Source organism: Devosia nitrariae (genome assembly GCF_030160115.1).
In the GTDB taxonomy this organism is placed as follows: domain Bacteria; phylum Pseudomonadota; class Alphaproteobacteria; order Rhizobiales; family Devosiaceae; genus Devosia; species Devosia nitrariae.
The window spans coordinates 1-55,326 of record NZ_BSNS01000006.1 but is presented as its reverse complement, the minus strand read 5'-3'; the positions used below and the strand labels follow the sequence as shown (position 1 = coordinate 55,326).

At 64.0% G+C, this 55,326-nt stretch carries 59 protein-coding genes; 39 read left to right on the top strand and 20 right to left on the bottom strand.

The window, feature by feature from the left end; all coding sequences use genetic code 11:
- The first annotated feature begins 183 nt into the window (after positions 1–183).
- Both QQK18_RS05170 and QQK18_RS05165 read left to right on the top strand, forming a co-directional pair.
- A complete protein-coding gene (locus tag QQK18_RS05170) occupies positions 184–333 on the top strand; it encodes a hypothetical protein (protein ID WP_284339232.1) in 150 nt (49 codons plus the stop codon).
- A 4-nt stretch (positions 334–337) separates the two neighbouring features.
- The gene (locus QQK18_RS05165) at positions 338–1,189 is read left to right on the top strand and encodes an AraC family transcriptional regulator (RefSeq protein WP_284339231.1); all 852 of its coding nucleotides are present in this window, start codon (positions 338–340) and stop codon (positions 1,187–1,189) included.
- Positions 1,190–1,209: 20 nt separating this feature from the next.
- Here the strand turns inward: QQK18_RS05165 and QQK18_RS05160 are convergent, their stop codons facing one another.
- Together QQK18_RS05160 and QQK18_RS05155 are read right to left on the bottom strand one after the other, a co-directional pair.
- A complete protein-coding gene (locus QQK18_RS05160) occupies positions 1,210–1,797 on the bottom strand; it encodes a hypothetical protein (RefSeq protein WP_284339230.1) in 588 nt (195 codons plus the stop codon).
- Positions 1,798–1,818: 21 nt separating this feature from the next.
- On the bottom strand, positions 1,819–2,865 hold the full coding sequence (locus QQK18_RS05155) for a S66 family peptidase (RefSeq protein WP_284339229.1): 1,047 nt from the start codon (positions 2,863–2,865) through the stop codon (positions 1,819–1,821).
- Between the two features lie 210 nt (positions 2,866–3,075).
- Between QQK18_RS05155 and QQK18_RS05150 the strand changes: the two genes are divergently transcribed.
- Positions 3,076–3,501 carry a cupin domain-containing protein gene (locus QQK18_RS05150; protein ID WP_284339227.1) on the top strand — a complete coding sequence of 142 codons (426 nt, stop codon included), beginning with the start codon at positions 3,076–3,078 and terminating at the stop codon, positions 3,499–3,501.
- 177 nt (positions 3,502–3,678) lie between these two features.
- On the opposite strand, the gene QQK18_RS05145 is transcribed toward QQK18_RS05150, so the two are convergent.
- The 5 genes from QQK18_RS05145 to QQK18_RS05125 all read right to left on the bottom strand — a co-directional run bounded on the left by QQK18_RS05145 (position 3,679) and on the right by QQK18_RS05125 (position 9,348).
- Positions 3,679–4,101 carry an NUDIX hydrolase gene (locus QQK18_RS05145; RefSeq protein WP_284339226.1) on the bottom strand — a complete coding sequence of 141 codons (423 nt, stop codon included), beginning with the start codon at positions 4,099–4,101 and terminating at the stop codon, positions 3,679–3,681.
- Positions 4,102–4,277: 176 nt separating this feature from the next.
- Entirely contained in the window at positions 4,278–5,579 is a 1,302-nt protein-coding gene (locus QQK18_RS05140) for a surface lipoprotein assembly modifier (RefSeq protein ID WP_284339224.1), read from the bottom strand.
- Between the two features lie 74 nt (positions 5,580–5,653).
- The gene (locus tag QQK18_RS05135; protein ID WP_284339223.1) at positions 5,654–6,595 is read right to left on the bottom strand and encodes a transferrin-binding protein-like solute binding protein; all 942 of its coding nucleotides are present in this window, start codon (positions 6,593–6,595) and stop codon (positions 5,654–5,656) included.
- A 408-nt stretch (positions 6,596–7,003) separates the two neighbouring features.
- Positions 7,004–8,173 carry a helix-turn-helix transcriptional regulator gene (locus QQK18_RS05130; RefSeq protein WP_284339222.1) on the bottom strand — a complete coding sequence of 390 codons (1,170 nt, stop codon included), beginning with the start codon at positions 8,171–8,173 and terminating at the stop codon, positions 7,004–7,006.
- A 32-nt stretch (positions 8,174–8,205) separates the two neighbouring features.
- Positions 8,206–9,348 carry a helix-turn-helix transcriptional regulator gene (locus QQK18_RS05125; RefSeq protein WP_284339221.1) on the bottom strand — a complete coding sequence of 381 codons (1,143 nt, stop codon included), beginning with the start codon at positions 9,346–9,348 and terminating at the stop codon, positions 8,206–8,208.
- A 598-nt stretch (positions 9,349–9,946) separates the two neighbouring features.
- On the opposite strand from QQK18_RS05125, the gene QQK18_RS05120 reads away from it, so the two are divergent.
- Both QQK18_RS05120 and QQK18_RS05115 read left to right on the top strand, forming a co-directional pair.
- A complete protein-coding gene (locus QQK18_RS05120; RefSeq protein WP_284339220.1) occupies positions 9,947–10,279 on the top strand; it encodes a YciI family protein in 333 nt (110 codons plus the stop codon).
- Between the two features lie 12 nt (positions 10,280–10,291).
- On the top strand, positions 10,292–10,936 hold the full coding sequence (locus QQK18_RS05115; RefSeq protein WP_284339219.1) for a DUF998 domain-containing protein: 645 nt from the start codon (positions 10,292–10,294) through the stop codon (positions 10,934–10,936).
- Positions 10,937–11,297: 361 nt separating this feature from the next.
- Here the strand turns inward: QQK18_RS05115 and QQK18_RS05110 are convergent, their stop codons facing one another.
- Together QQK18_RS05110 and QQK18_RS05105 are read right to left on the bottom strand one after the other, a co-directional pair.
- Entirely contained in the window at positions 11,298–11,642 is a 345-nt protein-coding gene (locus QQK18_RS05110) for a hypothetical protein (protein ID WP_284339218.1), read from the bottom strand.
- A 123-nt stretch (positions 11,643–11,765) separates the two neighbouring features.
- Positions 11,766–12,368, bottom strand: a complete 603-nt coding sequence (locus QQK18_RS05105) for a hypothetical protein (RefSeq protein ID WP_284339217.1) — start codon at positions 12,366–12,368, stop codon at positions 11,766–11,768.
- 179 nt (positions 12,369–12,547) lie between these two features.
- On the opposite strand from QQK18_RS05105, the gene QQK18_RS05100 reads away from it, so the two are divergent.
- The 5 genes from QQK18_RS05100 to QQK18_RS05080 all read left to right on the top strand — a co-directional run bounded on the left by QQK18_RS05100 (position 12,548) and on the right by QQK18_RS05080 (position 22,307).
- Positions 12,548–14,107, top strand: coding sequence for a terminase large subunit domain-containing protein (locus tag QQK18_RS05100; protein ID WP_284339216.1), 1,560 nt, complete (start codon positions 12,548–12,550; stop codon positions 14,105–14,107).
- 491 nt (positions 14,108–14,598) lie between these two features.
- Positions 14,599–16,872, top strand: a complete 2,274-nt coding sequence (locus QQK18_RS05095) for a flotillin family protein (protein WP_284339215.1) — start codon at positions 14,599–14,601, stop codon at positions 16,870–16,872.
- A 36-nt stretch (positions 16,873–16,908) separates the two neighbouring features.
- Positions 16,909–18,297 (top strand): hypothetical protein, encoded by a 1,389-nt coding sequence (locus tag QQK18_RS05090; protein WP_284339214.1) that lies wholly within the window; start codon positions 16,909–16,911, stop codon positions 18,295–18,297.
- 599 nt (positions 18,298–18,896) lie between these two features.
- The gene (locus QQK18_RS05085; protein ID WP_284339213.1) at positions 18,897–22,022 is read left to right on the top strand and encodes a putative Ig domain-containing protein; all 3,126 of its coding nucleotides are present in this window, start codon (positions 18,897–18,899) and stop codon (positions 22,020–22,022) included.
- A gap of 111 nt (positions 22,023–22,133) precedes the next feature.
- Positions 22,134–22,307 (top strand): hypothetical protein, encoded by a 174-nt coding sequence (locus QQK18_RS05080; RefSeq protein WP_284339212.1) that lies wholly within the window; start codon positions 22,134–22,136, stop codon positions 22,305–22,307.
- 101 nt (positions 22,308–22,408) lie between these two features.
- Here the strand turns inward: QQK18_RS05080 and QQK18_RS05075 are convergent, their stop codons facing one another.
- Positions 22,409–22,561, bottom strand: a complete 153-nt coding sequence (locus tag QQK18_RS05075; RefSeq protein ID WP_284339211.1) for a hypothetical protein — start codon at positions 22,559–22,561, stop codon at positions 22,409–22,411.
- Between the two features lie 445 nt (positions 22,562–23,006).
- Between QQK18_RS05075 and QQK18_RS05070 the strand changes: the two genes are divergently transcribed.
- The 13 genes from QQK18_RS05070 to QQK18_RS05010 all read left to right on the top strand — a co-directional run bounded on the left by QQK18_RS05070 (position 23,007) and on the right by QQK18_RS05010 (position 33,898).
- Positions 23,007–23,255 carry a hypothetical protein gene (locus tag QQK18_RS05070; protein ID WP_284339210.1) on the top strand — a complete coding sequence of 83 codons (249 nt, stop codon included), beginning with the start codon at positions 23,007–23,009 and terminating at the stop codon, positions 23,253–23,255.
- Positions 23,255–23,605 carry a hypothetical protein gene (locus tag QQK18_RS05065; protein ID WP_284339209.1) on the top strand — a complete coding sequence of 117 codons (351 nt, stop codon included), beginning with the start codon at positions 23,255–23,257 and terminating at the stop codon, positions 23,603–23,605. The genes QQK18_RS05070 and QQK18_RS05065 overlap by 1 nt, the downstream gene beginning before the upstream one ends.
- 39 nt (positions 23,606–23,644) lie before the next feature.
- On the top strand, positions 23,645–25,024 hold the full coding sequence (locus QQK18_RS05060; protein ID WP_284339208.1) for a hypothetical protein: 1,380 nt from the start codon (positions 23,645–23,647) through the stop codon (positions 25,022–25,024).
- Between the two features lie 18 nt (positions 25,025–25,042).
- Positions 25,043–26,056, top strand: coding sequence for a phage major capsid protein (locus QQK18_RS05055; protein WP_284339207.1), 1,014 nt, complete (start codon positions 25,043–25,045; stop codon positions 26,054–26,056).
- A 24-nt stretch (positions 26,057–26,080) separates the two neighbouring features.
- Positions 26,081–26,422 (top strand): hypothetical protein, encoded by a 342-nt coding sequence (locus QQK18_RS05050; protein WP_284339206.1) that lies wholly within the window; start codon positions 26,081–26,083, stop codon positions 26,420–26,422.
- Positions 26,423–26,918: 496 nt separating this feature from the next.
- Positions 26,919–28,091 (top strand): phage adaptor protein, encoded by a 1,173-nt coding sequence (locus QQK18_RS05045; protein WP_284339205.1) that lies wholly within the window; start codon positions 26,919–26,921, stop codon positions 28,089–28,091.
- 4 nt (positions 28,092–28,095) lie between these two features.
- A complete protein-coding gene (locus tag QQK18_RS05040; protein WP_284339204.1) occupies positions 28,096–29,694 on the top strand; it encodes a hypothetical protein in 1,599 nt (532 codons plus the stop codon).
- Between the two features lie 103 nt (positions 29,695–29,797).
- The gene (locus QQK18_RS05035) at positions 29,798–30,175 is read left to right on the top strand and encodes a GNAT family N-acetyltransferase (RefSeq protein ID WP_284339203.1); all 378 of its coding nucleotides are present in this window, start codon (positions 29,798–29,800) and stop codon (positions 30,173–30,175) included.
- Positions 30,176–31,480, top strand: a complete 1,305-nt coding sequence (locus QQK18_RS05030) for a tail fiber domain-containing protein (protein ID WP_284339202.1) — start codon at positions 30,176–30,178, stop codon at positions 31,478–31,480.
- Positions 31,480–31,806, top strand: coding sequence for a hypothetical protein (locus QQK18_RS05025; RefSeq protein ID WP_284339201.1), 327 nt, complete (start codon positions 31,480–31,482; stop codon positions 31,804–31,806). The genes QQK18_RS05030 and QQK18_RS05025 overlap by 1 nt, the downstream gene beginning before the upstream one ends.
- Positions 31,807–31,817: 11 nt before the next feature.
- A complete protein-coding gene (locus tag QQK18_RS05020; RefSeq protein ID WP_284339200.1) occupies positions 31,818–32,072 on the top strand; it encodes a hypothetical protein in 255 nt (84 codons plus the stop codon).
- A gap of 30 nt (positions 32,073–32,102) precedes the next feature.
- Positions 32,103–33,662, top strand: a complete 1,560-nt coding sequence (locus tag QQK18_RS05015; RefSeq protein WP_284339199.1) for a hypothetical protein — start codon at positions 32,103–32,105, stop codon at positions 33,660–33,662.
- A gap of 26 nt (positions 33,663–33,688) precedes the next feature.
- Positions 33,689–33,898, top strand: a complete 210-nt coding sequence (locus QQK18_RS05010; RefSeq protein ID WP_284339198.1) for a hypothetical protein — start codon at positions 33,689–33,691, stop codon at positions 33,896–33,898.
- A 90-nt stretch (positions 33,899–33,988) separates the two neighbouring features.
- On the opposite strand, the gene QQK18_RS05005 is transcribed toward QQK18_RS05010, so the two are convergent.
- Complete coding sequence (locus QQK18_RS05005) at positions 33,989–34,345, bottom strand: hypothetical protein (protein ID WP_284339197.1); 357 nt, start codon at positions 34,343–34,345, stop codon at positions 33,989–33,991.
- A gap of 79 nt (positions 34,346–34,424) precedes the next feature.
- Here QQK18_RS05005 and QQK18_RS05000 point away from each other — a divergent pair, with 79 nt between their 5' ends.
- Complete coding sequence (locus tag QQK18_RS05000) at positions 34,425–35,399, top strand: phage tail protein (protein WP_284339196.1); 975 nt, start codon at positions 34,425–34,427, stop codon at positions 35,397–35,399.
- On the opposite strand, the gene QQK18_RS04995 is transcribed toward QQK18_RS05000, so the two are convergent.
- Positions 35,389–36,225 (bottom strand): glycosyltransferase family 25 protein, encoded by an 837-nt coding sequence (locus tag QQK18_RS04995; protein WP_284339195.1) that lies wholly within the window; start codon positions 36,223–36,225, stop codon positions 35,389–35,391. The two genes, QQK18_RS05000 and QQK18_RS04995, sit on opposite strands and share 11 nt — an antisense overlap.
- Positions 36,226–36,506: 281 nt before the next feature.
- On the opposite strand from QQK18_RS04995, the gene QQK18_RS04990 reads away from it, so the two are divergent.
- From QQK18_RS04990 to QQK18_RS04970, 5 genes are all read left to right on the top strand, one after another.
- Positions 36,507–37,616 (top strand): hypothetical protein, encoded by a 1,110-nt coding sequence (locus QQK18_RS04990; protein WP_284339193.1) that lies wholly within the window; start codon positions 36,507–36,509, stop codon positions 37,614–37,616.
- Between the two features lie 666 nt (positions 37,617–38,282).
- Positions 38,283–39,107 (top strand): hypothetical protein, encoded by an 825-nt coding sequence (locus QQK18_RS04985; RefSeq protein WP_284339192.1) that lies wholly within the window; start codon positions 38,283–38,285, stop codon positions 39,105–39,107.
- A 3-nt stretch (positions 39,108–39,110) separates the two neighbouring features.
- A complete protein-coding gene (locus tag QQK18_RS04980; protein WP_284339191.1) occupies positions 39,111–39,377 on the top strand; it encodes a hypothetical protein in 267 nt (88 codons plus the stop codon).
- Positions 39,377–39,658 (top strand): hypothetical protein, encoded by a 282-nt coding sequence (locus QQK18_RS04975; RefSeq protein ID WP_284339190.1) that lies wholly within the window; start codon positions 39,377–39,379, stop codon positions 39,656–39,658. The genes QQK18_RS04980 and QQK18_RS04975 overlap by 1 nt, the downstream gene beginning before the upstream one ends.
- A gap of 15 nt (positions 39,659–39,673) precedes the next feature.
- Positions 39,674–39,922: a hypothetical protein gene (locus QQK18_RS04970; RefSeq protein WP_284339189.1), complete on the top strand. Its 249-nt coding sequence runs from the start codon at positions 39,674–39,676 to the stop codon at positions 39,920–39,922.
- 22 nt (positions 39,923–39,944) lie between these two features.
- Here the strand turns inward: QQK18_RS04970 and QQK18_RS04965 are convergent, their stop codons facing one another.
- A complete protein-coding gene (locus QQK18_RS04965) occupies positions 39,945–40,379 on the bottom strand; it encodes a hypothetical protein (protein WP_284339188.1) in 435 nt (144 codons plus the stop codon).
- Between the two features lie 131 nt (positions 40,380–40,510).
- Between QQK18_RS04965 and QQK18_RS04960 the strand changes: the two genes are divergently transcribed.
- Positions 40,511–40,882: a low affinity iron permease family protein gene (locus tag QQK18_RS04960; protein WP_284339187.1), complete on the top strand. Its 372-nt coding sequence runs from the start codon at positions 40,511–40,513 to the stop codon at positions 40,880–40,882.
- Between the two features lie 279 nt (positions 40,883–41,161).
- Here QQK18_RS04960 and QQK18_RS04955 read toward each other — a convergent pair whose 3' ends face one another.
- Together QQK18_RS04955 and QQK18_RS04950 are read right to left on the bottom strand one after the other, a co-directional pair.
- Positions 41,162–41,596 carry an RbsD/FucU family protein gene (locus QQK18_RS04955; protein ID WP_284339186.1) on the bottom strand — a complete coding sequence of 145 codons (435 nt, stop codon included), beginning with the start codon at positions 41,594–41,596 and terminating at the stop codon, positions 41,162–41,164.
- 12 nt (positions 41,597–41,608) lie between these two features.
- Positions 41,609–42,352, bottom strand: coding sequence for a GntR family transcriptional regulator (locus QQK18_RS04950; protein ID WP_284339185.1), 744 nt, complete (start codon positions 42,350–42,352; stop codon positions 41,609–41,611).
- A 163-nt stretch (positions 42,353–42,515) separates the two neighbouring features.
- Between QQK18_RS04950 and QQK18_RS04945 the strand changes: the two genes are divergently transcribed.
- Together QQK18_RS04945 and QQK18_RS04940 are read left to right on the top strand one after the other, a co-directional pair.
- Positions 42,516–44,066 (top strand): UxaA family hydrolase, encoded by a 1,551-nt coding sequence (locus tag QQK18_RS04945; RefSeq protein WP_379994113.1) that lies wholly within the window; start codon positions 42,516–42,518, stop codon positions 44,064–44,066.
- A gap of 185 nt (positions 44,067–44,251) precedes the next feature.
- The gene (locus QQK18_RS04940; RefSeq protein WP_284339184.1) at positions 44,252–44,527 is read left to right on the top strand and encodes an acylphosphatase; all 276 of its coding nucleotides are present in this window, start codon (positions 44,252–44,254) and stop codon (positions 44,525–44,527) included.
- A gap of 6 nt (positions 44,528–44,533) precedes the next feature.
- Here QQK18_RS04940 and QQK18_RS04935 read toward each other — a convergent pair whose 3' ends face one another.
- Positions 44,534–44,833, bottom strand: coding sequence for a DUF1905 domain-containing protein (locus tag QQK18_RS04935; RefSeq protein WP_284339183.1), 300 nt, complete (start codon positions 44,831–44,833; stop codon positions 44,534–44,536).
- 348 nt (positions 44,834–45,181) lie between these two features.
- Here QQK18_RS04935 and QQK18_RS04930 point away from each other — a divergent pair, with 348 nt between their 5' ends.
- The 4 genes from QQK18_RS04930 (at position 45,182) to QQK18_RS04915 (ending at position 48,643) form a co-directional block, all read left to right on the top strand.
- Positions 45,182–46,576: an L-serine ammonia-lyase gene (locus QQK18_RS04930; RefSeq protein WP_284339182.1), complete on the top strand. Its 1,395-nt coding sequence runs from the start codon at positions 45,182–45,184 to the stop codon at positions 46,574–46,576.
- Positions 46,577–46,678: 102 nt separating this feature from the next.
- A complete protein-coding gene (locus QQK18_RS04925) occupies positions 46,679–47,437 on the top strand; it encodes a DeoR/GlpR family DNA-binding transcription regulator (RefSeq protein ID WP_284339181.1) in 759 nt (252 codons plus the stop codon).
- 352 nt (positions 47,438–47,789) lie between these two features.
- Positions 47,790–48,176 (top strand): DUF6152 family protein, encoded by a 387-nt coding sequence (locus tag QQK18_RS04920; protein ID WP_284339180.1) that lies wholly within the window; start codon positions 47,790–47,792, stop codon positions 48,174–48,176.
- 2 nt (positions 48,177–48,178) lie between these two features.
- On the top strand, positions 48,179–48,643 hold the full coding sequence (locus QQK18_RS04915) for a hypothetical protein (protein WP_284339179.1): 465 nt from the start codon (positions 48,179–48,181) through the stop codon (positions 48,641–48,643).
- 274 nt (positions 48,644–48,917) lie between these two features.
- Here QQK18_RS04915 and QQK18_RS04910 read toward each other — a convergent pair whose 3' ends face one another.
- From QQK18_RS04910 to rnk, 4 genes are all read right to left on the bottom strand, one after another.
- The gene (locus QQK18_RS04910; RefSeq protein WP_284339178.1) at positions 48,918–50,204 is read right to left on the bottom strand and encodes a saccharopine dehydrogenase family protein; all 1,287 of its coding nucleotides are present in this window, start codon (positions 50,202–50,204) and stop codon (positions 48,918–48,920) included.
- 127 nt (positions 50,205–50,331) lie between these two features.
- Positions 50,332–51,426, bottom strand: a complete 1,095-nt coding sequence (locus tag QQK18_RS04905) for a carboxynorspermidine decarboxylase (RefSeq protein ID WP_284339237.1) — start codon at positions 51,424–51,426, stop codon at positions 50,332–50,334.
- 281 nt (positions 51,427–51,707) lie between these two features.
- Positions 51,708–52,229, bottom strand: a complete 522-nt coding sequence (locus QQK18_RS04900) for a GreA/GreB family elongation factor (protein WP_284339177.1) — start codon at positions 52,227–52,229, stop codon at positions 51,708–51,710.
- A gap of 123 nt (positions 52,230–52,352) precedes the next feature.
- Positions 52,353–52,766 (bottom strand): nucleoside diphosphate kinase regulator, encoded by a 414-nt coding sequence (gene rnk, locus QQK18_RS04895; protein ID WP_284339176.1) that lies wholly within the window; start codon positions 52,764–52,766, stop codon positions 52,353–52,355.
- Between the two features lie 388 nt (positions 52,767–53,154).
- Here rnk and QQK18_RS04890 point away from each other — a divergent pair, with 388 nt between their 5' ends.
- The 3 genes from QQK18_RS04890 to QQK18_RS04880 all read left to right on the top strand — a co-directional run.
- Entirely contained in the window at positions 53,155–53,988 is an 834-nt protein-coding gene (locus tag QQK18_RS04890; RefSeq protein WP_284339175.1) for an alpha/beta hydrolase family protein, read from the top strand.
- Between the two features lie 118 nt (positions 53,989–54,106).
- Positions 54,107–54,772 carry a helix-turn-helix domain-containing protein gene (locus QQK18_RS04885; RefSeq protein WP_284339174.1) on the top strand — a complete coding sequence of 222 codons (666 nt, stop codon included), beginning with the start codon at positions 54,107–54,109 and terminating at the stop codon, positions 54,770–54,772.
- 248 nt (positions 54,773–55,020) lie between these two features.
- On the top strand, positions 55,021–55,326 hold a 306-nt coding region (locus QQK18_RS04880), incomplete at its 3' end, for a helix-turn-helix domain-containing protein (RefSeq protein WP_284339173.1).

The following is a 55,326-nucleotide window of genomic DNA, read 5'->3' as shown; positions in this document are numbered from 1 at the left end:
GGCGTTCTCGATTGATACCTCACTCCACGTCCGGGCGTGGGGCATGGAACGCCCGTCGCAACCTTTCGGACTATGACCCACCCCATGCGCCGTGACTCTGGCGGCTGCACCTTCCTTCGATCCCAACTCAGCAAGACTTGTCGCATCGTGCTGTGGCCAAGCTACCACGACAAGGAGGTACACATGAAAATGCGTTGTCGAGCAACCAAGTCACAGGCCGTCGACAAGCGACTGCTTGCCGAGTTCGAGCGTGTGGAGCACGATCCGCGAGAATCGACAAGACGAGCCATCGCGGCCATCATTTCCGCTTACGCCATTCCAATTCGTTACTGAAAGCATGGACACCAGCAAGATCTCTGCGCCGCACGAGACACGGCTGCTGCGCGTCATCGACCACATCTACAAGCACATAGCTGGAGATTTGAGTCTCGATACGCTTTCAGACGTTGCTGCAATGTCGCGCTTCCACTGGCATCGCACGTACAAGGGTATCGCCGGCGAGACCATCGGTGAGACCATTCGTCGTGTCAGGTTGAACAACGCAGCTCGAGAGCTGGTGCAAAGCCAGGAACCAGTGGCCACCATCGCGCAACGGTGCGGGTATCCCAATCGACGTTCTTTCGAACGCGCGTTCCTGGAGGCTTACCATCTGACACCGGCCGAATTCCGTCGACGCGGCACGGCCAGACCACAGGTTGGACCGTATCATCACCGACCAGTAATCGAGGTCGCGTTGGTTGAGCGAGCGCCGCAGGTGATTGCGACGCTCATTCATGCCGGCCGCTACGAGGAGTCTGCACCGACAATGCACCGGCTTCTGGCGCTTTGCGCCGCGCGCGGCGTCAGGAGAATTGCGCCTCCAGTGGGTGTTTTCATTGAATCGGGTTCCGGAATTCCCCAACACCTCCGGCGCGCTCTTGTGGGGCTTCCTGTGGAGCCTTCGGCTCAAGTGTCTGTACCGCTAAGGCCTTTCACGATCAGAGGTGGCCGCTACGCGGTTGGATCTTACGTGGGGCCGTCCGCAGGATTGCCGAAGGCGTGGGACTGGTTTTGCCGGGAGTGTTCGAGCCGTTTCGGCGATTATCTGGTCAAAGGGCCGTGCTTTGAAGAGTATTGCGATGACCCGAGCGAAGTCGTTCCCAGTGCCCTGCTGACCAAGATGTACCTGCCACTCGCGCGAGGCTTTTGACGCGGCGCCTTAGCACCGCCTTACTGCGCGCGGGCACGCTGCCAAGCGTCGAACTCATCGGCTGTGGCGATGGCGTTGTCCACAACGGCCTCGTAGACGAGGGCGCTCGGCGGGTGCTGCGGCCTTTGCGCCAGCACGTGCTTGATCGCAAGGATGGTGTGGCGGTGCGTGTCGGTGAGGCGCGGCAGGAGGGTTTCGAGGTGCGCGAGGTCCGGCTGGCGCGCCGGCTGATCGACGGCCCAGATGTCGAGGGTCCAGAGCGCCTCGTCGGCGGCGCGGACGGTGAGGCCCAGATAGAGGCCGTGGGGGTACTTGTCCGGTTCCCTGTTCCAGGCGCCGCAGTCGTTGCGGAAGCGCACCGATTGCACCGCCGCCGTCTTGCGCATGAGGCGCGCGGCGACACCGGCGAAGGCTTCGAGCAGGTCGGCATCGAGGTTGGGACAGACAATGGTGATGTCGATGTCCCGGCGCACCATCAGCCCCATGGCCGAACTGCCGACGCGCACGGGCCGGCCGAGTGCGCCGAGCAGCTCCTCCAGCTCCAGTTCGCGGACAACGGCGTCGGCTTCGGCCTGGAGGCGCTGCTGCGCTTCGAGCAGATCGGTCATGTGGGTTGCCTCCTGCGTTTGTCAAACCACGCCGCTCTCGGCGATCAGCAGTTCGCCGCTGGTGCAGTTGATCTCTGCCTTTGCCCCATAGGGAAGCGTCAGCATGGGCTGGGTGTGGCCGAAATCGAGCCGCGAGAGGACGGGCAGCTGCGATAGCCCGGCTTCGGCGAGGCACTCGATGAATGTGGCTTCGAGCTCCTCCTGGTAACGGGCATTTCCGCCGGGGTCGGGGCGGGCGATGAGGATGCCGTTCAGCACCTGCAGGATGCCTTGCGCTGCAAAGCTGCGCAGCCAGTAGCGGATGAATCTCGGGGGCGGTGCCTCTTCGGAGGTCTCGTAAAAGAGGATCGCGCCCCGCCACGCCTCGAGCGGCGGCCACCAGGCCGTGCCCTTGACCATCTCGATGACTTCCGCGCAGCCGCCGAGGAGGTGCCCTCGAGCAACGCCGGTGCCCTGGAGCACAAGAGGGGGCGTTGCTGCCTCGAGGACCCGCTTTTGCGACTGGAGCTCGGGCCGGGCCCAGTCGAGGCGCTCAACAGTCCAGCCTTCGTCGTTGACCGGAACGAGCCCGATGGCCTCATCGGTGAACAGCGCCTTGCGCACACCGTCGGCCGTGTAGCGATGCATGCCGCCATTCTCGCCGAACCCGGCCATGAGGCTCGGGCCATAGAACGAGGTCAGTCCTGCCGCGATGCAGGCGAAATGCAGGGCCGTGGTGTCCGAAAAACCAATGAAGACCTTGGGGTTGTCGCGGATCACCCCAAGGTCGAGATGGGGCAGCAGGCGGATGCAGTCGTCACCGCCGATGGTTGCCACGATCCCGGCGATCTCGGGATCGGCGAACGCACGCAGCAGGTCTTCGGCACGCGCCTGCGGGTGCTCGGCAAGATAGCCGGCTTCCGCCAGGGTATGCGGCATCTCCACAACCTTGACGCCGAAGGTCTCTTCCATCTGCCGCTTGCCGGCCTCATAGCGATGCGGGAACGTGCCCGGCCCGCCCCATGAGGGGGTGACGGCGGCCACGCGATCGCCAGGGCGCAGCCGGCGCGGCTTGGTCAGCGAAAGCATCTGTTGTCCTCGATTCGCGCAGCGATCACTTCGATATCCATAGGAGCGCCGCCGTGGCAAATGGGCTGGAGGGGGTCGCAACGTCAACGTCCGGCCAAGTCACAAACGTGATGAAGGTCGATGATTGCGGACAATTGACTCTTAGTTTGATCGAGCGCGAATCTATTCAGTTCGCTTTCTGGCGGACAGGTTCCAAAATGGGAGGATGCGATGAACAAAATCAATCGAAGATCAGCCCTTGTCCTTGGTGCCACAGCGGCCGCGTCACCACTGGCCACGTGGGTGTCACCTGCGGCGGCACAGAGCTACAGCGAGACCGATGGGGAAGAGGTTTTCCCCGGCATTCGGGTCGTGACGCTCGGTACACGCGAGTCTGAAATCAGCGCGTACAATACGGTCGAAATGATCGATGTGGTATTTCAACCGGCGGCAGAATTCCCGTTAGGGGAGCCGATGGAACACGATATGGTATGCACGGTCACCGAGGGCGAGCTGCAGGTAACGGCCGGCGATATGGAATTCGCAGCCAAGCCGGGCGACGTCTGGAGCTGCGGCAAGGGCAGCACCAGAGAAGGTGCAGTGAACAACGGCAGCGTGCCCGCTGTGATGCGGACGATCTATCTGAAAGCTGCGTGAGCCACGCCAAGGGGACGGGGGACGGGCGACCGCTTCCCACGCCCCCCATACGATTTCCGCCCCTTATAGCGATGTGGGAAGGTCCGCCCCCCGTGACGGCGATATGGCAGCCACCCGGCCGCCGGACGCAGTGGGTGGACTTGGTCAGCGAACGCATGTCCTCTGCGTGGTTCGGCGTCAGCGCATCGTGGTGCGGTAGAGGCTTACGGCCTGGCGGGCAATGGCGGGGTAACCATCTCCGGCGAGGTTCTCAAGGCCCGCCAGCTCATCGATGGAAAACCACCGCAACTCGGTATGCTCGTCGCAGATGTTCTGCGGCTCACCGATCCAGGCGGTGACCGCGAAGATGTGGCTACGGATGATTTGCCCGTCATCCGGCCCAGGATGCTCGACGACGGCCAGAGGATCGGCCCTGGTGACGGTGACACCGATCTCTTCCGAGATCTCCCTTTCGAGCGCGTCTTCGATCGACTCGGCGGGCTCGACCCGGCCACCGATCGCGTCCCAATGCTCAGGCCAAGCCGTCTTCCAGGCGGCGCGGAGGCCAAAGAGGACCTGATGCTCGCTGTTGACGAGCAGGCCACCGGCGGTGGTCGTCATGCGTGGAGGAGCTGTCATCCTGCCTTGCCCTTGAGGCCTTCAAAGCCACACCAGCAGGAAGCGCGGCGGCATGCAAGCCTGCGGATTTTGCCAGGAGGACCCGAGGCGTTGGTCCTGGCGCAGGGCGCCATATTGTCGGCGGCTGTCTCGTCGACTGCATCGGACGGCGGGGCCGCTCAGAACTTTTTCGACAGGCCGAGGTTCAGGTCGTGACTGTCATAGTCGAAAAAGCCGACATTGGAGAACTGGCGCGAATACTGGTAGGAGGCCTGCGGGGTGAAACCGCCGAGGTTGATTGCCCGGTGGGAGAGGGTCACGCCGAGCGCGACCTTGTCGTCGCGACGCGGCGCGCTGGTGGCCGGGTAGTTTCCCAAATAGCCGTGATATTCATAAGAGCCGAAAAGCGTGGTGATGAGGCCGCCCGCCCATTCCTTGCTGACACCGAGGCCGGCTACCACGTCGCTATGATCGAGGTGCTCGCGCTCGGTGCGCTCAAGCGTACCGCCCAGGCTCACCCAGACGCTGAGCGAGGGCGAAACGGCGTGCTGGAAGCTGGCAGCCGTGGTCAGGCGCCACCCGTCCCGGTAATCGAGATCGACATAGTCCTGGGCGAGTGCCTCGAAGGACAGCGTGACCAGATCGCGCGGCGAGAGGGGCGCAGCGAAGCGGGCCGCAACACCGTATTGAACCAGGTAAGGCTCCCAGCCCTGCCAATGGAAGGCCCCGGTCGGCCCGAGGTCCAACCGGAAAGCCGCCGTCTCGTGCGAAAGCATGAGTTCGCCCTCAAGGCTTGCCTCATCGAAGTCGGCGTTCTCGTATTTGCGGATGTCGAGCCCCAATGCGGCGGTCAGGGCGTGGGCGTTGCCGAGCTGCAGCCGGCCGAAAGCGTCGCCGCCAACCGCCAGGCCGATCCCGCTCGCCGCGCGCGAATCGTCGTCGATGACGAATTCCAGACCCCCGGCGGTGAAGGTCGTCCGGCCGGACCCCTTGTTGACGTTGGTCGAGGGCAGCAGCGCGACATGGCCGGAAAACCCGTAGGGACGGTCGGCGGCAATGGCGCTCATCGCCGTCGCGGCCATCTGGCGCAGGACCGGATGGTCACCCGCCCGCGACAGGATCTCGAAGTGGTGGTAGGCGGCCTCCGTATCACCGGACACCCGCAGGGCCCGGGCCAACTCCATGCGGGCGGGGGTGAAGTCGGGCGCGGCCGAAAGGATCGCGCGGAAAATGTCGATGGCTTCGCTCGTGCGCCCCTGGCGCTGGCGGATGATGCCCTCGAGCTGGGCCAGGTGCAGGGGAGCGGCCGGTTGCCCTTCGAGCCCCGCGCGCAGCAGACGGCGCGCCTCCTCGAAATCTCCCTGGGCAACAAGGTGGGCAAGGGCTGGACCGGCTGCCTCCGCTTCCCCGGCGACGGGGAAGGAAGGTGGAAAGAGGCTCAACAAGGCCGCGACAGCAAGCGTATACGCGAACCGAGTCATGTCCATCTCGTCGAGGAAGGGGGGACGGCGGCGTTTGCTGCCGTCCCCTCCCGTTCCATCACGTTCCCCAACGGTCAGTCCTCGTCGGCTGAGAAGAACCCGGTTCCGACCGCGTCGTCGCCTGTGATGGAAAGCACGCCCCCGACTTCCTCGCCATTGGGGCCAAAGAACTTGCCGGCATAGGTACCGGTGAAATCACCGACAGTGGCGGTGAGGTTGGCAGACGGTGTGAGGTTGCCGGAGAACTCGTTGCCGGCGATGGCGGCATTGTCCATCGCAACACTGCCGGCGATCGCCTGGCTGGCGCTCCAGGTGCCGTTGCTTCGGGTCTCGGTCGATAGGTCGGTGATGGCGCCGGAGATGGTCGATGCGTTGAAGTCCGCCGCCATGTTGAGCTCGCCCTCTATGCGCGCACGCTCGTAACCGGCGGCGGCCTCGTCGTCGGGGTAAATATTGGCAAGGCCCCAGCCCGAATACGTCGCGTTTGCCTTGCCCTCGAGCGCTTCCGACCTCGTTTCGGCACCCACGACGGCAACGCCGTGCAAACGGCTCTCGTTGCCCGTGTCCCAGAAATAGGACCAGATTTGGTGGTAGGGCCTCCTCCCAGCACCTGCGAGCACCTCTTCAGCGGTTCCGCCGATTGCGGTGTACAAGTCGCGATTGAGGCCGTCCTCCGTTTCTTTCGACCAGCCGTAGTCACCATCGACATCGGTTGCAGAATAGCTGATGGTCTCGCCGTCGATGGTAACGTCGACACCGCCCTGGTCGTTCTTCTTGATCGAAAACTCGTTAGAGCCCTGGGCTCTGCGCTCGTCGGTGTTCCAGTCGTCCTCGAGCGAGCTCGACATGGTGGCGTTGTAGGCCATCAACGTTTCGCCTGCATCGAGGGCCTGTGCCGCAGTGCCAACATCGGCGGCAAAGAGCGCCTGTGTGCCGCTGCTCGTTGACGAGCATCCTGACAATGCCGTTGCCGCACCCGCGGCGACGCCCACAAACAGATAGCTTGAAAAGCGCATAGTCATTCCTCCCCCAATGATGCAGCGGAGCGAGGTCTCCTGACCAGCCAGCCGCCGCTATCTCCAGCGAACAGCAAAGACATGCGTCTATCGGGCTGCGCATGACCCAAATGAGCTATGCGAACATTTTGTCGTCTGAAACAACTGGACCTGCATCGCTTGCGGTGGTGCGCATGCAGGTGTTCTGGGGAGGCATGGCTGAATGAGTATCGAGCCGCGAGAGGGGCCCAGTCGATTGGCGACTTTAGCCCGTGCCAGCGAACTCGATCCGCAGCGCTCGGGCTCAGCCTAGTGGCGCTTCTAATTCCGCACCTATGCCAGGCGTCGGAAATCGCGCGGGTGTTGGCCGGGCAGGAGCACGAGAAGCGCGGAAACGGAGACGAGAGTGCACGTAGCGATCTCCATGGATTACGCTTCTGTTTGGCTTGAGGGGAGAATTCCCGCCATTTGGCCCAGCTTCGCCACCAATTCGCTTTGGCGGTTGACATAGAGCTTGCCATAAATCGCCTTGAGCTGGTTGCGAACTGTCAGAACACTGGCTCCGCGAACCTCGGCGGTCTCCTGCGGTGATCGTCCGTCAGCCATGGACAACGCCACTTCGACTTCCGACTCCGTCAACCCGAATTCACGTCTCAGCAGATGACCAAGGTCGAATCCTGTCACACGGATCACCAGTATCGCAACGGGTCTCGTAACGAATTCCGATAGCAGGCCAGGTTCGCCTGTATCTCCGGGAGCAAAAGGAGAGAGCATGGCGGAGGCCGTCTCGCCATCGCTGCTGGCCGCAAATGTTGTCATCGGCCCACGATAGGTCCGCGCAGCAATGCTTCGCAGCTGCTCCTCCAATGTCAGTTCCGCCGACTGATCGGTGAACTCCAGCCTGCCGTCCCTCGCAATACGGACCAGCGACCCACGTCGGGTCAGGGCTGTTGCGCCTGCATTTGCAAACTGGATTCGCCCCCTCCTGTCCAACAGGAACGTTGGATCGCCGATACCTTCAACGACCGCCTGAACACCTTGTGTCAACTCGGCGCCAGAAAGCAGTCGCGCCAGCCTGAATGCCCTGTCGACGTGCGGAATCAACCTGGCGACGAGACGCATCACCGGTTCGCTCAGCTTGTCCTCATCTGCGGCCCTCAGGGTCGTCGAGAATGCGAGGAAGCGATGGGAATCATTTACAAGCAGGCTGCCCCAACCGGTGATCTGATTGCCCTGGGGGCGCAGCCAATCATTGTAGTATTCCGTTTTTACCAACTCGTCGCGCGGTAGGAAATCATCGGAAGTCAGCAGTGTTCCTACGGGGGAGCGACCGAAGCCTGGGGCCCAAGCGTTGAGCTCGTGGTAATAGTCGTTGTATCGCGCGATAGCAGCCGGATCGAAACCTGAATGAATCAGCCCGATGCCGCTATTGGCACGGTAGTCGTATCCATATAGACAGAGTGCTACTGAGGGAACGATTTGACCGAGCTTGTCGAGGGCCAGTTGCCATCGATCGGGCGACAGAGACGCACTATAGAATGTGTCGATGACGTCGATTAAGTCGGGCGCCCCTACTCCATCTACTGCCGATGCAGACATTATGCTCCCCGTGTAACCTACGCCATGTTGTCTCAGGTCCGGCCGTCGTGCCTGGCGAGCATGGCGATCAGTTCGCCTTGTCGTCGCACGCCTGCCTTCTGGAAAAGCGATCTCAATTGATTACGCACGGTGTGAACGCTCAATCGTCTGCTGTCGGCATATTCGTTAAGGGAAAAGCCGCCGAGAAGGGCGCCAGCCAATGCACTTTCGGCTGCAGTAAAGCCGAGGCTGACATAGGCCTTATGGCGCTCATCGATTTGCGGAACCTCCTCGGAAATCGTCAACAAGGCAATGGGCTGGTCCTCGAGGAGAAAGCCGAGGAAGCCGGCGTCCTCGGCGCGTCCGGCCAAGAGCGGCACCAACAGTGCGCGCGCGGACTGGCCTGTGCTGTTCCTCACGCGGAACAACGGTTCGAGCGCAGCATATTCGCCTCGCTGAATGCTGTTCAGCGCGCATGAAAAGTGATCGTCTGCCGCGGGATCGAGGAACCGCAGCACGCGAAGCTGCCGGTCAAAGTAGCGGTTTAATTGACGTCTGAAGTTCTGCCCGGCTTCGTTTTCATCGTATATGCGCCCCGCAGAGTCGATCAGGAACGTCGGAACGGGCAGGCGCCGCAGGATGTCGCTGCGCCTGGCGCAAATCTCCGAGTTGGAGACCAGGCGTGACATTTGGAATGCCTGGTTCAGGTGCGGACCAAGGAGCTGGAAAACCTGCTGCATCGGGGCGGAAAATCGCTCTTCGTCACGAGCGCGTACGTTCGCCGCCAGCGCCAGGAACCGCAATCTGCTTCGATAGGCGATGACACCAACCCCCATTACGAGAGCCTGCGGCCGCAGCCATTCGTTGAAGAACTCCGTTCTTTGCAGATCCTCTCGAGACAACAGAGTGTCGCTGACCATGGCTGTCCCCACGGGCCATCGAGCCATCCCTGACGCCCACGGATTAACGGTGGCATAGTGGGCCTGGAACGAAGCGACGGCATCCGGGTCAAAACCCGCTGTCATCACGCCAAGATGCTTGTTGGTGGCAAAGTCATGGCCTTGAAGTGAGACCGCGGCGCCATCGAACAGGCTGGCGATTCGATCCACGACGTCATCCCAGGGCGTGGCGCCAAGGCCGGCACGATAGACCACTTCGATGAGACTACTCATCACCTCATTGGAAAGCTCTGTCATTCGATCCCGCCCTCCCGAAGTCTTAGTAGAGCACCCATCAGTCAACTGGTCAATTTCAGCCATGTAAGTCGGCCTGTTTTACAACAAGCAGGTGTGCATAGATCGTAGCCTTCGAATTGAAGCGCGAGGCATGACTGAAGAGTGCTCGTGATCTGTGCTTAGGGTCGCGAGGGGGTAAACCGCCGCCGGCGGGTGGGCTATGCTCTTCTGGGTCTCATTCACATACCTTGCGGCCGTGGAAAAACCTCAGGATGGATTCCGGCCTGCGCCGGAATGACACCGGGTTTGTTGGGGTGCTGGTGGCAGGCGCCGGCGCTCGCAACACAAGGGGTTGGCACCGAGGCGTGAATGATCGATGGGATTATTTTCCTATTTTTCTTGACTCGAGCCGTGGAATCACCGATAGTCATGCACGGATGACCTCGCGATCCGACGTCAGCTCGAATGAGCCGAGACGCGGCAGGCCCTGCCAGTCGATACTGGTGCAAGCCGTCAATGTGTCCGAAGATGAAGCCGCCTTGGGCGGCTTTTGTTTTTGCCTTTCAGGGAACTGCGACTGATATTGCCGGTTCTTCTTCCGTAAAGGGAGGAGGAGGCGATGCAGAAATTCGTCACGATCGGTTATGGCGATGAGCGGGGCTATCGGCGCACGGCCCAGGCGGTGCGCGATGCAGCTCATGAGCAGGATGCCAGGCTCTTGCGGCGGGGTGCGGTGATGGGCGTTGCCGGCAGGCCCGTGCAGGTGCGCAATCATGACGGCAAGGGCGTCAAGACCCAGGAGGGGGCATTCATGTCCTCGCGTCTGCCCGTCGCCGGCTTTGCCATCATCGAGGCAGCCAACCTCGACGCCGCGGTCAAGATGGTCTCGCAGGTGCCGTGCGCGGTCGCCCACGGCGTCGTCGAAATCTGGCCGCTCGAGCAGCCGGGCTGAGACGCAGCGGAAATGGCGGTTTCACCGCATCGCCGCGTTACGCTCGGCGCCATCGCGTGGGTGGCGTGCGTTGAGTTCTTCGTTTTCCAGTTCATCACCACAGCGGCGGCCAGCGGCTATTCGATCGCCGACCACGACATCAGCTATCTCGCTTTCGCCGCCTGCAGGACCTTTACCGATGAGGTTACGGGGCAGCGGATGCCGCCGATCTGCTCGCCGCTCTCTTTATGGTTCAATATCAGCCTCGTCCTTCTCGGCGCGCTGATGGTCATCGGCCTCGTCCTCACCCGGCCGCTGTGGCCGCGCGGCAAGGCGACGAAGCTCGGCGGCGTGCTCTATGCGGTCGGCGGCATAGGGGCAATGGCGGCCGGCACCTGGACCGTCGAGACCAGCATCGATGTGCACATGGCCGGCGCCATGCTCAATTTCCTCCTCGGCAGCGCCGGCATGATCCTGTTGAGCTTTGCGCTGCGCCCGCAGGCGCCGACGCTTGCCCTCATCGGCCTCATCATTGGCGCCATCGCCGCGCTCGGCTTCATGCTCTATGGCGCCGGCCTCTGGCTGGGGCTCGGGCGCGGCGGCATGGAGCGTGTCGGCGGCTACGCCGCGGCGTTGTGGCCGGTGGTTATGGGGGCGGGGATATTGGGGCGGAGGTGAGGACGAGGCCTAGGCGTCAATGAAATCCGCTGGGACGTCCGGATCGTAAAGCTTCTGAAAGCGTTAGCTGTGTATCGGTCACACGCATAACCTTTGTCGTGACGTGGAGCGAATATACAATGCCGAGACTTTCGGAAGACAGGACGTCGCTTCAAACCCACATGCATCCAATCGAGGCAATGGAGGGACGTGAAGCTGAGTTATCACGCTGGCTGCGCGATAATGCGCCTGAGTGCTTTGAAGAGCAGAAACACCTGGACGCCGGCTCATCCGAACGTGCCTATTGGCACCACGGATACCTGATGGCAATTAGGGATGTGCTCGCACTACTGGATCGCAGCAGCGCGAGCACGAAAGTTCACTAGTACAAGCCGCCGCAAACCGGACACTTCAGGTACGTGCCTGAAGGCCGGTCGGGGTGATAAACATTCCCCGGCGGATTGAAGTCATGGTAGAGGCGGCATTCCTTGTCGAATGCCTCAGCTGCCGAGCTCAAGTATCCAAACTTGAACATCGAGTACTGGCCAAGGTAATCCTTTAGCCGGTCATTGACGTCATGATCGGACCGCCCGACACGGTCAATGTAGAACACGCCGTCGATACCCGTGTTACCGAGCGCATAGGCGCCAGGCGACATTACCGGGACGGCTGCGTCGATGCCGTTACTATTCAGCGGGAACGGCCCCCGCAGTCCACTGGATGCCATCGCGAGCTCCTTTGGTATGGACGGATTCATACAGGTGCTGTAGTGTGATGGCTGTGACGCGGCTGAAAACAACCGCCTCACAGCGGGTGGCTTACGGTAACAAAATGGCTGCCTGCCACACAGCTAGCCTCCTTTCTCCCTTGCAGGGCTAAAGCGTTGGCTGGGAGCGCCCATGAGGTAGGTGCCGGTAAGCAAGTCCTCATTGACGCGGTGAAAAAGCGTGGAGCTGGCGGGTGTTGTGCCCGTAGGGGTAGGACCCTGAGCGCTAGCACCAGACCCACGATATGAATCGGGCTCGGATGCGGAAACATCCGAGCCTTCTTCATTCTCTGGAATATACCAAAGCTTGCCCTTCAGCCCGATCACGTTGTCCTGTTTCAGACGTGAGAGCTGGGGGCTCAAGCTCGACCGGACGATGTCCGTACGGCCCCATGCGTTGTGAAAGAACTCGATGAGTTTGTTGGCGGTCGCACCACGCGGGAAGTGCTCGGAAAGAGCCTTCACCGTCATCTCTTTCATTGTCATGCGAGCGTAAGCGGGCTCGTTGAGCTCCACAGTATGAGATGGAGAAGGGGCGGACGGTTTGTCGGGCGCAATAGCCGCCTTGGCCTTACGAACGTCGGCAAGCTCTGCCTCCAGTGGAGACAATTGCCGATGCAACTCCCCGATAAGTTCGAGCAGTTCGCCTTCACGCTGATCGAGATATTCATGCAGCTGCGCGACCATCGTCAGCCGTTATAGGCTAGACTCGCTCGCGTTGCAATCCTGAGATATCACCGACAACGGGATAGTTGCGTTAACTGTCGTTAAGGACGCAGGGCAAGACGCAGTTTGTTCCGGTTCGTTCTGCCTATTTAACGGGGCCAGCTGCCATTCTGGACGAAAAGTTAGGGAGTGGATGCCCCGTGACCCCCCCACCCCCATCGCCCGAGCCTGACCGCGATCACCGCCGCCAATCCGCTCGCCGCAACCTCGTCGACTACGCCCGCTATATCGAGGTGCCTGGCGCACCGCGGACGGACGATGAGGACACCGAAGGCTTCGCGCCGGTGGAGACGTCGTTGGCCGCGCACCATGTGCTGACGCTCGAGGCGTGCCAGCGGTGTGTCGAGAGGCCGGGCGGGCGGTTGATGCTGTTCATGCCGCCGGGCAGTGCCAAGAGCACTTATGGATCGGTGGTGCTGCCCTCGTTCGTCATGGGCGCCATTCCGAACTTCCGTATGATTGCGGTGAGCTATGCAACGCCGCTGGCGCGAAAGCTCGGGCGGCGGACGCGGTCGGTGGTGAGGCAACCGGCGTTCCTCGATCTATTCGGCACCCGCATCAACCCGGAGAACCGGGCGGCGGATGAGTGGGCGCTGGACAACGGTTCCGAATACATGGCCGGCGGCGTGCTTTCGGGGATCACCGGCAACCGGGCCGATCTCATCGTCATCGACGACCCGATCCGCGGGCGGCAGGACGCGGATTCGGAGACGATCCGCAAGCGCACGCTCGAGGCCTATGAGGATGATTTGCTGACCCGCCTCAAGCCGGGCGGCTCGGTGGTGATCATCCAGACGCGCTGGCACGAGGCGGACCTCGCCGGCACGATCCTGCCCGAGAACTACGCGGGCGAGAGCGGGCAGATCGCCTGCCGCGACGGGAACATCTGGGAGGTCATATGCCTGCCGGCCAAGGCCGAGCGGGCGGACGATCCGCTGGGGCGAAAGCCCGGCGATTATATCTGGCCGGAATGGTTCGGGCCTTCGCACTGGGCGCAGTTCGAACGCAATCCGCGCACCTGGTCGGCGCTCTTCCAGCAGCGGCCGGCACCGGACACGGGCTCTTATTTCAAGCGGGAGTGGATCCACCTCGTCGACCATCTGCCGCCGCGCGAGACGCTGATGGTCTATGGCGGCAGCGACTATGCGGTGACCGAGGAGCAGGGGGATTTCACCGTGCATGCGGTGATCGGCATCGATCCCAATGGCGATCCGTGGCTCCTCGATCTCTGGCGGGTGCAGGCGAGCTCGGATGTGTGGGTCGAAAGCTTTTGCGACCTGGTGCGCAAATGGCGGCCGGTCGGCTGGGCCGAGGAGACCGGGCAGATCAAATCGGGCGTCGGGCCGTTCCTCAAGCGGGCGATGATGGAGCGCGGGGCCTATGTGGCGCGCGAGCAGTTCTCAACCGCGGCCGGCAACAAGGCGGTCCGGGCGCAGTCGTTTCGCGGGCTGATCGCGACGCGGGGCCTGCGGGTCAAGCGCGATGCGCCGTTCGTTGCTGAATTGATCGCCGAGATGATGAGCTTTCCGGTTGGGGTGCATGACGACCAGGTGGATGCGCTGGGGCTGGTGGGGCAGTTGCTCGACCGGATGACGGCGGGGAGTGCGCCGAAGGCGCCGGCGGTGAGGCCGGCAGCGTATGAGATCGAGGATGGGTATGTGCTGGCGCCGGAATTGCCGGGGGTGAGGCGGCGGGGGTGAGGGTGGTGGGCACTATTTTGCCCCTTCCACCGGTGTCATCCCGGCGAAGGCCGGGATCCAGCCCTGAACACATCAGCGAGCACGGAGAGGGCGGTTTGGCACGCGTTCCGTGCCCCGTTCACACACCTTGCGGCCGTGGCTGCATCTCAGGATGGGTCCCAGCTTTCGCCGGAATGACATCGAGTTTTTTGGGGCGCTGGTGACAGCGGCGGGGGCGGGTGTGAGTGAAGTGCGGGTGGGGTGCATGGGCACCATCCATCCACACCCACCGGGTGTCATCCCGGCGAAGGCCGGGACCCAGCTCTGAACACATCAGCGAGCACGGAGAGGGCGGTTTCGCTCTTGATCCGTGCCCAATTCACACACCTTGCGGCGGGTGCTGCATCTCAGGATGGGTTCCGGCCTTCGCCGGAATGACACCGAGTTTTTGGTTGGCACCGTGCCAAATCGCCGATGCCGCACCCCGCCATTTTTGTTCCCGGAGAGTCCCAATGGCGCAATTGCACGATCTCGAACCCGTCGACAGCCTCAAGGACCCGGGCGAGCCGAAATCGGCGGCGCGGATCCTGGCGGCTATTCGACAGGCCGAGCAGGCGTTTCTCGATTATCAGGATGTCTGCGACCGGATCGACAGGGTCTATGCCCGCAAGGACGACTATCGTTCGGGCGAGTGGACGGACCCGGACTACGACCTGTTCTGGGCCTCGATGGAGATCCTGAAGCCGGCCGTCTATGCGCATGCGCCGCAGCCGGTGGTGACGCCGCAATTCAAGGACCGGCGGCGGTTGCAGAATTTGACGGCCGAGATCCTGGAGCGCGGGACGACCGTGGCGCTGTTGCGGGCCGGGATCGACGAGGTGATGACCGGGGTACGCGATGATCTGATTTTCTATAATCGCGGGCAGATGTGGGTGACGCTCGAGGATGGCAGGGACGGGCGGCGGATCTCGATCGAGCATCTCGACCGCAAGGATTTCCTGCATGAGCCGGCGCGCAAATGGGCCGATGTCGGCTGGGTGGCGCGGCGGGCGTGGATGACGCGCGAGGAGATGCGCAAGCGCTTTGCCGCGCATTCGGGCGAGGCGTTCAAGCATGCTTCGACCTCGGTGCGCCGCGAGGACCAGGCGCTCGGCGGCGCCGACGGCTCGCGCAAGGCCGGCGTCTGGGAGGTCTGGCACAAGCGCGACAACCGCGTCTATTGGGTGGCGCCGGATGCGCCGTTCATCCTCGATGAGGGCGAGCCGCATTTAGAGCTCGACGGGTTCTTCCCGTGCCCGCGTCCGGCTTTCGGGACGCTGCGGGCGCGCTCTCTGATGCCGGTGCCCGATTATCTGCGCTATGCCAGCCATTTCTCAAAGATCAACCAGCTGACCGCGCGGCTTTACCTGTTGCTCGACCGGGTCAAGATGAAGGGGCTGATCCCGGCTGGCGGCGATATCGGCACGGCGGTCGAGCAGGCGCTGCACAGCGACGACGACGAGTTGCTGATCCCGGTGCCGGCGGCGGCAATGATGGAGAGTAGCGGCAATTTCGTCGTCTGGCTGCCGCTGAAAGACATCGCCGATGCCATACAGGGGCTGATCGGCGCGCGCGGGCAGCTGTTCAATGATTTCTACCAGCTCTCGGGCATCTCCGACATCATGCGCGGGGCGAGCCAGGCGCAGGAAACGCTCGGCGCACAACAGCTCAAGAGTCAGTACGGGTCGGTGCGGGTGCGCGGCAAGATCGACGAATTACAGCGCATCGCCTGCGACGTGACGAAGATCTCCGCCGAGATCATGGCCGAGGCGTTCGGGCCGGAGCTCTTGCTCGAGATGGCGCAGATGGAACTGCCGAGGAAAGCCGAGCTCGAGCGGCGGGCCAAGGCCATCGAGGACGCGGCGGAAAAGGAGATGGAGGCTATTGGCCGGCAGGCCAAGGCGATGGCCGAGGCGGCAAAGGCCCAGGACCAGGAGATCGAGCCGGCGGCTGCCGAGCAGCAATTGCAGGCGGCCCAGCAGCAGATCATCTCCAAATATGCAGTTCAGCTTCGGCAGATCGCCGAGGCGGTGCCGATCGAGGACATGATGACGCTGTTGCGCGACAACCGGGCGCGCGGCTTTGCCTTCGAGATCGCAACGGACAGTACGATCCTCACCGATGAGATCGCTGAAAAAGCCAGCCGCAACGAATTCCTGACCGCCTTTACCGGCGCGGCGCAGGGGCTGATGAGCTTTGCTTCGCTCGGGCAAGAGGGGGCGAAGATGGCCGGCGAAGTGCTGCGCTTCGTCCTCGCGCCCTATAGGGCCGGCCGCACGCTGAATGCCGTGATCGACGAGTTCGTCGACGCCGCCCCGCAGCTGGCGGCGGCGCAGGCGGGCTCAAGCGGGCTGAGCGAAGCAGAACAGTCGATGAGCGCGGCCAACCAGAAGATGGCGGATGCAGAGCTGCGCAAGTCCGAGGCGGCGATCGCCAAGGTGCAAGCCGACACGGCCAAGACGCAACAGGAGATGCAGTTCAAGGTGGCCGAAGCGCAGACCAAAGCGCAGCAGGAGGGCCAGCGGCTGCAGCTCGAAATGGCCGAAACGCGGGGGAACCTCGCCGAGCAGGCCAGGCGCATCGAGAAGATCGGCGCCGATATCCAGTTGGCGTTTGCGCGGCTGGGTATCGAGCGGCGGGCAGAGCAGCGCGCGGACGTGAAGACGGCGGCGGAGGTAGTGGGGGAGACACACCGGAACCTCACCAACCCCGATGTCATTCCGGCGAAGGCCGGAATCCAGCTCTGAACACCTCAGCGGACTGGACGGTTTGAGCAGAGGGTCGTGCCCCGAACATACACCTTGCGGCTGCGGCTGCATTTCAGGATGGGTCCTCGCATCCGCGAGGATGACAGCCGGTGGGTTTCGCGGCCGACCGGCAGCGTGACCCGCCTGCGCGAAGCCGGAGCTTCGCTTGGGCAGAGGCAGGTCGGCAGATGGCTCAGCAGGATCGTCAGCAAGCGTTTGTCGAAAGGCAATTTCGAAATGGCCGATAACAACCTAGTTGCTCTGGCCCTCGCGGATGGCTTGCTCCCGAGGCCCTCGCGGGAAGATACTATCGCGCAATTGCTGGCCTATGCGGATGAGCTAGACGACGGGAATTCGGGACAACTGCCACCCCTATCGGCATTGTGGCCCGCATTTCTCGAGAGCCTGGACCGACGGTTTGTCCAGCCTGCGATCAATGGCTTTCTCGCTCCGAGCCGGGCTCTGCACGGAGACTACAGCGGATCGTATCTCTATCCGGACCGGGTCATACGCCCCTATAGCCCCGAGATGATTGACGATGCGTCGGCAATGGCGGGTCTCGTCGGTCTCGGCGGGGTTGTCCCCAGGGGTCAGCCGATGGTTAACCCATTGACATCGCTTGAAAGTCGGTCAGCCAGGATATATGATCCTCTATCCGTTTCGCAGCGCCCTTTTGAGGCGGATTACCCCTTTGGAGCACAGGCCAATGAAGCCGGACGACTTGCCGTCGACATCGAAGGAAGACCCCTCAGCCCAGACGCCCATCTCGTGGGTAGAGAGATTACGGGCGGAAGCGACCGACCCCTCCCTACGGAGGCAATGGCCTCAGTCGCGCAGAGATCGGCTGGCGCGAGCATTGAGACAGTTGCGCCGCGAGCGCTCGGAGGAGACGCAGGGCGGCTCGTAAAGACGACCGACCGGCGATCCGGGAACACTGAATACGAAATCCTGCTGAACAGAGATCTGACCGAAGTTGCGAAGCCTCGTGTCGCTGCGCATGAGGTCGGCCATCTCATTGACAGCATCGCGGGAGGCATCCCAACGGAGCGCCTGAACAGGGAGCTCCGCGCGATCTACAACGACCTCAACAACCCGCAATCCTATGGGCGCCCGTTCGGCCCCGAACAGTCGGGCTATACCAGGCCATTCGTGCCGCGCGAGCTGATGGCTGAGGCCGTCAGGGCGTATATGGTCGATCCAAACTACATCAAGACGGTAGCGCCGAAAGTCGCGGCCCGCATCCGCCAGTACGTCAACCAGAACCCGCAATTGCGGGACGTCATACAGTTCAACGCTGGTGGCGTACCGTTGCCTGCGCAGCCTGCGCGACCTGAGCCGAATGGGTGGTTTGATCCCGAAACCGGAAATGAGTGGGTTCCCGGGTACGGATTTTACGACCCCGAAACCGGAAAATGGTCGATCTGATGGGCATAGGGGTTGCGATGCTGCAAGAAGCGCAAGGCCCAGTGCGTTTTGCGAGATCGCAAACCCCTTCATCCGCCCTCGGCCCACCATATGCGATAGCCCTGCCCTCAAGAGGGAGGGGGGCTCGTGCCTCTTTCACACACCTTGCGGCTGGCGCGGTATCTCAGGATGGGTCCCGATCCTCAAGTCGGGAGGACATCGTGGGTGTTGAGGCGGTGGTTCAAGAGCTGAAGCCGCGGCGGTAATTTCGCACAGAAGGTCAGTGCGAGGCACCGTAACAACCACAAACTCGGTGTCACCCCAGCAAAGGCCGGAATCCAGCTCTGAGCACCTCAGCCAAGCTCGGAAAGCGCGGTTTGGGCACGCGGCTCGTGCCCCGGACATACACGTTGCGGCTGCGGCTGCATCTCAGGATGGGTCCTCGCATCCGCGAGGATGACAGCCGGTGGGTGGGATGGATGGTGCGCACCGCCAGCCCGGTAACAAAGGGAGCAAACAGCGATGGCAAGCATTCGTCGCCTGGCCGAAATGACACAAACCCTGGTCAGGGAAGTGACACTTGCCGACGCGATCGGCGTGCAGGCGGAAAGGACGCCAGAATGAGCGCCCCTGTCGTCATCGCCGAAAACGGCCGCGGCGCCCCGGTGAGGCCGGTCGATGCCGGCGCACCTCCCATGACCATCGCGGAGAATGGGCTTGGTGCGCCGATCGTCCTTTCCGAGCACGGCGCGCCGTTCGTGGTCGATGGGCTGGTCCGCTTCTATGTCGATCCGGCAGGATCGGACAGCAATGACGGTCTTAGCCCGGGCTCGGCCTGGCAGACCCTCGGCAAGGTCAATGCCGAAACGATACCCGCCGGCGCGCAAGTCCTGTTCAAGGGCGGCGAGACGTTCCTGGGCTCGCTGGTCCTGCGCGAGGGGCAGCACTATGGTCTTGCCGGCGCAACAATCGTCTATGGCAGCTATGGCACCGGCAAGGCGACCATCCAGGCGTCATCGAATAGTGAGAGCGGCGTCGATGCGCTCAACCCCCACGATGTGACGATCAGGGACCTTAGCTTCGTTGGCACCGGCAGCACGGTCAGCACCGGTTGTGGTGTTCACGCTCAAAACAACCTGCTCGATGGCAGCAAGCTTCCCGGCTTGCGCCTCATAAATCTGGAGGTCAGTGCGTACGGCATCGATGGCATAGCAATCCGGACTGGCGATGACGCCGTTGCCGCAGAGGCGGCCTCCGGGTTTGACGCCCCGCTGATCGATGGCTGCGTTGTTCACGATTGCACGGGCAATACAGTGACCAATCGGGGTATGGGCATCGTCGTTCGCGGGCTGCACGGCCTGAAGCTCTACGACGTGAGCACCACCGACCCGATCGTTCAGAACTGCACGGTCTACAACTGCACCGGCAAGACGGGCCTTGGCAACCACAGCGGCAATGGCATCTTCGTCGGGGAGGGCATCTCGGGTGGATTGGTGCAGTACTGCCTTGCGTATGACAACGGGGCGAACGGTTCTGGCTCCGTTGGCATCTGGATGGCCGACTGTCTGGACACCGTCATTCAGTTCTGCGTCACCAGGGGCCAGAGAACTTCGTTTGGATCAAGCGATGGCGGCGGTTTCGACATCGATGGCGGAAGCCAGGGCTGCATCATCCAATACTGCTACGCTGTTGATTGCGACGGCCCGGGGTATCTGCTCTATCAGTGGAATGCCGGCGGCACCCATCTTCTGCCATTGAACAACAATACGATCCGATACTGCATCAGCGAGAACAACTCGGCGTCCGATACCGACAAGTACGGCGAGTTTATGTTTGGATCGGACGAGGCCAGTGATGCCTCGGGCAATTTCATCTATGGGAATACGTTCTACAATGACCACGACGATGGTTTCGCGCTCATGGTGTATAGCGGAACCACCAACAGGTTCATCAACGGCGGCTTCTTCAACAATATCCTGGTCGCTGCAAGCGGTAAGGTGGTCACCTCCAAAAGCAGCGTGGTTCCTGCCTCCTCGTTCCTGATCCGGGGAAATCTGTACTGGCCATCCGGCGCCGCGATCTCGATCAAGTGGGGAGCTACGACCTATTCGTCGATTGCTGCCTGGCGGGCTGCGACGGGCACGGAAACCGATGGCGGCATCGACATTTCGATACCGCTGGATCCCATGTTTGCGGGCACGGTTCCGGTGGGGAATGTCGATGCCGTAAACGATCCGGCCCTCGCTGCGTATCAGACGCAGATCGGCTCGGGCGCGCGCGGTCACGGGCAGGACATCCTCGCGTTGGTCGGCATCACGCCGCCGCGCGACTTCTTCGGCAATGTCGTACCGCAGAACGACTATGACATCGGATGCTTCGAGAGCGAGACCATCACACCGCTGCCCCTGTCGCTGACGGGGAGCCCGGTTACGACGGGCGAGGTCGGCCTGGCGTATGCGGGTTTCACGGCGACTGCCTTCTACGGCACCGCGCCATACACGTATTCGCTTGCCGGTGACTGGCCGGACGGGATCTCGATAGACCCGTCGACCGGCGCGGTCAGCGGGACACCGACGGAGCATGGAACCTTCGCCGATCTCAACGTGCAGGTGACGGACGCGAACATGGACACGGCACAGTTGTCCAGCTCGTTCACGCTGACCGTTCTGCGCGAAAACCTGCTGCGCGCTCTTGCGTGGGTGCAAGGCCCAAACACGGTACTGACCGATCAGGGCAATGGCAGGATGCGCATCGCGAGGTCCGGCGCCAACCCGAAAGCCTGGAAGGAGCCGTCGCTGACGCCCGGCGCTACCTACCGGCTTTATGGGAACGTCTACATCAACGGTGGCTGGGGCTCGGGTGCCGTTCGCGTTTGTGATACCGGCACGTTCAACAGCGGGACGAGCTTCACCACTGCGAACATGACCGCGAACGTGCTCATCGACACGACGTTCGTCGCCCTGGACACGGCCGCCTGGTTTCTGGGCATGCTGCTGTTCACCGGCACGGTCGACGGCAGGTACATGGAGTTCGACAAGGACTTCCGTCTGGAACTGGTCAGCCTTCCGTTCTCGCCACTCTCCGTTCGCGAGGTTGAGGCGTGGTGGACGGCAAAGCCGTTCTCGGGGGGCAACTGGACCGACGAGCGCGCCGGGCACGCCCTCGACATGACCGGTGCGGTCTACAATGCCACCGGGTGGCCCGGCACCAATGCGAGCTGCGTATCGTTCGATGGCATCGACGATTTCGGGGTACTCGACATACCAGCATTCGTGCCGGTCGGAGCCGACCCCGGCTTCATGCTGCTCGTGGTCAACCAGAAGCGGTTGAGTGCGGACGGCAACCACAACACGATGTTCGGCTATGGCGACAGCGGAGCGACGTCCCGAACCGTGGGCCGGCGCGTGACCAGCACGGTCAACCGGGCCAAGGCCGACACCGGCGACGGCCTCACCGGTGTCGAGCGGCAGTATACCAGTGTCGACTTCAGCGGCGCTCACGTGCTCTTCGTCGAGCACACCGGTACGCAGGTCAACTACTACGTCGACGGCGGGGCGGCGCAATCGTCGGCCGTCGTGCCTGCGACGGTCAACAACCGCCTCCACATCGGTGCCGCACCTCACAGCCCGCCCGGCGCATTCTCGCTGATGGACGTACGTGACGCGATTGTGGGCGTGGGGCTGCTGAGCAGCAGTGATCGGGCAGCGCTGATGGCGTGGGCGATGGCGCGCGCGGGATTGGGGTGAGCGCATGCCACATCCTGTGAATGCCGCAATTTTATCGGCTTAGGCGACCCTTTCCTAAACTCCTCCTCCTACTCGGATGAGGCTCGACGAGCGACGGGGGAGAGAGTGTCGTTGGAAAGTGTGGTCCTGGAAAGAGTATACCAACTCCTCCTTGCTGCGGGATATCCTGCGTCCGGAGTAGACTGGCTGCGCCAGCACCGATTGACCACTATCGTGCTCATGGCCATTGCAGCCTGGGCGCTGTTCATCGGGCTCGGATGGCTGATCTGGCTGGCGCTGACCTAGAGCCTTATGCGTTCCGACGTGATCAGAACGCCGGCTCTTTCTTGCGCAGGACCGGTAACCAAGCTGGGTCGAGCCGGGACAGGCTGTGTGCGCACATTGCTTTAGTCGGAGTACACGCGGCCATCGTCGAATGGCCAGTTTCGGCTGCGGCCATTGGTCAAGACGTCAACCGTACCAAGAATGATTATCAGCGGCGCAAGGAAGAGCCATATGCCGGCGATCTGCAGCGTGCGGAAGAAAGGCTGGTGCGACATGAAGAGCCTCGGACGCGCGTTCTGGAGAACCGAGATCGCGGCTTAGGCGATCTCGTGGGCGTTCCAGGCTCTCGCCAGGCTCGAACAACCTCTTGCACAGTTCCGCGCCGAGGGCCACTACACAGTTCCGTTAACCTTACTGCACGGGCGGAGCGTCCACCGAACACGTTGGTCCGTTCCTTCATCGGCAATCACATGAGCGCAGCGCTCATGCCCATCATCCGCTCCCGGTTCGAATGACAGCTCGACACGTAAGCGCCCGTGCTGGAGGGAGCCTTCCTCGCCTCGAGAGAGCTGCCAAGCGAACCTTGCGTGCCCGGTGACGGGTTCAGGGGCGGGTCTTCGCCTTGGCGTGGATGACAGCCGATGGGTGGGGTGGCGTGATGCCCTCCTTGAGGCTCCTCAACCGTTTTCTACCCACTTTCATACCCAAAGGAGAACTCGAATGGCTGATGCCAGGACACTTGCAGAACTCGGCATGGCGACGCCGCTGGCCAAGGAAGTGGCGGCACAGATCGGTGGGGGTGGCGGCGGGGCCGTGAGGTCCGTCAACGGGCAGAGCGGCGATATCGTGCTGACTGCGGCCGATGTCGGTGCGGTGGCGGTGCCGGAGACGCCGCCGGCCTATTCGGAAACTGCTGCCGATCTCGCTGCGGCCCTTGTCGCGGCTGGCCTGATGGCGCCGCAGGTCTGATGAGCCAATATTTCTGGTACGATCTCGGCAACGGGCGCCAGGTCTACCGCAAGGCACCTGAGCCGCGCCCGGAGCCGTCACATCTGGGGTGCCCGCGCATTGTCCGTGATTTCGACCAGCCGGTGCAGTCGATGGCCGATGGCAAGTGGTACACGTCCAAGGCCGCACTCGCCGCATCGCACAAGGCGAGCGGCAATCCGCACGGGATCGACTTCATCGAGCTCGGCAACGAAACGCCGCAGTTCCAAGAACATGTCCCCGACGCAGGCAAACGCCGGGAAGACGTCCGCCAGGCCCTCAATGATGTGGTGACCGGCAATCTGCCGCCCGAGATCGCGGCGATCGAATAGCCCTTTCGGGGCGCCCCCCCTCAGACAAAGGTAACTCCTATGAACCAGACGACCGCCGAGCCGGGCGGCGCCGTGAGTGCGTCGACCGTTCTCGATACGCAGACCGTTGCGCTCGAAAGCGGAGGCGGCAGGCCTGGCTCCGCCGAAGCTAGGCTTCGCCAAGGCGAGCCTCAGCTCACCCGGCCGGGGCCGCAGTCGACCGACCTAGAAACGATGGCGGGCAAGGGCAAGGAGGCGGGCAAGAAACCGGTCTCCGTGCGCGAGACGCTCGATACGGAAAAAGCGCGGCTCGACAAGGAGGCCGAGCGCAAGGCGAGGGACGCGGCCGAGGCGGCGAAGGTCAAGGCCGGTGAGGGTGAGGCGAAGGAGGCCAAAACCGAACCGCGCGGGGGCGGCAAGGCGCCGGTCGGCGATGAAGATCCGGGCGCCGGCAAGGCGACCGATAGGGGGGCGCCTGAAAAACCCGCAACCGGGCAGGGCGCGCCGGACGACCGCCAGTCACATGAGCGCGAGTCTACTGGGCGCAAGCCTGGCTCCGCCGAAGGGAGGCTTCGCCAAGGCGAGCACGCCGAGCCGCCCGCCCGGTTCCTGCCCGAGGCGCGCACCAAATGGGCCAACGTGCCCAATGAAGTGAAGGCCGAGGTGCATAGGCTTTCCAAGGAATACGAGGGCGAGATCGACAGGCACCGGCAGGCGACTGAGCGCTTCGAGGGTGTCAAGCGCTTCGACGACATCGCCCGGGCCAACGGCCGCGAGCTCAAGGATACCTTGAACCGCATTGTTGCCGTCGAGCAGGCGCTGGCGCGCTCGCCGATTGCCGGGTTGGAGATGATCCTGCGCGAGGTCGGGCCGCGCAAGGCCGACGGTTCGCCGCTCTCGCTCTATGATGTGGCGCAGTCGGTCGCGCGGCAGACGCCGCAGCAATACGCGCAAAGCCTGCAGGGTGCGCTGGCCCAGCGGTCGGCGGCGCGCGCCGGCGGGCAGCAGCGTTCACCGGAAGTGCGCGCCATGGCGCAGGAAGTACGCTCCATGCGCATTGAGCTCGCCGCCTCGCGGCTCGAGCCGATGCTGACCGCGTTCGCGGCCGCGCACCCGGATTATCACGCGCTCGAAGAACGGATCGCAGGGGTCCTGACGTCGGGCGTGATCGACAAGCTCTACGGCACCGGCTTGACGCCGGAACAGCGCCTTATCGAGGCCTATCGGATGGCCGGCGGCACCGCGCCGTCCTCACGGTCCGAACCTCCGGCGCCTCCCTCGCACTCCAGTGCCGATACTGCCCCTCCTGTCCATCCTGAGGCCGGCAAGAAATCCGTCCGTGGCGCTCCCAATGGCGGTGAAGACGCCGTTGCCGACCGCCCCAAACAATCCATCCGCGACCTCCTCAAGAGCGAAATGCGCTCGATCCCAGGGGGTTAGCAAGACTAGGAGAATGTGATGCCCATCACCGATGATCGGCAGTATCGCCAGCTCCTGACGGCGGCTGTGGCCAAGCGCTCCAGCGAAGTTCAGGATATCGTCTATAACGCCACCCCGCTGACCCGGATCCTCAAGGATCTCGGCAATGTCCGCGTCAAGCGCGCGGGCGGGCCGGAACTGCGCGTGCCGGTCGAGTTCGACAAGCTGCAGGCCCAGTGGTTCACAGGGTACGACAAGATCGAGATCACGCCCAAGGAGCTCTTGAACTCGGCCGTGTTCAACTGGGCGCGTGTCGTCGGCATGTTCTCGCTCAACGGCACGGAACTCCTCTTCAACCGCGGCGAGGAAGAGGTCATCGACCTCATGGAATTCTACCTCAACGCGGCCGAGAAATCGGTCAAGGAAGAGTTCGAGGTGTCGCTGATTGCCGACGGCACCGGCTCGGGCGGGCGGCAGATGATCGGGCTTGGCGGCGCCATTCCGATCATTCCCAATGTCGGCGTCTATGGCGGTATCGACCGCGCCGAGGTCGCCAACTGGCGGCCGTCGAGTTTCCTTGCCACCACCGACTTCCCCGACATCGGGGCGGTATGGGACGTGACCACAGCACGCCCCATCATCGAGCGCATCGCGCTCAACCGTTCGCGCAACGGACGCTATCCGGACCTGTGGATCTTCGACGCGCTGTCGTACCAGCCGGTCTCGGCCTCGTTCGTCGCTCACCAGCGGCTCGCCACCGAACGCTCGGTGCGGCTCGGCTATCCGGCCCTCGCCTACCACACGCCTGCGGGCCTGGTGGAGCTGGTCGCGGCCGGCGGCATCGGCGCGGTGATGCCGGCCAACACCGCCTTTGGCATCGATACGCAAGGGCTCGCCATCTACGAGTTCCCGGGCCAGTCGTTCGTGCCGTTCCACCCGGGCGACGGCATCCGCCCCGTCAACCAGGACGCGGTTGCCCAGGGCATCGTGTGGTCGGGCCAGCTCGTCCTCGAGAACCCGCTGTTCTCCGTGCGCCTGCGCACGGCGGCGTAAGCGGAAAAAGAAAGGAGCCTCACAATGGCATTCCGCACAACTCCACAACTCGGCCCCCAGATCGACGAGGTGGTCACCGGCGTTCCCTATTGGGACAGCCAGCTCGGCCTCTCGATCGGGGACACGGAGGTCGATCCCTCCTATCGCCTCGGCAACAAGGAGACCGGCTCCGACGGCCATGACTATCTCTGGGTGAAGGCCTCGGCCGATATCGCGGCGACGCCTTCGACCGGCACCGAGGTGACCGTCACCGAACCGGGCTTCATGGTCGCTGCCGGCGCCGGCGGCTACTTCACGCCGCCGGGGGTCGCCGTCAGCGAGGGCCAGTTCCTGCACGTCCGCAAGGGCGCGGCTGGGGCGCCGTAGGTTCGCACGCGGCAGTGCTCCGCAGCGGTGATGTTCCACCGGTGCGGAGCTTGGCAAGACCGTGCCACCGAGCACGATCGGTTTTCCTGCCCATCAGCGCTTGCGCGCTTCGAACTACCCCCCTCCCAACCTCCCCCACAAGGGGGGAGGTGCCGGTCTGGCGGGCTTGGCGATGTCGTACCCCGACCAGCATGCGGAAAACCGGCGGGTGTGGTGCGTGGTCACCAAACGCACGGACGCCCACCTCCCCCTTGATGGGGGAGGCCGGGAGGGGGTGTTGCGATGCTGCAAGAAGCGCAGGGTCAGGTGCGGTTTGCGTCATCGCAGACCCTCATCCGCCCGGAGCCTGTCCTCAGGCGCGAAGCGACCCGTGGGTGCACCTTCTCCCTCAAGGGGAGAAGGGGACACCCCGCCCCTGGCCGGTTCGGTGACCTATCCGAGGCTCTGCCCTGCGGCGCGGCCTTTTCTGTTTCCCACACAACCAGGAGAATTCCCCATGGCGCATTCCGTGCCGATCGATACGCGCGAGATCACCGTCACTCCGATCTTCAAGCACATCACCGTCGAGGACGTGCCTGCCTCCGAGCGCGAGGGGCGGGCGGTGATGAAGACGGTCGAGGCGGTCGAGGTTCGCTTTGCCGGATCAAAGCTCTATTCGCCGGTCTTCCCGGTCGACGCCTTCTGGAAGCGCGACGGGCATAGGGTTGTGACCTATGCCGAGCGCTGGGCCGACCAGTACCGGGAGTTCCTCGCCGGGCGCCCGCAGGAGGCTGCCGGCACACCGCTGGAATTCCTGCGGCCCTACGGCATTTCCGATGCCCAGCTTTCGTTGTGCCGGGCGCTGAAGATCTATTCGATCGAGGCGCTGCACCATCTCGAGGGACCGAACCTCAAGAGCTTGCAGATGCACGCCAATGCCTTGAAGGAGATGGCGGCGCGGTTCACGGCCGATCGGCGGGGAAGCGCGGACCTCGCCGACGAAGTCGAAAGGCTGAAGGCCGAGCTTGCGGCGCTGAAGGGCGCCAGCCTTCCGGCAAGCGACCCGAGCCCGGCCGAGATCCTCGATCTTGCCGGGGACGTGGCGATCGACATTGCCCGCTCGCACGACTGGCAGGCATTGACGGTGATCCACACCATCACCGGCAACGGGAGCGACACACGCTTCCCGCTGCCGGAGGACTATGGCCGCATGCTTGCGGCCAGCGGGGTCATCGACCCGGCGACCTGGTTCTGGGGCTATCTGCACATCCCGACGGTGATGGAGTGGCTCGCCGAGGAAAGCCATGGCTTCGCGCGGATCACGCCGGGGGCCTGGATCATCCTCGAGGACAAGTTCACCTTCGTGCCGGCGCCGGGGCACGAGGCAGAGGCGCGCTTTCCCTATATCAGCCGCAATATCGTCAAGCCGGCGGCGGGAACGAAGAAGGCGAGCTTTACCGCCGATACCGATAGTTTCGTGCTCGACGAGCGGCTGCTGACCCTCGGCACGCTGTGGCGCTGGAAGGAGCAGAAGGGGCTCGAATACGCCGAGGACATGCGCAATTACGAGATCGCTCTGTCGCAGGCGCAGGCGCGCGATGCCGGCGGGCGAACGATCCGCGCCCGGGCGGGCAGGAGCCTGCGGGGTACCACGACCGGCTGGCCGTGGCCGCTGGGTGGGGGCGCGTGAAGCCATGCGCGTGCCGACCGTCAAGCAGAAGCCGCGCGAGGCGCAGGTCAAATCCTGGCCGGCGCCGCGCAATGGCTGGATCGCCAATCGCAACCTCGCCCAGCCGGGCGCACGCAACCCGGACGGCAGCGTCGTCTCCGGCGCGCTGATCCTCGACAATTTCTTTCCGACCGCGACCACGGCGCGACTGCGCCGCGGCTTCGAACTCCATGCCGATATCGGCGGAGCCGAGGTCGATGCGCTGTTCGCCTATATCGCCGGGACGAACGAGAAGCTCTTTGCGGCCGATAATGGCAAGATCGTCAATATCGGCGGGGTTGCACCCGTCGACGACGTGACGGGGCTTGCGGGCGGCGACTGGATTTCGGCGCAGTTCGCCTCGTCGGGCGGCATATATTTGCGCCTCGTCAACGGCACCGACACGCCGCTCGTTTATGACGGCACAGATTTCGACACGTTTCCCGCGCTGACCTTTGCCGGCGACTACAACGGCAACGACGCCTCGATCCTCAATTTCGTCTGGCCGCACGGCAATCGGCTGTTCTACGTCGAGAAGGACAGCCTCAATGCCTGGTACCTGCCGGTGGGGCAGATCGGCGGGCAGCTGACGCAACTGCCATTGGGCGGTGTGTTCGAGCGCGGTGGATCGCTGCTTTTCGGAGCCATCTGGTCCAACGACAGCGGCGCCCAGGGCGGACTTTCGCAGCAGGTGATCTTCGTTTCGACCGAGGGGGAGGTTGCGGTCTTCCAAGGGTCGAACCCTGGCGACATCAACGACTGGCGCAAGGTCGGCGTCTATCGCATCGGGCGGCCCTTGGGCAAGCGCGCCTGGTTCCGCGCCGGCGGCGACATCATGATCGCGACCAGCGTCGGGCTGGTGCCGCTTTCGGCGGCGGTGACGCGCGATTTCGCCGCCATCGCGCCGGCGGCCATCTCCTATCCGATCGAGGATGCGTGGAACCGGGCCGTGCACTTGCGGTCTGTCGGCGAGTGGCGGTGCGAGCTGTGGCCGACCCAGCAGATGGCCGTGATCCTCCCGCCTTCCACCCCGAGCCTTGAAAGCGAAGTCTTCGTCGTCAATGTGCGCACCGGCGCCTGGTGCCGGTTCACCGGCTGGGACATGCGCTCGAGCGTGGTGTTCAAGGAGCGGTTGTTCTTCGGCGCCCCCGAGGGCCAAGTGATGAGCGCGCTCACCGGCGGCCAGGACGGCGGCGAACCCTATGCCGGGGTCTATGTGCCGCTGTTCGACGATTTCGGCACGCCGACCAACAGGAAGATCGCCCAGTTCGCCCGCGCCTCGATCCGCGCGCGCCAGCACGTTGCCCTGGAGCTGACGACGCACAGCGACTTCGTCGTCGACATGCCGATCGCGCCGCTTGCCGTCGACGTCAACGACAGCGGCGTCTGGGGCGCGGCATTCTGGGGCAGCTCCAACTGGGGTGAATCCACCGACCTCATCACCATCGAGGACTGGCAATCGGTGAGCGCCGCCGGCACCACGCTCTCGGCGGCGATGCAGATCTCGAGCGACGACCCGGTGCCCATGGATGTCGAGATCGTGCGCGTCGACGTCACCTATACGATGGCCGACATCATCACCTAGAGCATTTCCCGTTCCGATTGAATCGGAACGGGAGCTCTAAGTCCTTGAATTGTCGTGTTTTCGAACCGCAAAAGTGGTGACCATTTTTGCTGAAAGCACTCTGATGATCGTTTCGAACGAGCGTGTGGCGGAGTTCCTGGCGCAGAGGCTCGCCCACAACATCGTGCCGCCTTATGTGGCCGTCGGCATCGAGAAGGACGGCGAGGTCATCGGCGGCGTGCTGCTCAACCACTTCACCGGCAACGACATCCACATGAGCGCCGCCGGAAGCGGCTGGACGCGTCCGTTCGTGCGCTCCATCGGCGAATACGTCTTCGGCCGCCTCGGCTGCGGGCGGATGACGGTCGTCACCGGGCAGCCCCGCGTTGTGCGCCTTGCCGAACAGCTCGGCGGCGAGGTCGAGGGGCTGATGCGCAACCATTTCGGCGAGGGGCGGCACGCCTTCATCGTCGGCATTTTGAAGAAGGACTGGAGATTTTAGATGGTCTCGACCCCCAAGCCCCCCGACCCATGGAAGACCGCGCAGGCGCAGAGCCAGTGGAACAGCACCACGGCCCAGACTCAGCAAGCGCTCAACATGGTCGACCAGGTGACCCCGACCGGGAGCCTCAATTATAGCCAGAACGGCACGCAGACCATCATCGGCGCCGACGGCAAGCCGATCGAGCTGCCGCGCTATACCGCAACCACCACGCTCTCGCCCGAGCAACAGGCGATCTTCAGCCAGACGCAGCAGGCACAGGGCAATCTCGCCGGGCTGGCCGCCGAGCAATCGGCGGCGATGCGCGAGTATCTGAAGGGCGGGGTCGACACCAGCAATTTGCCGGAGCTTGCCAAATCCTCGGGGGTCGATGCCGATTTCGCGCGCGACATTGGCGGCAACTATACCGCGGCGCTGGGGCCGGGCTTTGCCACCTCCTATGCCGGAGCCGACGACTTCTCCAACGACCGGGCACGGGTGGAGGAGGCGCTCTGGCAGCGCGGCGCTTCCGATCGCGCCTCGCAGGAAGAGACGCTGCGTACGCGCCTCCTCAATTCGGGCGTTCGCGAGGGCTCGGCCGCGTGGAACGCGGAGATGGAGCGGCTGGGGCGGCAGACGACGGATGCGCGGCTGGCAACGACGCTCGCGGGGGGCCAGGAGCAGTCGCGCCTCGTGGACCTCGCGCGTAACGCCGCGATCTTTGGCAACGAGGCGGAGCTTGCCCGGGCGGGCTTCGGCAACCAGGCTTCGCTCGGCGCCGCGCAATTCGCGCAGAACGCCCAGCAGGCGGGCAATGCCGCAGCGCTGACCGATGCGCAGTTCGCCAATAGCGCCCGCGGGCAAGGACTGCAGGAGGCGATGGCGCTGCGCAACCAGCCGATCAACGAGCTTTCGGCGCTGATGTCGGGGGCACAGGTGTCGATGCCGCAGTTCCAGAGTACGCCGCAGACCGGCGTTGCCGGCGTCGACTATACCGGGCTCGTCAACCAGAAATACCAGGCCGATCTCGCCAACAGCCAGGCGATGATGGGCGGCCTTTTCGGCCTCGGCGGCTCGCTGCTCGGCGCGGCCGGGCAGGCGGGGGGCCTGGGCATGCTGTTTTCAGATGAGCGCCTGAAAGAGGACGTCGAGCGCGTCGGTGAAACCGACGAAGGCGTGCCGGTCTACACCTACCGCTACAAGGGCACGCCCGGCGGCATCTTCCATATGGGCGTGATGGCCGATGAGCTCGAGGACACCCAGCCCGAGGCCGTGCGCACGCATCCGAGCGGCTATCGCATGGTCGACTACAAGGAGGTCCGCTGATGGACGAGACCAAACCAACGCAGCCCTTCGTCTGGGGCGCGAACGGCGCGGCCGTCTCGCCGGAACAGATCGCGCGACGTCTCCAGGTCGCGGCCGCGCTGATCAAGGGCGGCGCGGATCTCAGCCCGGTTGGGCACTGGACGCAAGGCCTGGCGCGGCTGGCGCAGGGCGGGCTCGGGGGGCTGCTGGCGTACCGGGCCGATGAGCTGGAGCGGGCGCGGGGTGTGGGTGTGCCTGGTGCCGGCGGGCCCCGGGCGTTTCTGCCGGAGGGCGAGGTCAATGCGGTCTGGTCGATCCCGAGGATTTCAATTCCACTCGATTTCTGAGGTAGGTTGCTATGGCGCTTGTTCAATTGCCTGACGGGACGCTCGCACACTTCGAGGACGGCGTGTCGCCCGAGGAGCTCCGCGAACACATCGTTCCCGATCTTCCGGACGCGTTGCTCGATCAGCAGCCTGCGCCTGCCGAAGAGCCGGCTCCATACGTGCCCTACCGGCGGCCTGAAGACATAGACACGCTCGACCTTCCGGTTCCGGGTATGCCGGCGCAGCCACCCCAGCCCGCGTATTGGTACGACAACCTTCTCGTGTAAGGTCTCTCGGGACTCAACGAGGGCATCGCCATGGGCCTTGGCAGCCCCGTCGACCTGGCCAATCTTGCCTTGCGTGGGGGCGCGGCGGTCCTCAATGCCACTACCGGATCCGACATCCAACTGCCCGTCGACACCGTCGGTGGCTACCAGACTTTCCGTCAGCTCTTGGCACCCACAATCGCGCCGGAAAGCGATGATCCAATCAACCAGATCGCGCGCAGAGGGCTGCAGGAGGTCGGATCAACGCTGATTCCATCGGGAATCCATGGGAGGGTCGCGAGAACGGGTCGCTCCGCTGCCAGCGAGCTGAAGACGGTGGCCAGCGATGTAGCGACGGCGGCCGGTGCTGGTGCCGGGGCTGGCATCGCCCAACAGATCGCACCGGACAATCCTTATCTTGAACTTGCTGGACAGCTCTTGGGTGGCACTGCGGCGATAGGCCTGACCCAAGGGGCTAAGCACGTCATCACGCCGTTCCCCGTCGATCCCAATCGGCAGGCCGCGAACGAGGTGATGGCCAGGGAGGGTATCGACATATCGGCAGGACAATGGACGGATTCCCCGTGGCTCCGCCGCGTTGAGAGCGAGTTGGGTGACGGCCCGGCCACCTTCAACGAAAACCAACGCGAACAGTTCACGCAGGCAGCTCTGGCGCACGCCGGCATCAGCGCACCCCGCGCGACGCCTCAGGTCATCACAAGAGCCTACGACGAGATTGGTGCACAATTGGATGCCGTGGCCGCGCGCAACCCGCTGAAGCCCGATGAGCAGCTATTGCGCGAGTTCGAATCGGTGGCCAAGTCGTACAATTCCAATCTTGCCGAAAGTATGCGAGTTCCATTCGTCGTGGAGATGGCGAATGCGCTGGATAGGTACGAACGGTTTGGTTGGCCTATCTCGGGCAATGCCTACAGGAACATGCGCAGCAGCATCCGCAGCTTCACCGATCGGAAAGGTAACGACGAGGACCTAACGCAAGCGCTGCGAGGTTTTCAGGCGGCCCTCGATGACGCTATGGAGCGCTCGATGCTGGCTGCCGAGTCCCCGGACATTGGTGACTGGCAGCAAGCGCGCAGCGATTACCGCAATCTTACTGTTCTCCAGAACGCCGCAGATCCGGACGGTCTGATCTCGCCGGATCTGCTTGATGCCGCCGTGCGGACGTCTCGCGAGGATCCCTATGTCCTGGGTCAGAGCGGCGAGCTGCCGGGGCTGGCACACGCCGGAACGACCACAATGACGCCACTGCCGCAGAGGAGGAAATGGGTGGTGCAGGGCCTGGACCTTGGGATGCCCGCGGCCATGGGCGCGGCCATGGGATACGACCTTGGCGGCGACATGATTGACACGGTGCCTGGGGCGCTGGCCGGGGCGGCAGTCGGCAAGGTCGCATCAAACGCAGCTGGGCGGCTGCTGCATTCGGATCCGGTTTTCGGTTACCTCACCAACCAACTGCTCACCGAGCCCAGCGACGTTGCCAAACTGCTCGTCGCCCCCTCTATCGGTGGAGTGATCAACAACGTTGCCCAGCCCCCAGACGATCCCGATCCTCCGTTAAGCATCTTGGTGGAAGGGGCACAGGCTCGCTAGTAATCGCTTGCGGCGAATCTTTGCCCATGACCATAGTGCGCCCCATGCAGAAACAAAGCCAACCATTGATCTGGGGCGCCTGGGGCGGCATCGTCGGGGGCGTTGCCGGCGCAATCGCCCAATATCTGGGCGAACTACCAGAGGGTCAGAACGCCGCGGGGTTGGCCGCCGGCGGCTTCTTCTTGCTTTGGGTCTTTGCCAACGTCAAGAACCGGATGGCGTCGCGCAAGCCGTAAAGGGCTGGTGGAGTTAGCGGGTATCGTGCATGGCCCTAACGTCCCGCCGGACCGCCGCCTCGGGCGACGGCAGTACCTCCGGTGTGGCGCTCATGCCTCCTCGTAGAGCTTTCCGCAAGGGACGTTCATCACCGGCACCGCGAGCACCTTCAGCCAACCGATCCCTCTGACGTTGGCCCTGTCCCACCGCATGACGCCCATGCACCACACCACCAGCGTCGGATCCATTTCGTAGGCTTCGGCAATGGCGGTGCGGGCAGTCGTGGCGTTGCGAACGCCACTGGCCCGCGCTGCGTCCTCAAGTTCATACCATCCCATCGAGAACGTCATGTTCCACACGCCAAGGCCGCCTCCGCCGACAATGGCGATGAGAATGGCAGACGCAATGGCCCGACTGAGCAAGGCGCGCCAGCCCGCCGGGTTTTTTGTTCCGTTTACCGATGACACCCCAAGTCCCCTAAAGTCCTCAGCACTTTAAGCGTCAAATCAACCCGCCATCAAGGCGGGTTTTTCTTTGGAGAACACCATGCCGACCGATGCAAACGGCACCTATACCTTGCCACCGAGCTATTTCGTGCAGAACGGCGACCCGATCCAGCCGGTCCAGCACAACCCGCCCCTCGAGGACCTGCAGCAGGCCCAGACCGATAGAGTGATGCGCGATGGCCGGGCTCCGATGACCGGCGACCTCAATATGGATGGGCACAGGGTCGTAGGGCTCGCTGACGGCGTGGCGCCCGGGGATGCGGCAACCGTGCAGCAGATGCAGCAGGCGGTCCCTGCCGGCGCGGTCATGGCCTTCGCGCGCAATACGGCGCCGACGGGATGGCTGGCCTGCCGTGGCCAGGCCGTCAACCGCACCACCTATGCGGCACTGTTTGCTGCCATCGGCACGACCTTCGGGGCAGGTGACGGCTCGACGACCTTCGGCTTGCCTCAGATGCGTGGCGAGTTCATCCGCGGCTGGAATGAGACCGGATCGGGTATCGATGCCTCACGCGCTTTCGGCTCGACGCAGACCGATGAGAACAAGCAGCATACACATACCGCGTCGACCAGCTCGGCTGGGAGCCACGATCACACCGGGTCCGCGCTAAGCGCAGGAGCGCATACGCACACAGCTTCGACGGGATCAGCGGGCACCCACGATCATAGCGGTACCGCAAGTTCAGCCGGTGCGCATAGCCATAAGATTGCCACCGGCGGTTCGACAAGCGGGAGTTTTGACTACGGGGAAAACCTTGATAACTCTCAGGGCACTACTTCTGGCGGCAGGCCGTACCAAGCGGATGTTTCAAATGCGGGTGCCCATATTCACTCCCTGAGCATCAATGATGCGGGCGCACACACCCATAGCGTAACGGTCAACTCCGGCGGCGCCCACACTCACAGCCTTTCCATCAATGACGCCGGCGCGCATACCCACACGGTCACGGTCCAGAATGAAGGTAGCGAGGCGCGCCCGGATAACGTGGCGTTGCTCTACTGCATCAAGACCTGAACGGGATCACGCGCCGCTCGAGACCCTTGGAGCGCTGCGCGAAGTCGTCGATGACGTTGCGCAGCCCCTTCCCGAGGCCAGTCCGGAACTTGAACCAGCGGAAGCCGAGAGGGTGCTTTTCGGCATAGACGTGCGGCACCAGGTCGTGGGCGATGTCGCTGCGGCCGATGCCGTGCATGGCATGATCATCAAGACCCAACTGCCGGCAGAGCGCCGGGTCGGTGACGACGCGCGAGAGCGATGCGCCGGGCTGCTCGAAAGGGTTGTAGAGCGCCAAGTCCAGATGCCGGCGGCGGAGCTCGGGATTGCCCAAGAGCTTGTCCAGCGCTGACGCCCTGAGGATGTAGCCGGCGGCGCCCATGGGGGTTGATCGGAATGGTCGCACGCTGACACCACTGGGGCCGGTGGAGATGACGGGAAAGACCCGCATGCGGGAGCCTGTCGTCTCAATGCGGATCAGTTCGGCATCTACCGCGGCGGCCTCGGCCAGGAACGCCGGCAGCAGCGGTGACAGCTCGGCGTCATCCTCGAGGATCAAAGCAGCAGTGTAACCGCCGTCCAGGATTGCGTGCCAAGCCCGCTCGTGACTACGGGTGCAGGCAAGCTCATTCCTGCGCAGGAAGGTGGGGTTGGCACTGTTGCAGTAGAGCGTGGCGTCTTCACTAGAAATGTCCGCGGCGGTCACTGCCTCGATACGCGTGGCATTCAGGTTCAACGCGGCAAACTGTCTTTCCATGTACTCGCGGCGGTCTGGCCTACTTGCCAGGTTGATGTAAAAAATCGGAAGCAACGGGTCTCTCGCATCTCTACCAGCTCTATCTGTCACCACTATTCCAGTGGGTCGGCAGTGGCAACGACGACCTGTCCATTTCCGTCTCAAGGCTCTGGACTTGGCTTCTCGATGCGGCAGGTCGCAACGTCCCCAACGGAGGTGACGAACTGCAAATCTGGTATAGTGTCGAGACTATATCACACAAGTTAGCCTGAACACCGCTTGACAATGTGCCGGCCGCTGGCTGGAAAGGCGGGATGAGCAACGCCTTTTGTCAAATACTGCCTTCCCCTCGCCTCAACCCAATAATGCTGCCCGAAGGCGTGGTCCGTGGAATGCGGCCTACGACCGGCGTGCGGCCAGCGGGCTTCGCCGACCATTACGAAGGCAAGGTGCTGTTCTACGACATCTTCTGGCACCGTGATGGCCGGACTGTGCTGCTGGTGGGACCGCCTTCGATCGACCTCGACCAGCGCCTCGGCAAGATGGTCTGCGTTGCACAGCCTTCGGGAAAAAGGCTGGCCTGGCGAGAGCACAATTCCAAGCGCATGCGCCTTTGCTCCATCAGGCCGCCGGCCGGCACGACGCATTTGGAGATCTCCTATGCAGGCGCCACGCAAACCGTGGCCATTGCCGAAAACGCTTCGGGGTTCTTTGATGGCGCCCGTGTACTGTTCACCTTGTCGAAGAACAATCGGTTGGAGTGGATTGCCGACTGGGCACGCTTCCACGCGCTCAACCAGGGAACGGACGCGGTCATCCTCGTCGACAACGGCTCGACCGACTATAGCCCGGACGAGATCGAGACCGTCCTGGCATGCGTTCCCGGCATCGAGCGAGTAGCGGTGTTGCCGGCGCCATTTCCCTATGGCCAGAAGGATGAGTGGGTGGCCGAGGACCAGAACTGGTCGCAGTTTCTGCAGCCGGCTATGTTCCTGGTGGTGTGGCGCCGTTATGCTCAGGCCGCCTGCGGCATTCTCAATTGCGATATCGATGAACTCGCCGTGCCTTCTCCGGATGGCAATGTCTATGAGGCGGCAGCCCGTTCCCGCTCAGGGACGGTCTATTATCGAGGCGCGTGGGTTGCAGCCGTCCCTGAAGATGGACGCAGCGCTCCGTACCGCCACGGCGATTTTCGTCGTCTCGAAGCCGATCCGGAGCGGGGCATGAGCAGCCTCCACAAATGGGCGATGGCGCCAAATCGTCGGTGGCTGGAACGGCTCAGCGTCCATCCTTACCCCCACTTCCTGCGTAACCGCCCCATGGGGACACGCCACAAGCCGACCGACGTCTTTATCGCGCATTTCCGCGGCATTTCTACGAGCTGGAAGTACGACCGGCACGTCAGCAAGGCCGCTGGTACGGATTTGCCGGTGGAGCCGGCACTGGCGCAAGCCCTGGACCGCACCTTTTCCGGAAGCGGTGGGCGCGGCGCGTCGGGCTGACGCAATAACCTGCGGGGCCGGAGCAGTGACGGCGGCTTTCCACCGCCACCCTCTGGGGCGGCTTTTCGTTCCCATCGATGGGGAAGGTCGGGAGCGCCGAAGCAGTTGGGGAGTCTGCTATGGGGGAGGGTTCTCCGGTGCTCCCGGTGGTTATAATCGCCTGCGCGGGCGCGGGTTTCCCCGCTTAACACCGATCAATCAGTTTTCATGTCCCATCCGGAGGAAATTTCCTGCCGGTCCGGTCAAGCCGCGGTCGACACCGAGCGCAGTCCGGGCGGCGATGCTTCGCGCACCCCTAGAAGATCAGGGCGGAGAGCGCCCAAACGACGAGCCATGCGGCAATCGCAAGCCCGACGATGAGCCACCCGCGCGGGACCGTGCGGTCCCAAACCACAACAACGCCAAGTCGCGTCATCAGCCGTGCAATCACTATCCTATTGCCTCCAAGACTCACCCTGTGTTCAGAGCGACATAGGGCAGTTCTTCGCACCCGGCAACCCAGTCTTTCATAATCCACCTCGGTGGCGGTGAAGTCCGGACCGCAAGTGCATCGTGTGTACTGTTGTCCGCGGAACGCTCTCGGGCGCTTAACATGGTATAACCGTCTCTCAGTACCCGATTTTTCTGCCCCAACACTGATCAACCCACATCGATAGGAGCAAGCCCATGAACCGGGCAGCATTTTACGCGTCCCTGCGCAAGCGGGGGAGCGGGGTCTTCGGCACGTCCATCAGCCAGGGACAGGTCGAGGGCTGCGAGGCCATCCTCGACGAGGCCGAGCGGCGGGGGACGCCGCGCAATGCGTTGGCGTACCTGCTCGCCACGCCCTATCACGAGACGGGCGGCAGGATGCTGCCCAACGTGGAGAACCTCACCTACACCTCGGCGGCACGCATAAGGGCCGTCTGGCCCTCGCGCTTCCCGAGCCTCGAGAGCGCCAAACCGTTCGTGCGCAACCCCAAGGGGCTCGCCAACAAGGCCTATAGCGGGCGCCTCGGCAACCGGCCCGGCAGCGACGACGGCTACGCGTTCCGCGGCCGCGGCCTGCCGCACCTCACCGGCCGGGCCAACTACGCCAAGGCCTCGGCCGCGCTTGGCGTCGATCTCGTCGCCGATCCGGAGCGGGCGCTGGAGCTGCCGATCGCGGTCAAGGTACTGTTCGATGGGCTCGGCCGCGGCTGGTTCACCGGAAAGGGGCTTGGTGATTACATCGACGTGCTGGACGAGGCCGATGGCGAGGACGGGCGCGAGTTCGCCAATGCGCGGCGGACCGTCAATGGAACCGACCAAGCCCTCAAGGTTGCCGGCTACGCGCTTTCCTTCGAAGAGGCGCTTGCCGCCGCCGGCTATCCGGTCACGCCGCGCCGGCCTGTGCCGACACCTCCCCCCGTCGAACTGCCGAAATCGCGCCAGAGCCCTCCACTCGCCGAGCCCGGCTTTCTCGCCGGGCTTCTTGCCGCGCTCGTCGCACTCTTCAAGCCGAAAGGATAATCCATGCCGAGATTCTGGGAGTTCGTCGTCCGCTTTCGCAACTGGCTCGTCACGCTCATCGGTTCGCTGCTGCTGATCCTGCCGGATCTGCTGCAGGCGCCCGAGCTGATTGCCGTGCTCCCCGAGGAGTGGCGCAAATGGGTATTCCTCTCGGTGATGCTCCTCAACCTGGCGCTGCGCTGGCGGCCGGCCGCCATGTGGCACGACCCGGAGGTCAAGTATGCCCGGGCCGCGCGGGACGGACACCTCTTCGAAGGGGAGAACGTCTGATGGACTGGCTCTGGCAGGCGGCACTCAATTTGCTGCTCGGCTGGGTGCCGACCTGGGCGTGGGTGATCCTCGCCGGGTTCGTCATCGGCTGGGCGTGGAAAACCTTCGGCTGGCAGGGCGTCTTCGGCGGCCTCATCGCCCTGCTGACGCTCGGCGCCTACCGGCAGGGCTGGCGCGACGGCGGCGCGGGCAGGGCGCCGATGGTGCCGCCCGCTCCGCCGCCGCGCCCGCAGCCGGCGCGCAAGATCCGCACGCTCTGGGACATCATCAACGGACGCTGATCTGAGGGAAACGACATGGCCGCGTTCTCACCGCAGCAACTGGAACAGTTGCGCCAGGTCTTCCGCGAAGAGTTGGGCAATGCGGGGCTGCGCCTCGACGAGCCCGACCTGGTGGACAAGGCGCGTGAGGACTTCCGCTTTCTTCGCAAGCTGCGGACCGGGGTCGACGGGGTCGCCGCCAAGATCGGATGGCTGGTGATCGCCGCGATAGTCGGCGGCGTCATCTGGGTGTTCAGCCTGGGGCTCAATGCCTGGCGTGGGTAGCAGATAAGGCGGAGGATCGCCGTCAGCTCGAAGCCGAAAGCGTCGAGAAGCGGGCCTGGCGGCAAAGCGGGGAGTCGTGGGTGTGCTGAGGGACCGGCGTTGCGCCTCGCGTCAGGAACAGCACCGCTTCAGCCTGTTGCGGACGCTCTCCCAGCATGCCTTCGATCGAGTCATAGAGAGTCGGGCGGTCTGCGCGCCCGGGCCTCAATCCGCGAACGCACACATACCATCTGCGCGGGCCGAACGCCGACATGCCGGCGGCGGTCATCGGCTCGGAAACGAGAAGGACGTCTCCCTCGCGCGGGAGGGGCTCGACCGCCTTCCAGACGACCTCGCGATAGTTCGCAAGATAAGGATCGGTCTCTCCGGAGAACTGGAGGTTCTGGATGTTGGTGTTGGTCGTGCAGCCGGCCAAGGCCATCGCCATGGCCGCCAGCAGGACGATGAACTTCTGCATGCCGGCCTCCCACTCCAGGAGCCGACTAAACCAGCCGGCGCGGGGCGAGGCAAGGCGCGCCCGCCCATCGAACGAACCTAACCCAACGGCGTTGTAAGCTCTGCACAGCGCAAAGGCAGGACGAAACGAGCATGTCACGCCTGTTTTCAACCTTCTCCAGGAGCGTTGCCAAATGGTCCGGGCGGCCCATCACCTTCGCGGCGGCCCTGGCCCTTGTCGTGCTCTGGGCCGTCACCGGGCCGTTTTTCGGCTTTTCGGAAACCTGGCAGCTCGTGATCAACACCGCGACGACCATCGTCACGTTCCTCATGGTCTTCGTCCTGCAGAACACGCAGAACCGCGACGGTGAGGCCCTGCACGCCAAACTCGACGAGCTGCTCCTGACCAGCAACGCCGAGAACCGCTTCATCGAAGCCGAGCGGCTAACCGACGAGGACATCCGCAAGCTGCGAAGGCTCGTGGAAAAAGAAATGGCCGCCGAGGAGGATGGGGGCGAGATTTAGGGCCGGGCGTATCGGACGGCGCTCAACGCGTTGAAGCGCGGCCTAAGCCGGGATGGACAGCATCCCGCCCCACCCACCACGTGTCATCCCGGCGGAGGTAGGGACCCAACCCTAAATACATCGGTGGGAAGGGGAGTGCGGCTTGCGACGATATCGCCCCATTCACACACCTTGCGGCTGTGGAGGTATCTCAGGATAGGCCCCAGCCTTCGCTCGGGTGACATCGAGGGTGGTGGGACCGCGGTGGAAGAAACTGCGCGGCAAAAAGCTCGTTTGGCACTACGACACCGGCCGCACGATGCCCTTCTTCAGCAGCACATTGCCGTAGAGCCGGCGTTCGCCGGTCTGGACAACGGCGTAGGCGGATTTGACGCGGTCGTAGAAGGCGAAGCGTTCGATGGTGCCGAGGGTAAAGCCGGGCTCGTGGCGGGAAATGATTTGCGAGAACTCCTCCATCACCGGCTCGCGGCGGTCGGGCTCGCCTACCACCTGCATGGCAAAGGCGGCGCTGTCGACGAAGCTGTCGAGGGGCATGAGGGTGAGAATGGCGTCGAGCACGTCGGTCGCGGTGATACCGTCGAGCCGTACGATCTCGGGCCCGGCGCTTTCGGCCGGGTAGTTGGCATCGACGATGGCGATCTCGTCGCCATGGCCCATGGCCCGCAGGATCGAGAGGAGGTCCGGGCCGAGGATCGGCGGGATGCCTTTGAGCATGGCTTTGGTGTCCTATCCGAAGGGGAACGTGTCGGTCTCGAGGCTCTCGCCGTCGGCAAAGAGCTCGGGGTGCTGGCGGGCGAAGGCGAAGAGCTCGACCATGACCGCATCGATATGGGCGCGGATGGCGCGGGTCGCCGCGCCGGCGTCGGCGGCAAGGATGCCGTCGAGGATTGCCTGATGCTCGGCGATAGTGAGCGCCAGGCGCCGCGGGGTGATGATCAGGCGGCGGGCGCGGTCGAGATTGGCCCGCGCCGAATCGATGATGTTCTTGATCTTGGTGAACTTCATCGAGCGGAAGATGATGTCGTGGAAATCGACGTCGATCTGGTGGAAGGCATCGGCATCGTCGCGGCTGGCGACCTCGCGCTGGCGGGCCATGTTCTCGTGCAGCGCATCGATGAGCTCGGGGTGGTGGTTGCCGATGAGGACGCGCAAAGCCTCGCTCTCCAGCGCCTTGCGGATCAGCATGTATTCCTTGACGTCGGCGATGCGGACCAGCGAGACGCTGGAGCCTCGCTGCGGGGCGATGTCGACGAGGCCTTCGGCCGAAAGCCGGGCCAAAGCCTCGCTCACCGGGAAGCGCGAGACCGAGAGCCGCTCGCAGATGGCGCCCTTGTCGATCATGGCGCCGGGCGGCAACGCCAGGTTGACGATGGCGCGGCGTAAGGCCGCCGTCACGTCCTGGGTGACGTTGCCGCGGGTGGGCGCGGTGGGGCGCTCGAGAAAATCATAGGGACGGGCTTCCGATCTCATGCTAACATGTTAGTTAGAGCCACGATGCTTTACAACGCCGACGACGCCCTATGCGCCGCCCCTTGAGGACCTGCCTTTGAGCACCTCCGGCCGGGCGAGGCAATCTGGCGGCAAATTGCGGCGCGGTAAAGCGCAACCTACAGAACGCCCATAAGGCCGATTGATGACCGATACCATGACCCGTCCCGAAGGCCGCACACTGGTGCTGAACCCGGCCGATAACATCGCCGTCGCCCTCTCCAACCTCGAAGTCGGAGTTGCGACCCGCGAGGGCGTCACCATCAAGCGCCGCGTGCCCAAGGGGCACAAATTCGCCACCCGTCAGATTGCCGCGGGCGAGGCCGTGGTCAAGTTCGGCCAGATCATCGGCTTTGCCAAGGAGGCGATCCCCGAAGGCGACTGGGTGCATGAGCACAATTGCGGCATGGGCGGAGCCGACGGCACCCTGACGCACGACTATGCCTTCGCCGAAGGCGCGGTGCCGCCCGAGATGGTGCCGGAAGGCCAGCGCGCCACCTTCGAGGGCTATAGGCGCGCCAACGGCAAGGTCGGCACGCGCAACTATATCGGCATCCTGACCTCAGTGAACTGCTCGGCGACCGTTGCCAAGTACATGGCCGAGGCGGTCAACCGCTCCGGGATCCTCAACGACTATCCCGAGATCGACGGGATCATCCCCTTCGTGCACGGCACCGGCTGCGCCATGGACCTCGACGGCGAGGGTTATCATATCCTCAAGCGCACCCAGTGGGGCTATGCCTCCAACCCCAATCTCGGGGCGGCGCTGCTGGTGGGCCTTGGCTGCGAGGTGTTCCAGATCGGGCGGATGAAGGAACTTTACGGCATCGTCGAGAGCGACACCTTCCAGACCATGACCATCCAGGAGATCGGCGGGACCAGGAAGATGATCGAGTGGGGCGTCGAGCGCATCAAGGAGATGCTGCCGATTGCCGCCCGCGCCCGGCGCGAGACGGTGAGCGCCGCCGAACTGACGCTGGCGCTGCAATGCGGCGGCTCGGACGGCTATTCGGGCATCACCGCCAACCCGGCGCTCGGCTATGCCGCGGACCTGCTGGTGCGCAATGGCGGCACGGCAATCCTTTCGGAAACCCCCGAGATCTACGGGGCCGAACACCTCCTCACCCGCCGCGCTGTCAGCCGCGAGGTCGGCGAAAAGCTGATCGAGCGCATCCGCTGGTGGGAGGATTATACCAGCCGCAACCGCGGCGAGATGAACAACAACCCCTCGCCCGGCAACAAGCTCGGCGGGCTGACGACGATCCTCGAAAAATCGCTGGGCGCGGCCGCCAAGGGCGGCACCACGCCGCTGACCGCGGTCTATGAATATGCCGAGCCGGTGACGGAAAAGGGGTTCGTGTTCATGGATACGCCCGGTTTCGATCCGGTTTCGGCGACGGGGCAGGTGGCCGGCGGCGCCAACGTCCTCACCTTCACCACAGGGCGCGGCTCGGCCTATGGCTGCAAGCCGGTCCCCTCGATCAAGCTCGCCACCAATTCGGACATGTACGCCCGCATGGAAGGCGACATGGACATCAATTGCGGCGACATCGTCGAGGGCGTCTCGATCGAGGACAAGGGGCGCGAGATCTTCGATCTTATCCTCAAAGTCGCCTCGGGCGAGCGGACCAAGTCCGAGGAACTGGGCTATGGCGACAACGAGTTCGTGCCCTGGCAGGTCGGCGCCACGATGTAGCACCCCCTCATCCGGCGCTGCGCGCCACCTTCTCCCACGGAGGGGAGAAGGGAGGGTGGCTCGCCACCGACTCTCGTGCGAAACTGGCTTTGTAAGGAAACTACGTCGGGCACCTCCCCTTCTCCCCACCGTGGGAGAAGGTGGATCGCGCGACAGCGCGAGACGGATGAGGGGGTAAACTTGCGGTGACCACCGTCCACGTCTTCATCTCGGGCCGCGTCCAGGGTGTCGGCTTTCGCATCTGGGTCGAGACCGAAGCGCTTTCGCGCGGGCTCGAAGGGTGGGTCAGGAACCTGCGCGACGGGCGGGTGGAGGCCGTGTTCCACGGTGAGCGCCACGCTGTCGAGGCGATGGTCGAAGCCTGCCGCGACGGCCCTCCCCTGGCTGGAGTAAGTTCCGTCACCAACCAGCCCTGGTCGGGCCATGCCCCGCAGGGGTTCACGATGCTGGCGACGGAGTGACCCCGGCTAGCGTTCCACGGGTGGGATGGTCATTCCGACCGAAATCACGTCGCCCGCCGTGATATTGCTCTTCCGGCGCACAGCGGCCTTCAGTGGTAGCAGGTAGGTGTCGTCCTTGGGAAAGAGGGCGGTGTAGAATTCGAGCGCGCCGATCTTGGCCGTCACCGGGATCATGCCCCAGCCATAGGTGACGTGCTTTGCCACCTTCCGGATGTCCTCGACATGCTCGTGCGGCACCGGCGCATAGAAGAACGGCGCCGGGCCGCGCCAGTAGATGACTTCGGTCTCGAATCCGAGCTCGAGCATGGTGCCCTCCATGAGCGGAGGTTACACGAAGGTGAAGTGGGTGGGGAGGTTTGCTGCAGTCGCGACTCTTGCGTTGCGCCTCCACCACCTTCGGTGTCATTCCGGCGCAGGCCGGAATCCACCCTGAGATTTTCGCCGCAGCCGCAAGGTGTGTGATCGGGGCAGGGTGGTGCGAACCGTTCTTCCCGTGCGCGGTGAGGTGTCAGGGCTGGGTCCCGGCCTTCGCCGGGATGACACGCGGTGGGTGGGGTGATGGCAGTGCTTCACTGCGGCCCCGTCTGCATACGACCGGCGCCCCCAGCCTCCAAAATTATTGCACCCGCCCGCGTGACAGGGCAGAATCCCCCGATGTTCCTTTCCGTCTTCGACGTCTTCAAGATCGGCATCGGCCCCTCGAGCTCGCACACCATGGGCCCGATGACCGCCGCCAACCGCTTTCTCGACGAGCTCAGATCCGGCGATTATCCGCGGGCGCGCAATGCCCGGCCGGCGGCGTTGACGGTCAGCCTTCACGGCTCGCTGGCCTTCACCGGCGTCGGACACGGCACCGATCGGGCGGTGATCCTGGGGCTTTGCGGGGAGAACCCGAGGAGCGTCGATCCGGACAGGATGGATGCGATGGTGGCGGCGGTCGTGGAGAGCGGGCGCGTATCGCCACCCGGTCACGGCACCTACAGGTTCCGGCCGGCCAAGGACCTCGTCTTCGACAGGACGACGGTGCTGCCGGGCCACCCTAACGGGCTGCAGTTTTCCGCCTACGACACTGACAGGCAGCTGCTGTTGCGGCGCACCTATTATTCCATCGGCGGCGGGTTCGTGGTCACCGATGCCGAGCTCGAGGCGGTCAAGGGCGCTTCGCCCGCCGATGCGGATGTGCCCTATCCCTTCGCCCATGCCAGGGACATGCTGGAAATGGCGGCGAGCTCCGGCCTTTCCATCGCCCGGATGAAGCGGGCCAATGAGGAGGCGCTGCGCTCGCGGAAAACCGTCGATGAGGGGCTCGATGAGATCTGGGAGGTGATGAGCGGCTGCATCGACCGAGGTCTCACGCAGGAGGACGTCCTGCCCGGCGGGCTCAAGGTCAAGCGCCGGGCCAAGGCCATCCACGACCAGCTCGACGCCCAGTGGCAGCGCAACGAGATGACGCCGCTGATGGCCAATGACTGGCTGGCGCTCTATGCCATGGCCGTCAACGAGGAGAACGCGGCCGGCGGGCGCGTGGTCACCGCGCCGACCAATGGCGCGGCAGGCGTCATCCCGGCGGTCTTACGCTATCACCTCAAATTCGAGACCGGCGCCTCGCGCGAAGGGGTGCGCGACTATCTGCTGACGGCCGCGGCCATCGGCGGCATCATCAAGCACAATGCCTCGATCTCGGGGGCCGAGGTCGGCTGCCAGGGCGAGGTCGGCTCGGCCTCGGCCATGGCGGCGGCGGGCTTATGCGCGGTGATGGGCGGCACGCCGGCGCAGGTCGAGAACGCCGCCGAGATCGCCCTCGAGCATCACCTCGGCATGACCTGCGACCCGGTCGGGGGTCTGGTGCAGATCCCCTGCATCGAGCGCAACGCCTTCGGGGCGGTCAAGGCGGTCACCGCCGCTTCGCTCGCCATGAAGGGCGACGGCACCCATGCGGTGCCGCTCGACATCTGCATCGAGACCATGCGCCAGACCGGCCTCGACATGTCCGACCGCTACAAGGAGACGAGCCAGGCGGGGCTGGCGGTCAACGTCGTCGCCTGCTAGGGCGAACACACCCAAGAGCGCGATCCGAAACAGAACGCCATCTCTTGGCTTTCGGCAGCTTTCGTTTGTGATTAAGGTCACGGCAAACGAAAGCGTCATCCCATGCTCATCGACCGCCACGCGCAGATCCTCGACCTTGCCAAGCGCCAGGGCCGCGTCGAGGTCGACGACCTCGCCCAGCGCTTTTCGGTGAGCGTGCAGACCGTGCGCAAGGACCTCAACGACCTCTGCGACCGCGGGGCGCTGCGGCGCGTTCATGGCGGGGCGGTCTATCCGTCGAGCGTCGAAAACATGCAGTACGAGGCCCGCCGGCGGATCGCGGCGGCGGCCAAGGACTCCATCGGCAGGGCGGCGGCGGCGCTGGTGCCCGACCATGCCTCGGTGTTCGTCAATATCGGCACCACCACGGAGGCCGCGGCGCAAGCCTTTGATGACCACGAAGGGCTGATGGTCATCACCAACAACATCAATGTCGCCAACCGGTTGCGGGTGTTGCCCGGCTTCGAGGTGATCATCGCCGGGGGCGTGGTGCGCGCCTCGGACGGCGGGATCGTGGGCGAAGCGGCGGTCGATTTCTTCCGCCAGTTCAAGGCGGACTATGCCGTCATCGGCGCCTCGGCGCTCGACATGCAGGGGGCGCTGCTCGACTATGATTTCCGCGAGGTCAAGGTCGCCCAGGCGATCATCGCCAATGCCAGCCACGTGATCCTCGTTGCCGATGCCAGCAAGTTCGAACGCTCGGCACCGGTGCGCATCGCGCATCTCTCGCAGCTGGCAACGTTCGTGACCGATAGCTGCCCGGACCCGGTCAGGCGGATCTGCGCGGATGCGGGGGTGCGGTTGATCGAGACGGAGGGGTGAGGCGCTCCATCGAGCCTGGTTTACGCCGCACTGTCGCACCCCTCACCCCGCTTTTCCGCTGAACGCGGAAAAGCCATCCCTCTCCCCGGAGGGGCGAGGGGACCCCGTGGATGCGCATGATACAACCACGAGCACCGAGTTCACCTCGCCCCTCCGGGGAGAGAGCCTGCCCCGGACTTGATCCGGGGTCGACGGCGAAGCCGGCGGGTGAGGGGTCACGCCGTTCATCGGACCTCCCGAATGTCATTCTCCCGCAGTTGTGAACGCGCCCATCCTTCACCCTCTTGCCCACAGCGGGCGTGCAGGGGACACTCGCACCGGTTTGGGGGCCGCGCATCCGGAAGGTGACGCCATGGCCCGATTGAACAGACGTGCAGTGCTCTTTGCCAGCCTTGCCCTTACCGCCGGCCTTGCCGGTCCCGTGCTTGCCCATCACGGCTGGTCGTGGACGGACAGCGGGTTTTTCGAACTCACGGGCATCATCACCGAGATCGATTACGGCAACCCGCACCCGACCCTCGATGTCGATGTGGAGGGAACCGTCTGGCGCGTCGAACTCGCCCCGCCCGGCGCCTCGACGGCGGCCGGATTCACCGAAGAGACCGCCAGCGTCGGCGACGAGGTGACCGCCATCGGCAACCGTTCGCAGGACCCCAACGAGATGCGGATGAAAGCGGTGCGGGTCATCATCGACGGCACGAATTACGACGTCTATCCCGACCGGGCGGCCGACATCTGAAAATGACGGCCGAGGGCGTACTGGCGGCGCTGGAAGCGACCGGCTTTGCCCGTGTGCTGCGCACCTCGTTCTACCTCTATCCGGTCGTCAACGCCGCCCATATCCTGGCGCTCGGCATGCTGATCACCGCTGCACTCTTCATGGATGCGCGCATCTTCGGCCTTGCCCGCCATCTGCCGGCGGCGACCGTCATCGGCACTCTGCGCCCGGTGGCGATCGGGGCGCTGGTCGTGGCGGCGGTGACCGGGTTCCTGCTGTTTTCCGTGCGCCCGTTCGACTACGTCGCCAACCCCGCCTTCGCTATCAAGCTGGTGTTGCTGATCCTTGCCGTCGTCAATGCCGGGGCGGCGACGGCGCTGGGGGACAGGGACCTCGAGCGTCCGCTGGTGCGGGTGGTGGCTGCGGCGTCGATCGCCCTGTGGCTTGCGGCGCTGCTGGCGGGGCGGTTCATCGGGTTTTTGGCTTGAGGCCCCTTCCCTTCTCCCCTCGTGGGAGAGGTGGCGCGCAGCGCCGGATGAGGGGGCTCCCCGGACGTTGCGCATGCCGCACCATCGCACCCCCTCACCCTGCTTTTGCGCTGAACGCGGGAAAGCGGTCCCTCTCCCACCAAGGGGCGAGGGGAAGGGGGCCAGCTCTGAACGCATGAGCGGGCACGTAGTGACGGCGATTGTCGGCAAGTTCCCATTGCGCCAAACAAAAACGGCCCGACAGAGCGCCGGGCCGTCTCAAGTTCCAATGGCCCTACCGCCCAGCGGCCACCCGGCGGGGGAGGCGCGGGGCCTCTTCGTCGGGGAAGGTCAGGTCGCGGTCGCCCTCGGCATCGCGGATGCGGGTGGGCAGGCCCATGGTCGAGAGCAGCTCGAGGAACGGCCGCGGGGGCAGTTGCTCGATGTTGGCCATGCGCTTGGCATCCCATTCGCCGGTAGCGATCAGCATTGCCGCGGCGACCGGAGGCACGCCGGCGGTATAGGAGATCGCCTGGCTGCCGACTTCGGCGTAGTTCTCGGCGTGGTCGCAGACATTGTAGATGAAGACCTCGCGGTCCTCGCCGTCCTTCTTGCCCTTGATGAGGTCGCCGATGCAGGTCTTGCCCTGGTAGTTCGGGGCAAGCGATGCCGGATCGGGCAACACGGCCTTGACCACTTTGAGCGGCACCACTTCCTGGCCTTCGGCGGTCGTCACCGGCTGCTCGGAGAGCAGGCCGAGGTTCTTGAGGACCGTGAAGACGTTGATGTAGTGCTCGCCGAACCCCATCCAGAAGCGGATGTTGGGCACGTCGAGATTGGCCGAGAGCGAGTGGATCTCGTCATGGCCGGTCAGATACGTCGTCTGCTCGCCGACGACCGGCAGGTCGTCGGTGCGCTTGACCTCGAACATCGCGTTCGCGGTCCATTGCTTTTCCTGCCAGGTCCACACCCGGCCGGTGAACTCGCGGAAGTTGATCTCCGGATCGAAGTTCGTCGCGAAATACCGGCCGTGGGAGCCGGCATTGACGTCGATGATATCGATCGAGTCGATGGTGTCGAAGTACTGCTCCTCGGCCAACGCCGCATAGGCATTGACCACGCCCGGGTCGAACCCGGCGCCGAGGATGGCCGTTACCCCGCGCTTCTCGCATTCGGCGCGGTGCGTCCATTCATAGTTGCCGTACCACGGCGGCGTCTCGCAGATCTTCTTGGGATCCTCGTGGATCGCCGTATCGATGTAAGCAGCCCCCGTCTCCATGCAGGCGGCGAGCACCGACATGTTGAGGAAGGACGATCCGACATTGATGACGATCCCCGCTCTTATGCGGGTGATGAGAGCCTTGGTGGCTTCGACGTCCAGGGCATCGAGCTGATGAGCCTGCAGCACTCCGGGCGTCTTCAGCGATCTTTTCTCCAGAACGCTCTGGACGATCGCGTGGCACTTGTCGACGGTGCGCGAGGCGATGTGGATATCGCCGAGCACGTCGTTGTTCATGGCGGCCTTATGGGCGACGACTTGCGCCACACCTCCAGCCCCGACAATCAGGACATTCTTTTTCACTTCTCACGAAACACCTTTTTCAATGCATGATCGGCACGACGCCCAGTCGGCCCTTAAGATCACGCCCCAATCGGCACCGGCGCCTGAGCGGCTTCCGGCAGTGGCTACGCGTGACGACGCGAGCGCCTCAAGAGAGGCTCTCCACGTAGTCAGTGTAGGTGAACCCCTTGACGAGGTTCACCCGACCGTCCAGTTCCCTGACCGCGATCGAGGGCATCTGGACGCCGTTGAACCAGTTCTTCTTGACCATGGTGTAGCCGCCCGCATCGCTGATCGAGATGCGGTCGCCCACACTCAAGGGCTTGTCGAACTGGAACTCTCCGAAGATGTCACCGGCGAGGCACGATTTGCCGGCGATCATGTAATTATGGGCGCCGCTGTCGGGCGCGATCCTGGCCTCGAGCCGGTAGATCAACAGATCGAGCATGTGTGCTTCGATCGAGGAATCGACGATGGCGATGTCCTTGCCGTTGCGTACCGTGTCGAGCACCGTCACCTCGAGGCTCGTCGAATTGGTGATCGCCGCTTCCCCGGGCTCGAGATAGACCTCGACCCCGTAGCGCTCGGCAAAGCCCTTGAGCCTCTCGGCCAGTGCCTCGAGCGGATAATCCTCGCCGGTGAAGTGGATGCCGCCGCCAAGGCTGACCCAGTCGAGCCGTTCGAGCACGGCGCCGAACTTCTCCTCGATCTCGGCGAGGATCTTCGAGAACGCGTCGAAGTCGCCGTTCTCACAATGGCAGTGGATCATCACGCCGGAGATCTTGTCGAGCGAGGCTTCGATGCGCGCCATGTCCCACTCGCCCAGCCGGCTGTTGGGCCGGGCCGGATCGGCAATGATGAAGTTGGAGTAACTGACCTGCGGGTTGAGCCGCAGCCCCACCGGCCTGCCGCCGGTGCGGTTGTGGAAGCGCTCGAGCTGGGAGAGCGAATTGAAGATCACCTTGTCGGCGTTGGCGATGACCTCGTCGATCTCGCCATCGCCAAAGGCGACGCTATAGGCGTGGGTCTCGCCGCCGAACTTCTCGCGGCCGAGGCGGACTTCGTTGAGCGAAGACGACGTGGTGCCATCCATATGCTCCGCCATCAAGTCGAACACCGACCACGTGGCAAAACATTTGAGCGCAAGGAGGCATTTGACGCCCGACCTCTGACGCAAATACGATATTTTCTCGAGGTTCTTAAGAAGTACCGTCTTGTCGACAAGATAATAAGGCGTCGGGATCGTCAATCTTTGCTATCGCACCTCGCGAAAGTTCATTGTGCTGGAAGTGATTTGCAGCGCCTGGCCCTGAGGCCGCCATCGTGCTGCAAGGGGTCACACATATAAGTCCTTGCTGTCATTCTCAAGGACTGAGCGCAGAAATTTGATTGGCGGATCAATGGCGGTGGGGGGTCGCGACATGGCCCGATCGCCTGGGAGCGGGAGGAGCTTTCACGGAGGGCGTGAGCCTTCCAGCTCCCGGGCCGGTCGGTGCGTTGTCGCCACGCGGTCGGGACGGTCGATCAGGCAGCGCTGGGGCCCGGATCATCGTCGTTGCCGGGCCGGGCGATTTCGGGCGCCACAGGCAAAGTCTTACGGTGCTCCCCGCTCACACCCCTGTCCGACACGAGGGTGAGGCGTCGTCGCGCGCCCTTGCGCTCCGGCTGGAAGGGGAGCGCCTCGATGAAGAGCTGCTCGAGCGCGCCATCCCGGCGGCGTGCTTGGATGGTCTGGCCGACCGCCGCCCCGATGAGCGCCATCCCGCGCGGGGAGGCGAGGAGCATGGTCAGCCCATAGATCTCTTCGCTCGGGCCGGCGACGAGGACCCGTTCATCCGTCTGCCCGAGGCTCGTTTTAAAGCGCACCCGGCTGTTGAGCGTGACCACATCGACGGGAACATCGGCGGGAAACACGAGGGTGGCCGCGGCAAGCTTGCGCCTGACGATCTCGGCAGCTCCGGGGAACGGCTCGCCCCATTGCTGCGCGAGGTTCTCGAGGAGGGCGAAGTCCCGCGCGGTGAGGACGACAGGAAGCTGATCGAACATTTCATGACTCCGGATGCAAAGGTTCTTTTCGCTAAACCCCTCATCCGGAAGCGGTGCGGTCACCGGACCAGGGGCGACGTCCTGTCTTGGGTTCGCCGGAAGGCCGGAGGATTGCGATGCATGTCAGGCCTCGACCGAGGTTTCGGAGGGCTGGATGACGGAAGTAACGGTGAGGACGTGCTTTCGTCCGTCGCGCGACTCCCAGGTGATCGACTGACCGGTCCTCAGCCCGATCAGGGCAGCCCCCACCGGGGTGAGAACCGAGACCCGACCCTCTGCAATGTCCGCCTGCTCGGGATAGACGAGGGTCACGTCGAGGACCTCGTCACGATCCGTGCGATATTGCACATGCGAGCCCATGCGCACGACATCGGCGGGGAGCCTAGCATCCGGCACCACCCGGGCGCGTTCGAGCTCGTTCATCAGGCTCTCGGCTGCCGACGCCAGGGCGCCGCCGCCACGCGCGGCAAGGGCCAGAAGCACGGCGTGCTCGGATTGGGCAAGGGTGACGGTGGGTCTCAGGGTATGGGTGCGCATGGTTGTTTCTCCGCATGAGCGAGGCGCGGCGGGCGGACAATAGGTCCACCCGGCCGGAGCCTGATCGGTGATGTGATGGAAGTCCCGTCTCCCTAAGCCTTACGCGTCCCGCGAAGGCTTAGGGCAACTATCCCTCGACCGAAGTCGGCCGGCGGGCTGTCACCTGAAGGATGTTGCGGATCGGGTTCATGATCTTCAACGTAAGGCAGGCTGGACCGAAGTCAAGCCTTGCACCCGCAGGTGCGACACCTCCTCAGCGGCTCGGCGGGCCACCGACAGGCGTTGCGGCGCCTGGCACGACTGTCGGATTTCTTCAATCCCTGCGGCCAGTACCGCAGCTAGAACGGTCGACATCAACCAAGGCCCAGGTGCCACAAGGAGAAGTCCGATGTCGATCTTCACAATCACAGTCCGATCCGCCGCCGTTGCGCTCGCGCTTTCCGCCGGCGGCGTCCTTGCCGCCGAAACCGTGGTCGACCTGCCGAGCGAGATCAAGGGAACCCTGGCGCTGCCCGAAAGCGGCGCTACCGGCCAGGCGGTGGTGATGCTGCATGGCTTCGGCAGCTCACGCGACGAGGTGGGCGGGTTGTTCGCGCTGCAGGCGGAGGATCTGGCGGCCGAGGGCATCGCATCGCTGCGTATCGATTTCCGCGGCTATGGGGAGAGCGGGGGCGACATGGCCGACACCACGCTTGAAGGGCTAATCGATGATGCCGCCGCGGCGCGCGATATCCTTGCCGGCGTCGAAGGCGTCGATCCGGCCCGCATCGGGGTCATCGGCTACAGCTTCGGCGCGGCCGTTGCCATGCTCGAGCCCGATCCGTTCGCCTCGGTCGTCGTCTGGGGGCAGATGGGAGACTTGCAGGCGGAGTTTCATGAGTTCCTCGGTCAGGACTTTTACGACACGGCTGCCAATGAGGGCGTGGCGAGCGTCGACCTCGGCTGGCGGACGATCTCCTTGAAACAGGCGTTCTTCGACAGCCTGGCGCGGCACGATCTGGCGGAGCGTTTTGCCGGCTATGACGGCCCGTTCCTGACAATCGCTGGGGACGGCGACCCGGCTGTCAGCTATTTCGACCAGTATCTCGGCCTCGCGGAGGGAAGGGCCGAATCCCTCATCGTTCCCGGTGCCGACCACATGCTCGGCGTTTTCACCGACGAGCCGGAAATCGGCCGGCAGGTGATTGGGAAGACCACCGCCTGGCTGCGCGAAACCCTCTGAGCTTCGCAACACCTCGGAACCGACGAACCGGGTTCCCACTCGGTCCGTCGGCACGCGCGCGATTGCACTAGTCGCGTTTCACGGTCACACTCGCCCGGCGCAACTTGGCGGGTCACACATGCAGCGAACGGTGAAACTCGAAGGCTGGTCGTCGCCGGTGGTGGAAGCCATCACCCACACCACGTTCGAGGCGGACGGCCAGACGCTCTTCCGGCCCGATGGCTGCTGGGACTTCGCAATCATGAAGACCGCCGCCGGCACCATGGTGCTGCGCACGGGCCTGACCACCGCCGCAGTCACCCACCAGTTCTCGGCCGGCGACGAGATCCTTGCCATCGCCTTCAAGGCCAGCAGCTACATGTCGCTGATGCCGGGCGAGACGATGCGCGACGAGGGCGTGGTGCTCGAGACCATCGGCCGCGACCGCTTCTGGCTCGGCACGGACGTGATCGAGATCCCGACCCTGGAGACGGTCGACGGGTTCGTCGAGAAGCTTTTGAAGAACAGCATCGTCGAGGACAACACGGTCGTTGCCTCGATCGTTTCCGGTCACCCGATGGCGATGTCGGAGCGCACCCTGCAGCGGCATTTCCTCAAGACCACGGGCCTCACCTACAAGGCCTTCACCCAGATCGAGCGCGCCCAGAAGGCGGTGGCGCTATTGCAGCAGGGGCGCCCCGCGGCCGACGTCGCCTTTGCGCTGGGCTATGCCGACCAGCCGCACATGATCCGTTCGATCAAGGCGATCATGGGCGAGACGCCGGGTGCTATTGCGAAGCGGTAGGGCACAGGGTGGTGCTATGAGTCAGGGCTGCGTGACCCCGGGGTTCCGGGAACGTACTATCCATCCCCACCCACCGGGTGTCATCCTCGCGCAGGCGAGGACCCAGCTCTGATGCCCTCAGCGCGCACACAAGGTCGTGACGCACACGCTCCTGCCTCGCACACACACCTTGCGGCTGGCGCGCTATCTCAGGATGGGCCCCCTGAGTTCACGCGGCAAGTGCAACACCTGCTAAGGTGTTGCCTGCAATGGGACAAAATTACCAACAGTTGGGTCTGCGCGAGCGGATCGAGATCGAGATCTGGCATCGGCGTGGGTGCTCGACGCAGGCCATCGCCCGCCACCTGGGTCGCTCGCCATCCACCATCAGCCGGGAGCTGAGGCGGAACGCCAAGCGCACCAAGCAGTGGCGCGGCCCCTATGACGGGGAGCGCGCCCACGGCCTGGCGCGACGACGAAGGTGGCGGGACGCCCGCTTCAAGCTGGCGCGCCGGCCGAACCTGCGCGACCTGGTCAGGGACCAGCTTGCAATGGGAAGGTCGCCCGAACAGATT

Bases quoted from the DNA above. Each gene is read 5' to 3' on its own strand.
- QQK18_RS05170 (WP_284339232.1), top strand. From the start codon at position 184: ATGAAAATGCGTTGTCGAGCAACCAAGTCACAGGCCGTCGACAAGCGA.
- QQK18_RS05165 (WP_284339231.1), top strand. From the start codon at position 338: ATGGACACCAGCAAGATCTCTGCGCCGCACGAGACACGGCTGCTGCGC.
- QQK18_RS05160 (WP_284339230.1), bottom strand. From the start codon at position 1,797: ATGACCGATCTGCTCGAAGCGCAGCAGCGCCTCCAGGCCGAAGCCGAC.
- QQK18_RS05155 (WP_284339229.1), bottom strand. From the start codon at position 2,865: ATGCTTTCGCTGACCAAGCCGCGCCGGCTGCGCCCTGGCGATCGCGTG.
- QQK18_RS05150 (WP_284339227.1), top strand. From the start codon at position 3,076: ATGAACAAAATCAATCGAAGATCAGCCCTTGTCCTTGGTGCCACAGCG.
- QQK18_RS05145 (WP_284339226.1), bottom strand. From the start codon at position 4,101: ATGACGACCACCGCCGGTGGCCTGCTCGTCAACAGCGAGCATCAGGTC.
- QQK18_RS05140 (WP_284339224.1), bottom strand. From the start codon at position 5,579: ATGACTCGGTTCGCGTATACGCTTGCTGTCGCGGCCTTGTTGAGCCTC.
- QQK18_RS05135 (WP_284339223.1), bottom strand. From the start codon at position 6,595: ATGCGCTTTTCAAGCTATCTGTTTGTGGGCGTCGCCGCGGGTGCGGCA.
- QQK18_RS05130 (WP_284339222.1), bottom strand. From the start codon at position 8,173: ATGTCTGCATCGGCAGTAGATGGAGTAGGGGCGCCCGACTTAATCGAC.
- QQK18_RS05125 (WP_284339221.1), bottom strand. From the start codon at position 9,348: ATGACAGAGCTTTCCAATGAGGTGATGAGTAGTCTCATCGAAGTGGTC.
- QQK18_RS05120 (WP_284339220.1), top strand. From the start codon at position 9,947: ATGCAGAAATTCGTCACGATCGGTTATGGCGATGAGCGGGGCTATCGG.
- QQK18_RS05115 (WP_284339219.1), top strand. From the start codon at position 10,292: ATGGCGGTTTCACCGCATCGCCGCGTTACGCTCGGCGCCATCGCGTGG.
- QQK18_RS05110 (WP_284339218.1), bottom strand. From the start codon at position 11,642: ATGGCATCCAGTGGACTGCGGGGGCCGTTCCCGCTGAATAGTAACGGC.
- QQK18_RS05105 (WP_284339217.1), bottom strand. From the start codon at position 12,368: ATGGTCGCGCAGCTGCATGAATATCTCGATCAGCGTGAAGGCGAACTG.
- QQK18_RS05095 (WP_284339215.1), top strand. From the start codon at position 14,599: ATGGCGCAATTGCACGATCTCGAACCCGTCGACAGCCTCAAGGACCCG.
- QQK18_RS05085 (WP_284339213.1), top strand. From the start codon at position 18,897: ATGAGCGCCCCTGTCGTCATCGCCGAAAACGGCCGCGGCGCCCCGGTG.
- QQK18_RS05075 (WP_284339211.1), bottom strand. From the start codon at position 22,561: ATGTCGCACCAGCCTTTCTTCCGCACGCTGCAGATCGCCGGCATATGG.
- QQK18_RS05070 (WP_284339210.1), top strand. From the start codon at position 23,007: ATGGCTGATGCCAGGACACTTGCAGAACTCGGCATGGCGACGCCGCTG.
- QQK18_RS05065 (WP_284339209.1), top strand. From the start codon at position 23,255: ATGAGCCAATATTTCTGGTACGATCTCGGCAACGGGCGCCAGGTCTAC.
- QQK18_RS05060 (WP_284339208.1), top strand. From the start codon at position 23,645: ATGAACCAGACGACCGCCGAGCCGGGCGGCGCCGTGAGTGCGTCGACC.
- QQK18_RS05055 (WP_284339207.1), top strand. From the start codon at position 25,043: ATGCCCATCACCGATGATCGGCAGTATCGCCAGCTCCTGACGGCGGCT.
- QQK18_RS05050 (WP_284339206.1), top strand. From the start codon at position 26,081: ATGGCATTCCGCACAACTCCACAACTCGGCCCCCAGATCGACGAGGTG.
- QQK18_RS05045 (WP_284339205.1), top strand. From the start codon at position 26,919: ATGGCGCATTCCGTGCCGATCGATACGCGCGAGATCACCGTCACTCCG.
- QQK18_RS05040 (WP_284339204.1), top strand. From the start codon at position 28,096: ATGCGCGTGCCGACCGTCAAGCAGAAGCCGCGCGAGGCGCAGGTCAAA.
- QQK18_RS05035 (WP_284339203.1), top strand. From the start codon at position 29,798: ATGATCGTTTCGAACGAGCGTGTGGCGGAGTTCCTGGCGCAGAGGCTC.
- QQK18_RS05030 (WP_284339202.1), top strand. From the start codon at position 30,176: ATGGTCTCGACCCCCAAGCCCCCCGACCCATGGAAGACCGCGCAGGCG.
- QQK18_RS05025 (WP_284339201.1), top strand. From the start codon at position 31,480: ATGGACGAGACCAAACCAACGCAGCCCTTCGTCTGGGGCGCGAACGGC.
- QQK18_RS05020 (WP_284339200.1), top strand. From the start codon at position 31,818: ATGGCGCTTGTTCAATTGCCTGACGGGACGCTCGCACACTTCGAGGAC.
- QQK18_RS05015 (WP_284339199.1), top strand. From the start codon at position 32,103: ATGGGCCTTGGCAGCCCCGTCGACCTGGCCAATCTTGCCTTGCGTGGG.
- QQK18_RS05010 (WP_284339198.1), top strand. From the start codon at position 33,689: ATGACCATAGTGCGCCCCATGCAGAAACAAAGCCAACCATTGATCTGG.
- QQK18_RS05000 (WP_284339196.1), top strand. From the start codon at position 34,425: ATGCCGACCGATGCAAACGGCACCTATACCTTGCCACCGAGCTATTTC.
- QQK18_RS04990 (WP_284339193.1), top strand. From the start codon at position 36,507: ATGCGGCCTACGACCGGCGTGCGGCCAGCGGGCTTCGCCGACCATTAC.
- QQK18_RS04985 (WP_284339192.1), top strand. From the start codon at position 38,283: ATGAACCGGGCAGCATTTTACGCGTCCCTGCGCAAGCGGGGGAGCGGG.
- QQK18_RS04980 (WP_284339191.1), top strand. From the start codon at position 39,111: ATGCCGAGATTCTGGGAGTTCGTCGTCCGCTTTCGCAACTGGCTCGTC.
- QQK18_RS04975 (WP_284339190.1), top strand. From the start codon at position 39,377: ATGGACTGGCTCTGGCAGGCGGCACTCAATTTGCTGCTCGGCTGGGTG.
- QQK18_RS04970 (WP_284339189.1), top strand. From the start codon at position 39,674: ATGGCCGCGTTCTCACCGCAGCAACTGGAACAGTTGCGCCAGGTCTTC.
- QQK18_RS04965 (WP_284339188.1), bottom strand. From the start codon at position 40,379: ATGCAGAAGTTCATCGTCCTGCTGGCGGCCATGGCGATGGCCTTGGCC.
- QQK18_RS04960 (WP_284339187.1), top strand. From the start codon at position 40,511: ATGTCACGCCTGTTTTCAACCTTCTCCAGGAGCGTTGCCAAATGGTCC.
- QQK18_RS04955 (WP_284339186.1), bottom strand. From the start codon at position 41,596: ATGCTCAAAGGCATCCCGCCGATCCTCGGCCCGGACCTCCTCTCGATC.
- QQK18_RS04950 (WP_284339185.1), bottom strand. From the start codon at position 42,352: ATGAGATCGGAAGCCCGTCCCTATGATTTTCTCGAGCGCCCCACCGCG.
- QQK18_RS04945 (WP_379994113.1), top strand. From the start codon at position 42,516: ATGACCGATACCATGACCCGTCCCGAAGGCCGCACACTGGTGCTGAAC.
- QQK18_RS04935 (WP_284339183.1), bottom strand. From the start codon at position 44,833: ATGCTCGAGCTCGGATTCGAGACCGAAGTCATCTACTGGCGCGGCCCG.
- QQK18_RS04930 (WP_284339182.1), top strand. From the start codon at position 45,182: ATGTTCCTTTCCGTCTTCGACGTCTTCAAGATCGGCATCGGCCCCTCG.
- QQK18_RS04925 (WP_284339181.1), top strand. From the start codon at position 46,679: ATGCTCATCGACCGCCACGCGCAGATCCTCGACCTTGCCAAGCGCCAG.
- QQK18_RS04920 (WP_284339180.1), top strand. From the start codon at position 47,790: ATGGCCCGATTGAACAGACGTGCAGTGCTCTTTGCCAGCCTTGCCCTT.
- QQK18_RS04915 (WP_284339179.1), top strand. From the start codon at position 48,179: ATGACGGCCGAGGGCGTACTGGCGGCGCTGGAAGCGACCGGCTTTGCC.
- QQK18_RS04900 (WP_284339177.1), bottom strand. From the start codon at position 52,229: ATGTTCGATCAGCTTCCTGTCGTCCTCACCGCGCGGGACTTCGCCCTC.
- rnk (WP_284339176.1), bottom strand. From the start codon at position 52,766: ATGCGCACCCATACCCTGAGACCCACCGTCACCCTTGCCCAATCCGAG.
- QQK18_RS04890 (WP_284339175.1), top strand. From the start codon at position 53,155: ATGTCGATCTTCACAATCACAGTCCGATCCGCCGCCGTTGCGCTCGCG.
- QQK18_RS04885 (WP_284339174.1), top strand. From the start codon at position 54,107: ATGCAGCGAACGGTGAAACTCGAAGGCTGGTCGTCGCCGGTGGTGGAA.